58 protein-coding genes and 2 tRNA genes (1 of these 60 running past the window's edge) are annotated in these 57,671 nt (G+C 41.6%); 25 read left to right on the top strand and 35 right to left on the bottom strand.

What is annotated here, in order from left to right; genetic code table 11:
- Positions 1-259 carry the 5' portion of a translational GTPase TypA gene (gene typA / locus L1264_RS10850; RefSeq protein ID WP_138556663.1) on the bottom strand. Its footprint begins 1,565 nt before the window's first position, so 259 of the gene's 1,824 nt are visible here — the first part of the coding sequence; it begins with the start codon at positions 257-259; its stop codon lies beyond the left edge, outside the window.
- A 507-nt stretch (positions 260-766) separates the two neighbouring features.
- Here typA and glnA point away from each other — a divergent pair.
- From glnA to L1264_RS10825, 5 genes are all read left to right on the top strand, one after another.
- On the top strand, positions 767-2,173 hold the full coding sequence (glnA, locus tag L1264_RS10845) for a glutamate--ammonia ligase (RefSeq protein WP_135923230.1): 1,407 nt from the start codon (positions 767-769) through the stop codon (positions 2,171-2,173).
- Between the two features lie 134 nt (positions 2,174-2,307).
- Positions 2,308-2,823 (top strand): DUF4124 domain-containing protein, encoded by a 516-nt coding sequence (locus L1264_RS10840; protein ID WP_135923229.1) that lies wholly within the window; start codon positions 2,308-2,310, stop codon positions 2,821-2,823.
- 86 nt (positions 2,824-2,909) lie between these two features.
- Positions 2,910-3,980 (top strand): nitrogen regulation protein NR(II), encoded by a 1,071-nt coding sequence (glnL, locus tag L1264_RS10835; RefSeq protein ID WP_135923228.1) that lies wholly within the window; start codon positions 2,910-2,912, stop codon positions 3,978-3,980.
- 18 nt (positions 3,981-3,998) lie between these two features.
- On the top strand, positions 3,999-5,384 hold the full coding sequence (ntrC, locus tag L1264_RS10830; RefSeq protein ID WP_135923227.1) for a nitrogen regulation protein NR(I): 1,386 nt from the start codon (positions 3,999-4,001) through the stop codon (positions 5,382-5,384).
- Positions 5,385-5,409: 25 nt separating this feature from the next.
- The gene (locus L1264_RS10825; RefSeq protein ID WP_135923226.1) at positions 5,410-5,868 is read left to right on the top strand and encodes a Crp/Fnr family transcriptional regulator; all 459 of its coding nucleotides are present in this window, start codon (positions 5,410-5,412) and stop codon (positions 5,866-5,868) included.
- Here the strand turns inward: L1264_RS10825 and L1264_RS10820 are convergent.
- Positions 5,865-6,527 carry a hypothetical protein gene (locus tag L1264_RS10820; protein ID WP_199527627.1) on the bottom strand — a complete coding sequence of 221 codons (663 nt, stop codon included), beginning with the start codon at positions 6,525-6,527 and terminating at the stop codon, positions 5,865-5,867. The two genes, L1264_RS10825 and L1264_RS10820, sit on opposite strands and share 4 nt — an antisense overlap.
- Positions 6,528-6,584: 57 nt before the next feature.
- Positions 6,585-6,872, bottom strand: coding sequence for a hypothetical protein (locus tag L1264_RS10815; RefSeq protein WP_199527626.1), 288 nt, complete (start codon positions 6,870-6,872; stop codon positions 6,585-6,587).
- 238 nt (positions 6,873-7,110) lie between these two features.
- On the opposite strand from L1264_RS10815, the gene L1264_RS10810 reads away from it, so the two are divergent.
- From L1264_RS10810 to L1264_RS10790, 5 genes are all read left to right on the top strand, one after another.
- The gene (locus L1264_RS10810; protein ID WP_199527666.1) at positions 7,111-7,485 is read left to right on the top strand and encodes an RNA-binding S4 domain-containing protein; all 375 of its coding nucleotides are present in this window, start codon (positions 7,111-7,113) and stop codon (positions 7,483-7,485) included.
- 70 nt (positions 7,486-7,555) lie between these two features.
- Positions 7,556-7,975, top strand: a complete 420-nt coding sequence (locus tag L1264_RS10805) for a hypothetical protein (protein ID WP_135923223.1) — start codon at positions 7,556-7,558, stop codon at positions 7,973-7,975.
- Positions 7,976-8,189: 214 nt separating this feature from the next.
- Positions 8,190-10,940, top strand: a complete 2,751-nt coding sequence (gene acnA, locus L1264_RS10800; protein WP_138556659.1) for an aconitate hydratase AcnA — start codon at positions 8,190-8,192, stop codon at positions 10,938-10,940.
- Between the two features lie 350 nt (positions 10,941-11,290).
- On the top strand, positions 11,291-12,178 hold the full coding sequence (locus L1264_RS10795) for a hypothetical protein (protein ID WP_199527625.1): 888 nt from the start codon (positions 11,291-11,293) through the stop codon (positions 12,176-12,178).
- 81 nt (positions 12,179-12,259) lie between these two features.
- A complete protein-coding gene (locus L1264_RS10790; RefSeq protein ID WP_054552382.1) occupies positions 12,260-12,505 on the top strand; it encodes a hypothetical protein in 246 nt (81 codons plus the stop codon).
- On the opposite strand, the gene L1264_RS10785 is transcribed toward L1264_RS10790, so the two are convergent.
- From L1264_RS10785 to L1264_RS10765, 5 genes are all read right to left on the bottom strand, one after another.
- Positions 12,502-13,041: a DUF4124 domain-containing protein gene (locus L1264_RS10785; protein ID WP_199527624.1), complete on the bottom strand. Its 540-nt coding sequence runs from the start codon at positions 13,039-13,041 to the stop codon at positions 12,502-12,504. The genes L1264_RS10790 and L1264_RS10785 overlap by 4 nt on opposite strands.
- A 15-nt stretch (positions 13,042-13,056) precedes the next feature.
- The gene (locus L1264_RS10780; RefSeq protein WP_199527623.1) at positions 13,057-13,785 is read right to left on the bottom strand and encodes a substrate-binding periplasmic protein; all 729 of its coding nucleotides are present in this window, start codon (positions 13,783-13,785) and stop codon (positions 13,057-13,059) included.
- Positions 13,786-13,885: 100 nt separating this feature from the next.
- Positions 13,886-14,626, bottom strand: coding sequence for a phosphoadenylyl-sulfate reductase (locus tag L1264_RS10775; RefSeq protein WP_135923218.1), 741 nt, complete (start codon positions 14,624-14,626; stop codon positions 13,886-13,888).
- Positions 14,627-14,664: 38 nt separating this feature from the next.
- The gene (gene cysI / locus L1264_RS10770) at positions 14,665-16,362 is read right to left on the bottom strand and encodes an assimilatory sulfite reductase (NADPH) hemoprotein subunit (RefSeq protein ID WP_199527622.1); all 1,698 of its coding nucleotides are present in this window, start codon (positions 16,360-16,362) and stop codon (positions 14,665-14,667) included.
- Positions 16,363-16,410: 48 nt separating this feature from the next.
- Positions 16,411-18,225, bottom strand: coding sequence for an assimilatory sulfite reductase (NADPH) flavoprotein subunit (locus tag L1264_RS10765; protein ID WP_199527621.1), 1,815 nt, complete (start codon positions 18,223-18,225; stop codon positions 16,411-16,413).
- 347 nt (positions 18,226-18,572) lie between these two features.
- Here L1264_RS10765 and L1264_RS10760 point away from each other — a divergent pair, with 347 nt between their 5' ends.
- Positions 18,573-20,213: an endonuclease gene (locus L1264_RS10760; protein ID WP_199527620.1), complete on the top strand. Its 1,641-nt coding sequence runs from the start codon at positions 18,573-18,575 to the stop codon at positions 20,211-20,213.
- 60 nt (positions 20,214-20,273) lie between these two features.
- Here the strand turns inward: L1264_RS10760 and L1264_RS10755 are convergent, their stop codons facing one another.
- The 13 genes from L1264_RS10755 to rpsJ all read right to left on the bottom strand — a co-directional run bounded on the left by L1264_RS10755 (position 20,274) and on the right by rpsJ (position 26,628).
- Entirely contained in the window at positions 20,274-20,588 is a 315-nt protein-coding gene (locus L1264_RS10755) for a hypothetical protein (RefSeq protein WP_199527619.1), read from the bottom strand.
- Between the two features lie 64 nt (positions 20,589-20,652).
- A complete protein-coding gene (locus L1264_RS10750) occupies positions 20,653-21,378 on the bottom strand; it encodes a hypothetical protein (protein ID WP_199527618.1) in 726 nt (241 codons plus the stop codon).
- 282 nt (positions 21,379-21,660) lie between these two features.
- The gene (rpsQ, locus tag L1264_RS10745; RefSeq protein WP_135923212.1) at positions 21,661-21,918 is read right to left on the bottom strand and encodes a 30S ribosomal protein S17; all 258 of its coding nucleotides are present in this window, start codon (positions 21,916-21,918) and stop codon (positions 21,661-21,663) included.
- On the bottom strand, positions 21,918-22,109 hold the full coding sequence (gene rpmC, locus L1264_RS10740; RefSeq protein ID WP_054552371.1) for a 50S ribosomal protein L29: 192 nt from the start codon (positions 22,107-22,109) through the stop codon (positions 21,918-21,920). The genes rpsQ and rpmC overlap by 1 nt, the downstream gene beginning before the upstream one ends.
- Complete coding sequence (gene rplP / locus L1264_RS10735; RefSeq protein ID WP_036974208.1) at positions 22,109-22,522, bottom strand: 50S ribosomal protein L16; 414 nt, start codon at positions 22,520-22,522, stop codon at positions 22,109-22,111. Before rplP ends, rpmC begins: the two co-directional genes overlap by 1 nt.
- 12 nt (positions 22,523-22,534) lie before the next feature.
- Entirely contained in the window at positions 22,535-23,236 is a 702-nt protein-coding gene (rpsC, locus tag L1264_RS10730; RefSeq protein WP_063701047.1) for a 30S ribosomal protein S3, read from the bottom strand.
- Positions 23,237-23,247: 11 nt separating this feature from the next.
- Entirely contained in the window at positions 23,248-23,580 is a 333-nt protein-coding gene (rplV, locus tag L1264_RS10725; RefSeq protein WP_004588690.1) for a 50S ribosomal protein L22, read from the bottom strand.
- A 14-nt stretch (positions 23,581-23,594) separates the two neighbouring features.
- Complete coding sequence (rpsS, locus tag L1264_RS10720) at positions 23,595-23,873, bottom strand: 30S ribosomal protein S19 (protein WP_010376377.1); 279 nt, start codon at positions 23,871-23,873, stop codon at positions 23,595-23,597.
- A gap of 16 nt (positions 23,874-23,889) precedes the next feature.
- On the bottom strand, positions 23,890-24,714 hold the full coding sequence (rplB, locus tag L1264_RS10715; protein WP_135923211.1) for a 50S ribosomal protein L2: 825 nt from the start codon (positions 24,712-24,714) through the stop codon (positions 23,890-23,892).
- A gap of 17 nt (positions 24,715-24,731) precedes the next feature.
- A complete protein-coding gene (gene rplW, locus L1264_RS10710; protein WP_135923210.1) occupies positions 24,732-25,034 on the bottom strand; it encodes a 50S ribosomal protein L23 in 303 nt (100 codons plus the stop codon).
- Positions 25,031-25,636: a 50S ribosomal protein L4 gene (gene rplD, locus L1264_RS10705; protein ID WP_062568199.1), complete on the bottom strand. Its 606-nt coding sequence runs from the start codon at positions 25,634-25,636 to the stop codon at positions 25,031-25,033. The genes rplW and rplD overlap by 4 nt, the downstream gene beginning before the upstream one ends.
- 17 nt (positions 25,637-25,653) lie before the next feature.
- Positions 25,654-26,289, bottom strand: coding sequence for a 50S ribosomal protein L3 (gene rplC, locus L1264_RS10700; protein WP_004588685.1), 636 nt, complete (start codon positions 26,287-26,289; stop codon positions 25,654-25,656).
- A gap of 27 nt (positions 26,290-26,316) precedes the next feature.
- Entirely contained in the window at positions 26,317-26,628 is a 312-nt protein-coding gene (rpsJ, locus tag L1264_RS10695; protein ID WP_002957900.1) for a 30S ribosomal protein S10, read from the bottom strand.
- A gap of 493 nt (positions 26,629-27,121) precedes the next feature.
- Here rpsJ and plsB point away from each other — a divergent pair, with 493 nt between their 5' ends.
- The gene (gene plsB, locus L1264_RS10690) at positions 27,122-29,572 is read left to right on the top strand and encodes a glycerol-3-phosphate 1-O-acyltransferase PlsB (protein WP_199527617.1); all 2,451 of its coding nucleotides are present in this window, start codon (positions 27,122-27,124) and stop codon (positions 29,570-29,572) included.
- On the opposite strand, the gene tesB is transcribed toward plsB, so the two are convergent.
- Positions 29,569-30,426, bottom strand: coding sequence for an acyl-CoA thioesterase II (gene tesB / locus L1264_RS10685; RefSeq protein ID WP_135923208.1), 858 nt, complete (start codon positions 30,424-30,426; stop codon positions 29,569-29,571). The two genes, plsB and tesB, sit on opposite strands and share 4 nt — an antisense overlap.
- A 79-nt stretch (positions 30,427-30,505) precedes the next feature.
- On the opposite strand from tesB, the gene L1264_RS10680 reads away from it, so the two are divergent.
- A complete protein-coding gene (locus L1264_RS10680) occupies positions 30,506-30,967 on the top strand; it encodes an EVE domain-containing protein (protein WP_235403991.1) in 462 nt (153 codons plus the stop codon).
- 85 nt (positions 30,968-31,052) lie between these two features.
- Positions 31,053-32,084, top strand: coding sequence for a cytosolic protein (locus tag L1264_RS10675; RefSeq protein ID WP_199527616.1), 1,032 nt, complete (start codon positions 31,053-31,055; stop codon positions 32,082-32,084).
- A gap of 15 nt (positions 32,085-32,099) precedes the next feature.
- On the opposite strand, the gene L1264_RS10670 is transcribed toward L1264_RS10675, so the two are convergent.
- Positions 32,100-32,312, bottom strand: coding sequence for a hypothetical protein (locus L1264_RS10670; protein WP_138556647.1), 213 nt, complete (start codon positions 32,310-32,312; stop codon positions 32,100-32,102).
- Between the two features lie 43 nt (positions 32,313-32,355).
- On the bottom strand, positions 32,356-33,420 hold the full coding sequence (locus L1264_RS10665) for an ion channel (protein WP_138556646.1): 1,065 nt from the start codon (positions 33,418-33,420) through the stop codon (positions 32,356-32,358).
- A gap of 144 nt (positions 33,421-33,564) precedes the next feature.
- Here L1264_RS10665 and L1264_RS10660 point away from each other — a divergent pair, with 144 nt between their 5' ends.
- On the top strand, positions 33,565-34,518 hold the full coding sequence (locus tag L1264_RS10660; RefSeq protein ID WP_199527615.1) for a chemotaxis protein CheV: 954 nt from the start codon (positions 33,565-33,567) through the stop codon (positions 34,516-34,518).
- A 114-nt stretch (positions 34,519-34,632) separates the two neighbouring features.
- Positions 34,633-35,946: a short-chain fatty acid transporter gene (locus L1264_RS10655; RefSeq protein ID WP_199527614.1), complete on the top strand. Its 1,314-nt coding sequence runs from the start codon at positions 34,633-34,635 to the stop codon at positions 35,944-35,946.
- Positions 35,947-35,999: 53 nt separating this feature from the next.
- Here L1264_RS10655 and L1264_RS10650 read toward each other — a convergent pair whose 3' ends face one another.
- Complete coding sequence (locus L1264_RS10650; RefSeq protein WP_199527613.1) at positions 36,000-37,016, bottom strand: metalloprotease; 1,017 nt, start codon at positions 37,014-37,016, stop codon at positions 36,000-36,002.
- Positions 37,017-37,192: 176 nt separating this feature from the next.
- Between L1264_RS10650 and L1264_RS10645 the strand changes: the two genes are divergently transcribed.
- Positions 37,193-38,413, top strand: coding sequence for an EAL domain-containing response regulator (locus L1264_RS10645; RefSeq protein WP_135926214.1), 1,221 nt, complete (start codon positions 37,193-37,195; stop codon positions 38,411-38,413).
- Here the strand turns inward: L1264_RS10645 and L1264_RS10640 are convergent.
- Positions 38,410-39,474, bottom strand: coding sequence for a hemolysin family protein (locus L1264_RS10640; RefSeq protein WP_135923198.1), 1,065 nt, complete (start codon positions 39,472-39,474; stop codon positions 38,410-38,412). The two genes, L1264_RS10645 and L1264_RS10640, sit on opposite strands and share 4 nt — an antisense overlap.
- A 144-nt stretch (positions 39,475-39,618) precedes the next feature.
- Between L1264_RS10640 and L1264_RS10635 the strand changes: the two genes are divergently transcribed.
- Positions 39,619-42,114, top strand: coding sequence for an alpha/beta hydrolase family protein (locus L1264_RS10635; RefSeq protein ID WP_199527612.1), 2,496 nt, complete (start codon positions 39,619-39,621; stop codon positions 42,112-42,114).
- 165 nt (positions 42,115-42,279) lie between these two features.
- The gene (locus L1264_RS10630; protein ID WP_235403989.1) at positions 42,280-42,984 is read left to right on the top strand and encodes a response regulator transcription factor; all 705 of its coding nucleotides are present in this window, start codon (positions 42,280-42,282) and stop codon (positions 42,982-42,984) included.
- An 8-nt stretch (positions 42,985-42,992) separates the two neighbouring features.
- Here L1264_RS10630 and L1264_RS10625 read toward each other — a convergent pair whose 3' ends face one another.
- From L1264_RS10625 to nudE, 6 genes are all read right to left on the bottom strand, one after another.
- Positions 42,993-44,504 carry a YifB family Mg chelatase-like AAA ATPase gene (locus tag L1264_RS10625; RefSeq protein WP_235403987.1) on the bottom strand — a complete coding sequence of 504 codons (1,512 nt, stop codon included), beginning with the start codon at positions 44,502-44,504 and terminating at the stop codon, positions 42,993-42,995.
- A gap of 38 nt (positions 44,505-44,542) precedes the next feature.
- On the bottom strand, positions 44,543-45,157 hold the full coding sequence (locus tag L1264_RS10620; RefSeq protein ID WP_135923194.1) for a trimeric intracellular cation channel family protein: 615 nt from the start codon (positions 45,155-45,157) through the stop codon (positions 44,543-44,545).
- A gap of 765 nt (positions 45,158-45,922) precedes the next feature.
- Positions 45,923-45,999 (bottom strand) — tRNA-Met (locus L1264_RS10615).
- A 63-nt stretch (positions 46,000-46,062) separates the two neighbouring features.
- Positions 46,063-46,139, bottom strand: a tRNA-Met gene (locus tag L1264_RS10610).
- 240 nt (positions 46,140-46,379) lie between these two features.
- Complete coding sequence (gene cysQ, locus L1264_RS10605) at positions 46,380-47,177, bottom strand: 3'(2'),5'-bisphosphate nucleotidase CysQ (protein WP_135923193.1); 798 nt, start codon at positions 47,175-47,177, stop codon at positions 46,380-46,382.
- Positions 47,170-47,742, bottom strand: a complete 573-nt coding sequence (nudE, locus tag L1264_RS10600; protein WP_171040476.1) for an ADP compounds hydrolase NudE — start codon at positions 47,740-47,742, stop codon at positions 47,170-47,172. Before nudE ends, cysQ begins: the two co-directional genes overlap by 8 nt.
- A 61-nt stretch (positions 47,743-47,803) precedes the next feature.
- Here nudE and yrfG point away from each other — a divergent pair, with 61 nt between their 5' ends.
- Complete coding sequence (yrfG, locus tag L1264_RS10595; protein WP_199527420.1) at positions 47,804-48,460, top strand: GMP/IMP nucleotidase; 657 nt, start codon at positions 47,804-47,806, stop codon at positions 48,458-48,460.
- On the opposite strand, the gene L1264_RS10590 is transcribed toward yrfG, so the two are convergent.
- Complete coding sequence (locus L1264_RS10590) at positions 48,461-49,081, bottom strand: dUTP diphosphatase (RefSeq protein WP_055199370.1); 621 nt, start codon at positions 49,079-49,081, stop codon at positions 48,461-48,463.
- 133 nt (positions 49,082-49,214) lie between these two features.
- Between L1264_RS10590 and L1264_RS10585 the strand changes: the two genes are divergently transcribed.
- Complete coding sequence (locus L1264_RS10585) at positions 49,215-49,844, top strand: peroxiredoxin-like family protein (protein WP_199527419.1); 630 nt, start codon at positions 49,215-49,217, stop codon at positions 49,842-49,844.
- A gap of 32 nt (positions 49,845-49,876) precedes the next feature.
- Here L1264_RS10585 and L1264_RS10580 read toward each other — a convergent pair whose 3' ends face one another.
- Positions 49,877-50,245 carry a YacL family protein gene (locus tag L1264_RS10580; protein WP_135923188.1) on the bottom strand — a complete coding sequence of 123 codons (369 nt, stop codon included), beginning with the start codon at positions 50,243-50,245 and terminating at the stop codon, positions 49,877-49,879.
- A 123-nt stretch (positions 50,246-50,368) separates the two neighbouring features.
- Positions 50,369-50,593, bottom strand: coding sequence for a hypothetical protein (locus tag L1264_RS10575; protein WP_054554878.1), 225 nt, complete (start codon positions 50,591-50,593; stop codon positions 50,369-50,371).
- A 422-nt stretch (positions 50,594-51,015) separates the two neighbouring features.
- Between L1264_RS10575 and uvrD the strand changes: the two genes are divergently transcribed.
- From uvrD to L1264_RS10555, 4 genes are all read left to right on the top strand, one after another.
- Positions 51,016-53,181 (top strand): DNA helicase II, encoded by a 2,166-nt coding sequence (uvrD, locus tag L1264_RS10570; RefSeq protein WP_199527418.1) that lies wholly within the window; start codon positions 51,016-51,018, stop codon positions 53,179-53,181.
- Complete coding sequence (locus L1264_RS10565; protein WP_235403985.1) at positions 53,159-55,267, top strand: GNAT family N-acetyltransferase; 2,109 nt, start codon at positions 53,159-53,161, stop codon at positions 55,265-55,267. Before uvrD ends, L1264_RS10565 begins: the two co-directional genes overlap by 23 nt.
- Positions 55,191-56,315 (top strand): ABC transporter substrate-binding protein, encoded by a 1,125-nt coding sequence (locus L1264_RS10560; RefSeq protein ID WP_199527416.1) that lies wholly within the window; start codon positions 55,191-55,193, stop codon positions 56,313-56,315. The genes L1264_RS10565 and L1264_RS10560 overlap by 77 nt, the downstream gene beginning before the upstream one ends.
- A gap of 67 nt (positions 56,316-56,382) precedes the next feature.
- Positions 56,383-57,231: a CZB domain-containing protein gene (locus L1264_RS10555; RefSeq protein WP_135923184.1), complete on the top strand. Its 849-nt coding sequence runs from the start codon at positions 56,383-56,385 to the stop codon at positions 57,229-57,231.
- The last annotated feature ends 440 nt before the right edge of the window (positions 57,232-57,671 follow it).

The following is a 57,671-nucleotide window of genomic DNA, read 5'->3' as shown; positions in this document are numbered from 1 at the left end:
CTACTTCACCACCGAAGTCGGCGTGTCCTGGGGTGTCTACGATATTGATATGGTAGTCGTTCCAAGAGATAGCTGTGTTTTTAGCTAAAATGGTAATACCACGCTCTTTCTCAATGTCGTTTGAGTCCATTACGCGCTCTTCATTACCGCCGCGCGTTTCTAATGTGCCTGATTGCTCAAGCAGTTTATCAACCAAAGTTGTTTTACCGTGGTCAACGTGGGCGATAATCGCTATATTTCTTAACTTTTCGATGCTCATATTTTTTCTCAGAGAAATTGAATCTCATTGATCCTGCAAGATCTACGCACTCACCGGCATTTTCACCAGATGTCCCAGCATAGGATTTAAAAGGGCGCATATTATCCCTTAATAATGGCATGGATGAAAGTTTATCCAATACAATTTTCAAAACTTTCTTCAGGCATTTTATAAGTATCTGTTTTATAAATGACAAATTTATGAAAATAATAATTTTTATAAGCATAAAACTGGCAAAATTGCATTTTTTAAACCATATTTTGGCACTTAATCGTATTTAGAACCGATAAATTGGCACGCTCAGTAATTGTGCAAATCGTCGTCATTCTTTTTACGCACCAAAATGATCTTTTTCCGCACCAAAACAGTGCATAAAAAGTTAACATAACAACAAGCGGTTTCTTTTTTATCAGCCTTAACAACACCTTAAAAAAATGGCATGAAACCAGCTTACATAGAGCAAAAGCAATAATGCAGCAAAAATAAAACCCAACAATTGGAGGACACATGTCACAATCGGTTTTAGATTTTATCAAAGAAAATGACGTTAAGTTCATTGATTTACGCTTTACTGATACCAAAGGTAAAGAACAGCATGTTTCTATTCCTCATCACCAAATTGATGAAGATTTCTTCGAAGACGGCAAAATGTTTGACGGTTCTTCAATTGCAGGTTGGAAAGGCATCAACGAATCAGATATGGTGCTTATGCCTGTTCCTGAGTCTGCTAAAATGGACCCGTTTTCTGAAGAAGCTACACTAATCATCCGTTGTGACGTAGTTGAGCCTTCAACACTTCAAGGTTACGAGCGTGACCCACGTTCAGTTGCAAAACGCGCTGAAGAGTACATGCGTTCTACAGGTATCGCTGATACTGTATTATTTGGTCCAGAGCCAGAATTCTTCCTTTTTGATGACGTTAAATACAAATCAGACATGTCTGGTTCTATGTACAAAATCGATTCTGTAGAAGCTGCTTGGAACTCAGATAAAGATTACGAAGGTGGCAACATGGGTCACCGTCCAGGTGTTAAAGGCGGTTACTTCCCGTGTTCACCTGTTGATTCATCACATGACTGGCGTTCAGCAACTTGTTTAGTTCTTGAAGAGCTAGGTCAAGTAGTAGAAGCTCACCACCACGAAGTAGCAACTGCAGGTCAAAATGAGATCGCAACTCGCTTCAATACAATGGTATTAAAAGCTGACGAAATCCAAGAGATGAAATATGTTATCCATAACATGGCTCACTTATACGGAAAAACAGCGACATTCATGCCTAAGCCAATCGTAGGTGATAACGGTTCTGGTATGCACTGTCACCAATCTCTAGGTAAAGATGGCGTAAACATCTTCGCTGGTGACAAATACGCTGGTCTATCTGAAGAAGCACTTTACTACATCGGTGGTATCATCAAGCACGCTAAAGCAATCAACGCATTCGCTAACGCGTCAACTAACTCATACAAGCGTCTAGTTCCGGGCTTCGAAGCACCAGTAATGCTTGCATACTCTGCACGTAACCGTTCTGCTTCAATCCGTATCCCAGTGGTACCGTCTGCTAAAGCACGTCGTATCGAAGTACGTTTCCCTGATCCAACAGCTAACCCATACTTAGCGTTCTCTGCAATGCTTATGGCTGGCCTTGACGGTATCAAAAACAAGATCCACCCTGGTGATGCAATGGATAAAGACTTATACGATCTTCCAGCTGAAGAAGCTGCAGAGATCCCACAAGTTGCATCTTCACTGCAAGAAGCATTAGATTCATTAGATGCTGACCGTGAGTTCTTAAAAGCTGGCGGCGTATTCACTGATGACCTTATCGATGCTTACATTGCACTTAAGGGCAAAGAAGTTGAAAAGCTTAACATGACAACTCACCCAGTTGAGTTCGAAATGTACTACAGCGTTTAATTTAACGCCGTATCAGAATTATCAGATTGATAATAAATGTGTGTTCTCAAGCCCGCTTTGCGGGCTTTTTTGATGGTAATTTGGCCAATTCTACTCTAAAGTTTTAGTTAGATTAGATAACCTAGGGTCACAGAGTGAAAAACACGATTTTATTAGTATTACTCCTTTTTACAGTATGCAATTACGCACAAAGTGAAGTAAAAAAAATTTACTCGTGGAAAGATGAGAATGGTGTTTTAGTGTTCTCAGACTCACCTCGCCCTGGGGCTAAAGAAGTAAAGCTCAATACTCAAAACCTCACCATGCCTAAAACCGACACCAGCATACTTGATAACCCGGCTAGTGCGACACCTGTAAACTTTAAAATAACGATTTCCTCACCAGAAAATGAGGCAACCGTTCGAGAGAATACAGGCTCAGTATACGTCACAGCACGAGTGAGTCCGCGTTTTGCAACAGGCTTCAAAGTACAGCTGATAGTCGATGGCACACCTCACGGAAAATCGAGTAATAGCACGACCTTTGCATTGCGAAATGTCGACCGAGGCGAACACACATTACAAGCAAAACTTATAGATGCGAATAATAAAGTCGTTTCGGTTAGCCCTGTTAGCACTTTCTACATGCACAGAGCATCGATACTTAATTGAAACTATTTTTTTCGAGCCGGTATCATGCAAAGTAAATGGATTGTGCTAAGCTGCTGTTAATTGCAACGCACTAAAATGGTGCAAACATGCTCAGTGATACACATTTTAATTCTGAACTACTCGAAAGTATTTGGAAAAATTTAAGTACAGCCGTTATTTTGCTCGATAATGATTTTAAACTGGTTTATGCAAATGATAGTGCCAGTGAGCTATTAGGCTTAGGTCCAAAGCGTATAATTAATCAGCCATTCGATAACTTATTTAACTACCACTCCATTGACCTAAAACGTATTGCTCAGTACTCGTTGTTTGATGGCGTTGACTGCCACCAGCATAGAGCTGACGTGGTGTTCGTCGATTCTCGCCATGCTAAGCTAACCATTAGCACCCGCCGAATAAACAGTAATAATGAAAATTATATTTTGTTTGAGTGCCGACAAATGGATGATGAAATTCGCCACGATCAAGCATCAAATCAAATGCACCAATATCAAGCCGCACGCAATTTAATTCGTGGTTTAGCACACGAAATTAAAAATCCTTTGGGTGGAATACGCGGAGCGGCGCAATTATTGCAGTACGAGGTTGATCAGCAAGAGCGTGATCAATGTGCAGAGCTTATCATTGAGCAAGCTGACCGATTACGAGAGCTCGTAGACCGTTTACTTGGTCCAAACCAATTGCCACATAAATCATATGGCAATATTCACCAAGCTCTTGAGTCAGTGATTAAGCTTAGCATGTTAGATAACAGCGCTAATATCACTTTAGTGAAAGACTATGATCCAAGTATACCGAGTGTGTACATTGACCAAAGTAAAATTCAACAAGTGGTACTTAACATTATTCGCAATGCACAGCAGGCTCTGGTTGATGGTGGCGAAATTAGAATAAAAACCCGTATTAACCATCAACATAGACGTCCTGGTAAAGCACCGAAGAAAACCTTGCTGATCCAGATTTCAGATAATGGTCCAGGAATAGATAAGAGTTTAAGAGAAACCTTGTTTTATCCAATGATCACTAACAAAGAAAATGGTTCAGGACTAGGGTTATCCATTGCACAGACTTTGGTTGATCAACACGGTGGACACATTGACTGCGATAGTTGGCCAGGCCATACAGAATTTAATATCTATTTGCCTTTTACGGATTAATGGTTTTTTGGAGTAGTCATGAAAACAGTTTGGTTAGTTGATGATGATGCCTCAATACGCTTTGTATTAGAAAAAGCGCTGGCGCGAGCAGGATTTGAAACAGAAAGTTATGCAAATGCACAAGATGTGCTTAACGCACTCAAGTTTAGTCAGCCTACCGTTCTAGTGTCAGATGTAAGAATGCCTGGTATGGATGGTATGGCATTACTTGAAACAATTGCCGAACAAAACCCTGGGTTGCCAGTCATCATTATGACTGCACACTCAGACTTAGACTCAGCGGTAAATGCATTCCAAAAAGGCGCATTTGAATACCTTGCAAAACCATTTGATCTAGATGAAGCAGTTGCGCTGGTAGAGAGCGCCTGTCGTGCTAATTCAACAAAAAAAACCAAGCGTAAGCAAGCACCACAAACGAATGCCCATATCATAGGCGAAGCGCCTGCGATGCAAGAGGTGTTTCGCGCGATCGGTAAATTATCAGCATCAAGTATGAGCGTGCTAATTAATGGTGAATCAGGAACAGGTAAAGAGCTTGTTGCCAGTGCCCTACACAATCATAGTCCGCGTAAAGAAAACCAATTTATCGCTTTAAATATGGCTGCCATTCCAAAAGAGTTAGTAGAATCAGAATTGTTTGGCCATGAAAAAGGCGCGTTTACAGGGGCCGACAGTATTCGTAAAGGTCGTTTTGAACAAGCCAATGGTGGTACCTTATTTTTAGATGAAATTGGTGACATGCCACTTGATGTACAAACGCGTTTGTTACGTGTATTAGCCGATGGTGAATTTTACCGAGTTGGTGGCCATCAAAGCATAAAAGTGGATGTGCGTATTATCGCAGCAACACACCAAAATCTCGAAGATTTAGTTAAACAAGGCAAGTTTCGTGATGACTTGTTCCATCGTCTTAACGTTGTGCGTTTACGCTTACCTGCGCTACGCGAACGTACCGAAGACATTGAACGTCTTGCACAGCACTTTTTACATAAAAGTGCCAAAGAGCTTCAAGTTGAAAGCAAAATACTAAGCCCTAAAGCCACAGAGCAACTACGCTTATTCAATTGGCCTGGTAACGTGCGCCAACTAGAAAACACCTGTCGCTGGTTAACTGTAATGGCTCCGGGTGAGCTTATCAGCGAACAAGATTTACCGCCCGAAATAGTTGCCGCAGCTCCAGTGGAACAGGAAGGTGATTGGCTGGATGCATTTCAGCAATGGCTCAACCTTGAGCTTAAACAAGGTAAAGAAAATATCTGGCCGGCTATACAAGCACAGCTAGAAACTCGCTTGATTAAAACAGCATTAGCCAATTGTGCGGGGCACAAGCAAGACGCCGCGGTGAAAATTGGTTGGGGCCGCAATACATTGACCCGTAAGTTAAAAGAGCGCAATATTAGCTAATTTATCGCCATAACAATGTGAATCAATGAAGTTAATCGAACACATACCACTCATTAAACAAATGGAAATAATTAACAGATTGTCGTTCTTTAGAGAGTTTACTCTTAGTGAACGACAAGTGTTATTAGAGTCATTCAGTCATTTATATTTGGTTAAACAAGGCCGCGCTGTTTTCAAGCAGTACGACAATGACAAGCGTTTGTATATTGTTCTAAGTGGTTCACTGATGGTGTTCAAGCAAAGTCATTTACATGAGCTTGGCATTATTGACCCAGGTGAGTTTATCGGTGAAGGTGCTTTTATTAACAATCGGGAACATAGCACAAGCGCCCGTGCTAGAGTGGATACTATTTTATTAGCTATCGCCCCCGAAGCACTCACCCGCTTGCCCAATGTGATCCGCGAGAAAATTAAAGATCGCATAATCGAAGGCATGAGTGAGCGAATTGTGAAATTGAGTAATTATCTCGAATCACGTAGCTAATCCATATACACAACTTGCAATGAACAATTAAGCCACCCTGGTTTATTTACACGTGCTGTGTAACGGTAGGTATCTGATGGTTTCATACCAAATGGGGTACTCACTTCTGGCGTTAAATGGCTGTAACTTTGCGAATAGTTTTTATAATAAATGACTAAATAGCCGTATAAGTAATCCCAGTCTAATGAGACTCGTCTACCACTCGCTAGGTTAAACTCGGCCTGTTTATCACTAAATTTGACCGCAAGGCCGTTAAACTCATCCTCAACGCAACCCGTTGTTATTACTCGAGCCGGCATAGTGAAACTAGTTGAGCCATTTTTTGCTCGTAAGTAAAACCCTATATTGCCTTGATTGTAAAAATGATTAGCCTCTGTGGTGTACTTAATTTCAGCTTGATAACCCAGCCCCTGCATAATTTCTGCAAGTTGCTCGGTTTCATGAGTGAGAATTTTATCGCTCGATAACATTAAGGTTGCATCAGCAAAGTCTCTTGGAATAGGGAGCTTAGTGTATTCGTAGGGTAAGCTTTGCTTATTTAAAGCTTGCTCTAATGTGTGCAACTGTTGTTGATCAAGATTTTCTGTGTATACGTAGACTGTTGGTTGCTGACAACCTGCCAAAATTAAAAATATGGCTGCTGAAATTATCCTTTTCATTTTCTTTCTCACTTTAGATTACAAATGTAGTCTAAAGCGAGAAAAACAATAAATCAATTAATTCAGGTGCTTTTTCAGCCAATTATTAACACTTTGCCGAGTGTAGAGAATATCTTTAAATAAGCGGTGAGTTTGATGCTGAAGCATTTTTTCTTTATTTGCTTCACCTGAGGTCAATTGGCTATGGTTATCATTAAAGCGAGAAATTAATGCAAATCCCTGTTCTGACTTTTCAGGCTGCGACTTTATAGCTTGAGTTAGCAAAGCTCGCACATCATCTGCCGCTAGCAATGATGAATCTTGTAATCCCATTAACTCTTTTCTTAGCGCTGATCTTACGCCCATTACTACTACTCCAGAACGAATCTAAAAATATTAAACGGATAAGCAATTAGCAATTTGTACACCAATTTCATACGCGCGCAGTGTAGCCAGCAAATACTGCAGTTTTTTTACTGTTTGTAAAAATCTCAGATTATTTATTGCTGTAAATTTTAACCGCTTGAAGAGCTTGAAAATTTAATCTTGGTTCAATTGAGTGCTAGGCTTTATAATGGCTGCGACTGAATTAAGAGAGACCAACATGAACGAAGATTTCATCGAAATTGAACTAGAAGAAGAGCCAATAGAGCTATGTAACTTGCTAAAAGTGCTCGACCTAGTCGAAACAGGTGGCCAAGCAAAAGCCTTAATTGGTGGAGGTTATGTTGGGGTTAACTATGAAATTTGTACAATAAAGCGGAAAAAATTATACAGTGGTGACGTGCTCGCTTTTGATGGTGAGTTGTTCCAGCTTACATTAAGCGAAGATGCAACACCAAATCCTCGCCCACCAGAATCAGTACAAAAAGCACAACCACAAAGCTCTGAAGAAGCACCAAAAAAATCAAAACGTAAACGCACTAAAAAACCAAAAGTAGACGAAAAAACCGGCCGCCGCCCTATCTCTTTTGGTTAACTAAATCTTGCTTAGTTAGCATAAATCACCTTTAATTGAATGTGATAATAACAACAATAAAAGGTGATTTATGACCCCTCCTGCTTGGCTTAAACCACTTGCTTGGGCTGCACTTGTTTGGAATCTGTTAGGTGTTTTTGCGTTTATCATGCAACAGTTAATGACTCCTGAAATGATTGCTTTACTACCCGAGAATCAACAAGACGCATACCGCAACATCCCCCTTTGGTCTACTGCAGCCTTTGCTGTAGCGGTGTTTTCAGCATGCCTTGGCAGTATTATGCTAATTGTTCGAAAAGCCCTAGCCAGAGAGTTTTTTTTAGTGTCATTTATCGCTGTGTTAGTACAGCAATATTATAACTTTGTAGTGATCGATAGCCTTGCTATGTTTGGCAGTAGTGCACTGGCAATGCCATTTTGCGTTATTGTGATTGGCTTAGTCTTACTTTTGATTAGTAATAAAGGTAAGCAAGAAAGCTGGCTTAATTGACACACTTATTCATGAGAACTATTTTAAATATCTACACTTTAATCTGCCCTTTACACTTGAAATAAATCACATAGGCATCAACTATATTTAAGTAGCATATTTTTTCATCAGCAGAAAAATTTACCAGCTGGTATTAAGTTTGCAATAGCAATGTGTCTATTTCAAAAGGAAACACAAAAGCGAGCTTTGCTTGCTCAAACCACAGGGGCAAATAATGAATAATAGTTTTGATACCCAAAAACAGCTTACAATTAATGGTGAACAATACCATATTCACTCTTTACAAGGTTTAGGCGACAAAGCCAAACGTCTACCATTTTCGTTAAAAATATTACTCGAAAACCTGTTGCGCAATGAAGATGGCGTAAACATTAAAAAGCAAGACATTGAAGCCTTACTCAACTGGGACCCACAAGCTAAACCATCTGCTGAAGTTGCCTTTACACCTGCACGCGTAGTAATGCAAGACTTCACAGGGGTTCCTGCAATTGTTGACTTAGCGGCGATGCGCGATGCCATGGAAAAACTCGGTGGTGATCCTGCAAAGATAAATCCACTGTCACCTGCTGAGCTGGTTATTGACCACTCAGTGCAAGTCGATGGCTACGGTGAAGATGGCTCATTTGATCTAAATGCGAAGCTTGAATATGAGCGCAACAAAGAACGTTACGAATTTTTACGTTGGGGCCAAACCGCTTTTGATAACCTAAAAGTTGTGCCACCAGCAACCGGTATCGTTCACCAAGTTAATTTAGAATATTTAGCCCGCGTGGTATTTAACGATAGTAAAAACGGTAAATCACTCGCTTACCCAGATACCCTCGTTGGTACTGACTCACATACGACTATGATCAATGGTCTTGGGGTACTTGGTTGGGGCGTAGGTGGTATCGAAGCCGAAGCCGCAATGCTTGGCCAACCAATCAGCTTACTTATTCCTCAAGTTATTGGCTTTAAGCTCAATGGTCGCCTGCCTGAAGGTACAACTGCAACCGACCTTGTGCTAACCGTGACAGAAATGCTGCGTAAACATGGTGTGGTTGGAAAATTTGTTGAATTTTATGGTGATGGTCTTGCTGATTTACCACTTGCTGACCGCGCGACAATCGCCAATATGGCGCCTGAGTATGGTGCAACTTGCGGTATTTTCCCGATTGACGACGAAACTATTAACTACCTACGTTTAACTAACCGTGATGAGGAGCAACTTAAGCTTATTGAGGACTATGCTAAGCACCAAGGCTTATGGCGTAACCCTGGCGATGAAGCTCACTACACAGATACGCTTGAATTATCACTTGATGATGTCGTGCCAAGCCTTGCAGGTCCTAAACGCCCGCAAGATAGAATCGCCCTTGATAAAGCTGGTAGCATTATCGGTGAACACCTTCGTGGCTTTCAAGAAGAGCGCATGCAACAACGTGATAAAAGCGATGTTCAAGAAGCCCGCATTGAAGATGAAGGTCCAACAACTAACCCAGATGATCAGGTAAACGAAGCCCAATATATGGGTGCTGCCAAGGTTAACTTTAAAGGCGAGGAGTTTGAGCTTAAAGACGGCGCTTGTGTGATTGCTGCAATCACAAGTTGTACAAACACCTCAAACCCAAGTGTAATTCTAGCTGCTGGATTAGTTGCGAAGAAAGCAAAACAATTAGGCTTAAAGGTTAAACCTTGGGTTAAAACTTCACTCGCTCCAGGCTCACAAGTGGTGACTGATTACTTGAAAAAAGCCGACTTAATGGATGATTTAGATGCGTTAGGCTTTAACCTTGTCGGTTATGGTTGTACAACCTGTATAGGTAACTCAGGCCCGCTGGCCGATGAGATCAGTGAAGCAATTCAAAAGCATAAACTGGTCGTAAGCTCTATTTTATCGGGTAACCGTAACTTTGAAGGTCGTATACACCAAGATGTGAAAATGAACTTCTTAGCCTCACCGCCACTCGTTGTTGCTTACGCTATTGCAGGTCGCACAGATATTGATGTATATAACGAGCCATTAGCGCAAGATCCGAATGGTAATGACATTTACCTGAAAAATATCTGGCCAAGTGTTAGCGAAGTTAACGACCTTGTCCGTGAAACAGTGACTAAAGAAATGTTCGCATCAAGCTATGGCAATGTGTATCAAGGCGATGATCGTTGGCAGAAAATTCAAATTCCTGATGGCAAACTATATGATTGGGATGATGCGTCAACCTACATCAAAAAAGCGCCATTCTTTGATGGTATGGAAATTGAGCCTCCAGGAATTCCAAGCATTAGTGGTGCACGCTGTTTAGCAAAATTAGGTGACTCAGTTACAACCGACCACATTTCGCCAGCAGGTGCGATTAAAGCTGATGCTCCTGCAGGTCTTTACTTACAAGATCACGGTGTACAAAAAGCACAATTTAACTCTTATGGATCACGCCGTGGTAATCACGAAGTGATGATGCGCGGTACCTTTGCTAATGTGCGTTTACGCAACCTACTAGCGCCGGGCACTGAAGGCGGTGTTACCCGTATACAACCAAGTGATGAACTTGCCAGTATTTATGATGCAGCAATGCAGTACCAGCAAGACGGCACACCTCTGATTATTTTAGCGGGCGCAGAATATGGCACTGGCTCATCACGTGACTGGGCTGCTAAAGGTTCACTTCTGCTTGGTGTTAAAGCTGTTATTGCACAAAGCTATGAGCGTATTCACCGTTCAAACCTGATTGGTATGGGTGTTTTACCCCTACAATTTAAAGAAGGTGAAAGCTATGAGTCACTGGGCCTTACAGGCCAAGAGTCATTCGACTTTGAGGGCTTATACGACAAAACCAATGAAGTCAGTGTGATTGCCACTAACAGTGAAGGCAAACAAATTAGCTTTAGTGTTGATGTGCGCATAGATACTCCTAAAGAATGGGATTACTACAAACACGGCGGTATTTTACAGTATGTACTTCGTAATATGCTGGCTGAGCAGTAATCATTTTTAAGTTGACGAAGGGGCTGAATTTTCAGCCCCTTTTTTGTTTAAATCACTAACAATACCAATCCGCAATAATACTTAATCATTTTGAGGGATTAAACCTGTCGCTACCTGCGTTAAAAATTTCTGATTTAGAACAACTAAATAACGAAATTTTTGCCTTGTTACCAACGAGGTTTTATTGCCTCAAAATAGACCACTTAATTAAGCGAATTGGTATAAATTGCAGTTTAGAGCAACACACTTATTTACAAAAAATGAAAAGCACATAAAAATCAGCATGTTAAAATTGGACCATAGTTTGCAAATGCTAACCAGATAACAACCATAATAATTTTGGAATCCATATGACTATTGCATCATTCAAACGCGCAATTTGCGCAACGGCCATCTCATCAAGTTTATTATTAACAGGCTGTGTTATTCATGTCTCTCCGGGTCAAATCGCAGAACAAAAACAACAAGACTTAAGCGTGTCGGCTGCAAATATCAGCGCATTAAAAATTGATGCCGAAGCAGGCTCATTGATCATCAAAGGCGACAGCAACGCCACGGCTATCACAGTGAATGCTAATATCTATGCGGCTAAAGGCGATGAAACCTATACACTAACCCTCGAAAAACACGGCGACACGGCTGAGCTTATCAGCAAGCTCAATAATGGTAGCTTGTCGTTTTACAGTGGCTCATCCCCTCATATTGATTTAATTGTCTCTGTGCCTAGCAACCTCAAACTAGAGATCGATGATGACTCAGGTGATATCGTGATACGTGCGATGCAAAACGATATCAGCATTGATGATGATTCTGGCTCAATCATTATTGAACAAGGCAGAAATATCAACATAGATGATGACTCCGGCGATATTCGCATTAGCAATGTCAGCGGCAATATCAATATTGAAGACGACTCTGGCTCAATTATGATTGACCAAGGCCAAGGTAGTATCGATATTGAAGATGACTCTGGTGATATCCGCATCGAAAACAGCCAAGGCCCTGCACGTATTATTGATGAATCAGGTAGTATCAGCATTAAAACATTGGCTGGTGCGCTCACTATCGAAGATGGCTCTGGTGATATAGATGTAAGACAAATCAAAGGGCTGGTTACCATTACCGATGGCTCTGGCAGCATTTATGTGGATGACACACTTGGTCTGACAATTATCGAAGCGGGTTCTGGTGATTTAAGTATCGATAACATCAACGGCCCAGTAAAATTGGACAAATAACCGACAGTTGCTTGATTTAGAACAATCCTATTAATTACAACAGCACCTACACTTTAATTAAGGCTAAAGTGAGGTGCTTGTATGACTGAACAAACCATCATTCGAATCTTAAAAACCTTTATCATTTTAGGTATTTGCCTAATTATATTGGGGCACTCTTTATTAGCCGGTAATTACTTAAGTGATAGCATGGGTATACATGGCATTATGATCAGCGCAGCGTGTATTGCTGTTGGTGTGCTATTCTCACTACCCACCAAAATTTATCTCACTATTTTACTGATGAAAATGGAAAGCGACCTCACAGCGCAAAACAAACAAAGTTAATTTCCACCTTGCTTTTTGAGCTGCTGTTCAAGTTGCTTGTTACGTTGTTCCATAAGCTGTTTTGCTTGCTCAGCGTCTTGCATCATTTTTTGTACGTTTTTAGGGTCGTATACCCCAAGCGTTGAAGGTGTTTCGTCAGCTTTAACTGTTGCTGCTTGCTTCTCATCTGCTTGAAATGTCTCTGCAGGCAACACAGTTATATCGTTCGGATCTAAACTTACCGCGATACTAAAATAATTAGGATGGGGTGTATCAGCATAGTGCCACTGCCCTTGTTCATCTTGCCATTTATACACAACAACAGGTGTATTAACGTCTTTGCTCAAGCTCAACTTCTCAGTGAGCTTTTTAGCTTGGCTAGTAAGCGTATCGGCTCCTTGCGAAGCAAAATCACTCACATCATCACTGACTTTTTCTGAATAACGCTCAAACATGCCCAGCTCTAGGTAAGGTTTACCGTCTGGCTTTTTAATGTAAAACAGCAGCGCAACACTGGTTAAGAGCAGCATCACAGCAAAATAACAAAAGCGTTTCATAATTCCATTTACACATTATTGGTAGTTACTCACAATCTTAGCAAATTCCCCCGATGATTTAAGACTTTTCATAAAGTCATTAAATTTTTCGCTCATGCGCTTACCTTTTTCATTATAAATGAACTGTAGTTGCATCGGCGCTTTGCCCACGTTGTAGTCGCTAACAGTAAACTTTTTAAAGGCATCATCTTGTGCGGCATACCATTGCAAGGTATTTTTTGCGATGACGGCAACACGTTGATTTTGTTTTTGATCAAGTAAAGCATTCAACATGTCTAATTCAGAATAGAAGTCTTCTCGGTGTACTTTTCCTGAAGCAAACAAAGCTTCAAATTGCGGATAGGTATAGCCAAATCGCGTCAGTACAGCAAAACCATTCAGTTTATCAAGTGGTGGGATATGACAACCATTTGGCATCACCAGTACGTCTTCGACAACAGCAATCATATCACTCCAATAATAGTGATTTTTGCCTCTGTACCACTGCTCAGACTCCAACCTCACATCAACCTTTCCCTCATCCAGTAAATGCTGAGAGCGCACTTCAGGTACGAGAATATAACTAATTTGCACTTTGTACTTTTCAGCGAAACGTTCAAGTAGCTCATCAACTAAGCCTTTTTGTTTCTCACTCGCAAAATGATAAGGAGGGTAATCTGTGTCATAGAGTGCAACACGCAGCGTTTCAGCTCGTACTAAAGGAGCAATAAATAATAAAAATAAAAATACAACAACACGACTCATAATTTTCTCTCACAGAATTAAGCCTGAGATTGTATATAAATAGAACAAAAAAAGCGCAACCTTGGTTACGCTTTACGAAAATTCTGATAGGAATTTAGGATTAGATACCATCACCGTCAATATGTAAGCCACATTCACGGTTTAAACCAAAGAAACGCGTCTCTTCTTCTGTCATGCCCGGTTCAAGTTTACGTGTTGTGTGAACATCGCCCATCGACACATAACCTTGCTCCCAAAGTGGGTGATAAGGTAAATCATGTTTAGTTAGATACTGATAGATGTCACGGTTGTTCCACTCAATAAGCGGATACACTTTCACAGTACCTCGGCTGATTTCAACAATTTGCTTATCAGCTCGGCTAGATGACTGATCGCGACGCAAGCCACTAAACCAAGTACCTGCATCCAGCTCGTTTAAGGCACGAGTCATTGGCTCAACTTTATTCAGTTGATTGTACTGCTTAATGCCTTCTTCACCTTGCTCCCAAAGCTTACCAAACTTCGCTTCTTGCCACGCAGGGCTAAGCTCAGCTTTATAAACTTTAAGATTAAGCGATAGTCGCTCCGTCATTTGCTCGATGAATTGATAGGTTTCAGGAAACAAATAACCGGTATCTGTCAGCACCACCGGAATATCTGGCTGCTGTGATGTCACTAAGTGCAACATCACCGCCGCTTGAATACCAAAACTCGACGACAAAAAGTGCGTGCTTGGTAAGTTTTCAAGCGCCCAAGCAACACGCTCTTCAGCGCTTTTATCAGCCAGAAGACCATTTATATCAGCCAGCATGGCTGTTTGGTCTTCTTTGCTCATCGTTAAGATGTTTTTAAATTCACTCATGGTTAATTCCAAACCTTAAAGCGGTGTCGCTTATAAAATTATGCGTGAAAATCAGTTACTGAAACTTTAACTTCAGCAACAATGCCTTTGCGAATTACAAAATCACCAAAACACTCGCCTTCATTACGCTCACTTGCCCATTGGCCAATTAGCTTATCGAATGCGTCTAGGTATACGTCTTCGCCAACATTTTCTAAATACAGTTTTGGAATACGCGTGCCTTCACGGTTACCACCTAAGTACACGTTGTATTTTCCTGGACCTTTACCAACCAGACCCGCTTCTGCCAACATTGCGCGGCCACAGCCATTCGGACAACCCACAACACGCATAATGATGTTGTCATCGCCAATACCATGTTTCGCTAATAGCGCTTCTGTTTTCTCAATTAAGCTTGGTAAATAACGCTCAGCTTCTGCCATCGCTAACGGACACGTTGGTAATGCCACACACGCCATTGAGTTTTTACGCTGCTCTGTATGGCTGTCATCAATTAGGCCATGGTTACGAGCGATCTCTTCGATTACCGCTTTTTGGTCAGCCGGAACACCTGCGATGATCAAGTTTTGGTTTGCCGTCATGCGGAAATCACCTTGGTGAATTTCAGCAATTTTACGACAGCCTGTTTTTAGCGGTTTATCTGGGTAATCTAAAATACGGCCACTTTGAATAAACAGCGTTAAGTGGTGCTTACCATCAATACCTTCAACCCAACCGATACGGTCACCACGGTGAGTGAACTCATACGGGCGGCTCTGTTCAAATTTAACACCAGCACGTTTTTCAACTTCAGCTTTAAATACATCAGAACCTACACGGTCAAGTGTGTACTTAGTTTTTGCATTTTTACGGTTTGAGCGGTTACCCCAATCACGTTGTACAGACACCACGTGTTCAGCAATTTTCAAGGTGTGCTCAAGTGGAATGAAACCAAAGTCATCCGCTTTACGAGGATACGTTGCGGTATCACCGTGAGTCATCGCAAGACCACCACCCACTAACACGTTAAAACCAACTAACTTGCCATTTTCTGCAATTGCCACGAAGTTTAGGTCGTTCGCATGCACATCCACTTCATTATTCGGTGGAATTGTTACTGTGGTTTTAAACTTACGCGGTAAATAAGTTGAACCTAAAATTGGCTCTTCAGTGGTTTCACTCTTTTCACCATCTAACCAAATTTCAGCGTATGCTTTGGTTTTTGGTAATAGGTGCTCTGAGATCTTCGCAGCCCACTCGTAAGCTTCTTGGTGAAGCTCGGACTCAACAGGGTTAGTCGTACATAATACGTTTCGGTTTACATCGCCCGCCGTTGCAATTGAGTCAATACCCACGCTATTAAGCATTTGGTGCATGCCTTTAATATTTGGCTTAAGCACACCATGGAACTGGAAAGTTTGACGCGTGGTTAAACGAATACTGCCATAGCTGGTTTTCTCTTCAGCAAACTTATCAATCGCTAACCATTGCTCTGGCTTGATGATACCGCCAGGCATACGAGCACGTAGCATAACGTTATGTAACGGCTCTAATTTTTGTTTAGCGCGTTCAGGGCGAATGTCACGGTCATCTTGCTGGTACATGCCGTGGAAACGGATCAGTTGGAAGTTATCAGCAGTGAAACCACCGGTGATCTCGTCTTTTAAATCTTGCTCAATTGTGCCACGTAAAAAATTACTTTCTCTTTTCAAACGCTCGTTATCAGAAAGCTTTACGTTTTTGTCTTGTTCGCTCATGGTATTTCCTAAATTTGTTACAGTGACGGCTGTTAGCTTTAAACGTGATTAGTACACGTCTTTCTGATAGCGATTTGCGCTACGTAAATCTTTTAAATATTGCTCAGCTTGTTCATCATCTTTGCCGCTATTTTCTTTGATAATGTCTACAAGCGCCTGATGAACATCTTTCGCCATACGGTTTGCATCACCACATATATAGAAATGAGCACCCGCTTCTAACCAAGCAAATACTTCTTGGCTGTTTTTGCGAAGTTTGTCTTGAACATATACTTTTTCCGCTTGGTCACGGCTAAATGCCACATCCACTTTAGTCAGTAAACCTGACTTCAAGTAACCTTGAATTTCAACTTGATATAAGAAGTCTTGAGTAAAGTGTGGGTTACCAAAGAATAACCAGTTTTTACCACTTGCTTCACGAACATCACGCTCTTGTAAAAACGCACGGAATGGGGCAATACCCGTACCCGGACCTACCATAATAATTGGCGTTTCATCATTAGCCGGTAAACGGAAATTATCGTTATGCTCACTGAATACTTTTACTTTGCAACCTTCTTCAGCACGACGCGCTAAATAGCCAGAACACCCACCTAAGTGCTCGCTACCAAATGCATCAAACTCAACCAGACCCACAGTTAAGTGAACTTCATCTTCAACTTCAGCTTGGCTAGATGCAATCGAATATAAACGCGCTTGTAGTTTACGTAAGCAGTCTACTAAGGTTTGCGCTTCTAGTTGAGCTGGGTTTTGACGAATAATATCGAAGATTTGGCGAGGTTCGATGTACTCACGCATTGCCGCTTTATCTTCAACTAACTTTAATAATTCAGGGTTGCCAGTTGCTGTTGCATATTTTTCAACAAAACCTGGGTATGACTGGGTTAACTCTAATTTTTCGATTAATGCATCACGAACACTTAGTTCTTCGTCGCCTAGTTTAACCGTGCTAGATGCATCAATTTGGGTAAGCGCAAGGACTTCATCAACAAGTACTTCATCATTCAAGAAGTAAACGCCCAGCGAATCACCCGGTGTATAGGTGATGTCTGAACCTTCTAATGAGATTTCAACATGACGCACATCTTTAGTTGAGTCACGACCGGTAATTTTTTGCACAACACTTAGCTCTGCAGCAAATGGGTTTTGCTTGGTGTATTGGCTTGCTGCTGGCGCTGCTGCACCAAATGGCATAGCCACAACTTGACCACCACTTGCTTGTTGCTGCGCTTTAAGATCTGGTTCAAACGCATCAAGTGCACCATCAATCCACTTAGCTGCTTCATCATCGTAATCAACATCTAGGTCAGCACGCTGGAAAATAGTTTCTGCGCCAAGCTTGTTAAAACGCTCTTCGAAATCTTTTGCTGTTTGGCAGAAGAATTCGTAGCTTGAGTCACCTAAGCCAATCACAGCCACTTTAACACCATCTAGCTTTGGTGCTTTTTTAGTCGTTAAAAATTCATGGAGGCTTTCAGCATCTTCTGGTGGCTCACCCTCACCGTAGGTTGAAACAACAACCGTGATAAACTTTTCTTTTTTCAGGGCTGTTGGTTTGTAGTCAGCCATGTTGACTAGCTTAACCGATAGACCGCGCGACTCTGCTTGCTCTTTTAACTTGCTCGCCACGCCTTTAGCGTTACCCGTTTGCGAGCCGTATAAAATAGTCAGTGGTGCAGCATCACCCGCAGCAGGAGCGGCAGCAACACCACCAGTTAATGCACCTGCATTTGCGTTAGCAGCTAAGTAACCACTTACCCACGCTTGCTGAATTGGATTAAGTTCAGCCACTAAGCCTTGCAGCTTTTGTACTTGCTCTTGCGATAGCGGGCTCGCCGCTGCATTTAGTTGACTTAACAACATGAATTTATTCCTCGTAACCCTGAAAAGTTAACTGCGAAACGAACTTACTACCGTCATTTCGCGAACAATTTTTTCGACTTTAAAGACTAAACAAAAATGCTTTAAAGGTTTATCTGAGCGTGAAGAATAACGGGGTCTGAGGCGATTAAAAAAGAATAGAATCTGCTTTGATATTCCATTTAGTTATTAATTTAGTATTTATCCAAAAAAAACATGTTAAAAGCAAAAATTACCCAATAAGAAACTTTTATTAATTAACATTATTGCAACATAAGCCGATTAGCCTATACTCGCTGTGTTCATTTTGAGAACAGCAAAAACTATTAAAATATAAAAAGGAAACAACGATGTCACACGGGACATGTAAAAAATACATGCTAGCCAGTAGTCTACTGTGTTTAGCGAGTTCAGCATTGGCAAATGTTAATAATGCCGACTTCGAAAACTGGTCAGCAAACACTCCTGCAAGCTGGAGCACCATAGATAGCGGTATTAGTCTTAGCGCTAATAGTAATGTGGTTTACTCAGGTAATTACTCAGCGCAAGTTGTGGTTAATACTGGCACGCAAAGTAATACCGATTTACAGCAATTAGTTGATGTGGTGGCCGGTGAAAGCTATGAGTTTTCTGCTTGGGTTTATCATACTGAAGGCGGCGTAAAAGCTCGCTTAGTGGTTGATGGCTATCAAGGTTACTCTAATTCAGCATTAACGAATCAATGGCAACAAATCAGCTATCAGTATACAGCTTCTGCGACTACCTCAATTAGTGTTGGCCTGCGCTTTTACGATGTAACAGGCTTTGATGGCAGCGAAGTGGTTTATGTTGATAACTTTGCACCAAGCACGGGCTCAACACCACCACCTTCGGGCAGCTGCGCCGATAACCAAGTATCTTTAACCCTCACTACCGATAACTATGGTGAAGAAACCAGCTGGCATATCACTAATAGCCAAGGTAGCACAGTAGCATCAGGCGGCAGCTATGCTGCAAATACTCAGTACAGTGAGCAAGCATGTTTAACTGATGGTGACTATACCTTTACTATTTTTGATAGCTATGGTGATGGCATATGCTGTTCATTCGGCAATGGCAGTTACAATCTTTCTTTAGGTCAAACAGTACTTGCCAGTGGTGCAAGCTTCCAAAGCTCGGAAGCTACGCCGTTTACTTTGGGTGATAACTCAGGCGGCGGTGACGGTGGTGGTACAACACCAACAGAGCCAGCGGGATACTATGTTACAACGCAAGGCCTTAGTGGTTATGCACTGAAAACAGAGTTATACAACATCATTAAAGATCACAACTCACAAGGCTATTCAGCTATTTGGAGTTTTTACGATGTTGCCTCACGCGATAAGTATTTTGAAAACGACAACTCTATTTTAGACCGTTATTCAGAAAACCCTGCAGGCCAAGACAGTTACAACTATGTTGCTGTGAGCGATCAATGTGGGACATACAACAGCGAAGCAGATTGCTACAACCGTGAGCATTCTTTCCCGAAAAGTTGGTTTGGCGGTACAGTTGAGCCAATGAATTCAGACGTACATCACATTTTTGCTACTGATGGTTATGTAAATTCAAAACGTAGTAACTACCCATTTGGTGAAGTTGGTAGTGCAAGCTATACCTCTAGCAACGGCAGTAAGTTAGGCAGTGCAGCTAGCTCATTAAATTACTCAGGAACGGTATTTGAACCTATTGATGAATTTAAAGGTGACTTTGCAAGAGCCTATTTCTACATGGCAACACGCTATGAAAACGTAATTGGCTCGTGGCAAAACAACACAACCTACAGTAACGCTGTATTGAATGGTTCATCTAATCAGGTATTTGAGAACTGGGTCGTTGCTATGTTATTAAAATGGCATAACGAGGATCCTGTTAGCCAATTAGAGCTTGACCGTAACCAAGCAGCTTATGAACATCAAGGTAACCGCAACCCATTTGTGGATCATCCAGAATTTGTAGAAATGATTTGGTAACTTCGTTAAGCCAAGGCACTTAGTTTCGGCTAAGTGCCTTTTTATACGATACAAGATGACTTAAGCCCCACTAGCGTTTAACTGCTCGACAAGACGAATGTCATGTAACAAATGGTTATGCCTTACCGATAAAGCGTTTTCTGGCGTTGGCTTTATTTTATAGCCAAGCTGCAATAAAACCAGTGTAAATAGGGCTGCATGCTGGTAATGGCTAGGCTGTCCATTCAAATCAAACTCTTCGATTACGCTATGTGCATAACCAGAATTATTTTGTAATGACTGCCAAATACGCGTTTGTACTTGAGAAATTTGAATCGCTGACGCTTGATAGCAATTAATCTGTAAGCTTAATAAATAGTTTTCTAGTGAGTTCATAGCGTTATCCATTACAAAAAACGCTACTTTAAAATCTCAAGTTAAGTTGAGGTAAAGTGTTTTATTATTTATTACTCCATTTATTCATTATTTCTTTAAATAACTTAGCGTCTTTGTCTTCGCAGGGTCTTGGCGATCCACTTGGCACCCCAGATTTACCAAACACCGAATTGAAATTTATGCCATAACACATACCATTTAGCACCTCGATACGCTTGCTACCATCTCCACTTTGCCAAATGACGGTTGCCTTATCTGACACGGTTAGTTGTTCGGGCACTGTTACCCTGCCTGTAGGCAAATTATTATTCGTAGCTTCAACTTGCCCAAATGCTGATGCACTAGTCGCTCTATTTTCAAATTTAAGCTGTGGGATTGGCGCATACGGGTTGAGCTTTTTAAAGGGTGCTTCGGTTGTTTTTGAACTATCAGATGCTTGATTAGACTTAACGATCTTAGTGGTTGCTTCTTTGGGCCCATTAACTGAGTGCTCAACGACCTCAACACCGTTACTCTGCCCTGAACCACTATGAGAAGCTTCTTCTATTTCTGGCAAAGGCTTAGCCTCATCAGGCATTGCTTGCGGCTGCTCCGGTAAAGGTTTGTTTTGGGCTTTCTGAAAACTAGGTAAGGTAGTTAAATCGACACTCACATACGCGTTGATTACTTTTGGCGGCTCTGTGGCTGCTACTGGTAGTTTCACAAACTTTCCATATTGAGCAAATAACAACAAAAGCACAGCATGTAGCGTAATCGAGATGATCCATGCTTTGTAAGTCCCTTTTAGCACCCAAACGCCTCATTTTTATTTTTAAGAGTGTTAAATGAATGAATTAGTTCATAAGAAAAAGTGGCGTTTTAGCAAGAGTAAAGTTTAAGGTTCTAGCTCAAGTTTATTCGTAGAGATGATTTGGATTCAGCATGAGTGCCATATGAGGTTTTACAGCAGCGGGAAACTCTGCAGCAAACAAGTCTAACGCTCAACTGACGTCTCAAAGCTGATAGCTTTATTTTAAAAACAAAAAGCCCCAGCAAATGCCGGGGCTTTTTAGTAAGTAAACTTAATTAAAAATTAAGCTTGCTTTGGACGTTCAACAACGTCTACTAAAGTCCAAGACTTAGTCTTAGAAATAGGAGCACACTCACGAATAGTAACTACGTCACCAGTTTGAGCTGTGTTGTTTTCGTCATGTACGTGTAGTTTAGTCGTACGTTTGATGAATTTACCATATACTGGGTGCTTCACGTAACGTGCGATAGCAACAGTGAAAGATTTATCCATCTTGTCGCTGATTACACGGCCTTGAAGAGTACGGATTTTATCGCTCATTATTGACCTGCCTTCTGGTTAATAACTGTTTTTACACGCGCGATATCGCGACGTACTGTTCTTAGCGTGTGTGTCTGAGCTAACTGACCAGTGCTTGCTTGCATGCGCAGGTTGAACTGCTCACGAAGAAGTCCTAGAAGTTCAGCGTTTAGCTCTTCTACGCTTTTGTCTTTTAGTTCGCTAGCTTTCATTACATCACCGTCCGAGTTACGAAAGTTGTTGTGAATGGTAATTTACGCGCTGCAAGGTTAAATGCTTCACGAGCAAGCTCTTCAGAAACACCTTCCATTTCGTAAAGTACTTTACCAGGTTGAATTTCAGCAACCCAATATTCAACAGAACCTTTACCTTTACCCATACGAACTTCTAATGGCTTGTTCGTAATTGGCTTATCTGGGAATACACGGATCCAGATTTTACCTTGACGCTTTACGTGACGTGTCATAGCACGACGAGCTGCTTCGATTTGACGAGCAGTCATACGGCCACGACCAGTAGCTTTCAAACCGAAAGTACCGAAGCTTACTTTGTTACCGTTTTGCGCTAAACCGCGGTTGCGGCCTTTGTGCATTTTACGGAATTTTGTACGTTTTGGCTGTAACATTACTCGCTACCTCTACTTAGCACTTTTTTTGGCTTTCTTTGGCGCGCGTTTAGCTGGCTTCTCTTGCTCTTGTACTAGTGGTAAACCACCAATAACTTCGCCTTTGAAGATCCAAACTTTAACACCAATGATACCATAAGTGGTTAAGGCTTCAGAAGTTGCGTAGTCGATATCAGCACGTAGAGTATGTAGAGGTACACGACCTTCACGATACCATTCTGAACGTGCGATCTCAGCACCGCCAAGACGACCGCTAACTTCAACTTTGATACCTTTTGCACCAATGCGCATTGCATTTTGTACCGAACGCTTCATAGCGCGACGGAACATAACACGACGCTCTAGCTGTGACGCAATACCGTCAGCTACTAGTTGTGCATCAAGTTCAGGCTTACGAACTTCAGAAATATTGATCTGAGCCGGAACACCTGCAATCTTAGTTACTGCTTGACGTAGTTTTTCAACGTCTTCGCCTTTTTTACCGATAACAACACCAGGACGAGCTGTGTGAATTGTTACACGGATAGATTTAGCTGGACGCTCGATAACGATTTTAGACACAGAAGCCGCTTTTAATTCCTTAGTTAGGAATGCACGTACTTTGTGATCGCCAAAAAGCTGATCAGAGAAATCTTTTGAATTCGCGTACCAGGTAGAAACCCAAGGTTTAGAGATACCTAGGCGAATACCAGTAGGATGAACTTTTTGTCCCATTACTTATACTCCTAGCTATCTGAAACCACAACAGTGATGTGGCTTGTACGCTTAAGGATGCGGTCAGCGCGTCCTTTAGCACGTGGCATAATACGCTTCATTGTAGGACCATCGTCCACAAAGATCGTAGTTACACGAAGCTCATCAATGTCAGCACCTTCGTTATGCTCTGCGTTAGCAATAGCAGACTCAAGTACTTTCTTAACTAATACAGCCGCTTTTTTAGGGCTGTACGCCAGGATTTCTAGAGCGCGATCAACCGGAAGTCCGCGGATCTGATCTGCAACTAGACGTGCTTTTTGCGCCGAACCAGAGGCGAATTTATGTTTAGCTAATGCTTGCATTTATCATTCTCCTCTTAACGTTTCTTCGCTTTCTTATCCGCAGCGTGACCGCGGTAAGTGCGAGTTGGTGCAAATTCACCTAGTTTGTGACCGATCATTTCGTCTGTGATAAACACAGGAACGTGCTGACGACCATTATGGACAGCGATGGTCAATCCGATCATGTTAGGTATGATCATTGAACGACGGCTCCAAGTTTTAATTGGCTTCTTGTCACCGCTTTCCAACGCTTTCTCTACCTTCTTCAGCAAGTGTAGGTCAATAAAAGGACCTTTCTTGAGAGAACGTGGCATGGCTATTCCTCAACTATTATTTAGTACGACGACGTACGATAAATTTATCAGTACGCTTGTTCTTACGTGTCTTAGCACCTTTAGTCGGTTTACCCCATGGAGACACAGGATGACGACCACCAGATGTACGACCTTCACCACCACCGTGCGGGTGATCTACCGGGTTCATGGCAACACCACGAACTGTCGGACGGATACCACGCCAGCGATTTGCACCAGCTTTACCTAGTGAACGAAGCATATGCTCAGCATTACCTACTTCACCAAGTGTTGCGCGACAGTCAGATGGAACTTTACGAACTTCGCCAGAACGAAGACGTAGAGTTACGTATTGACCTTCACGAGCAAGGATTTGAACGTATGCACCAGCAGAACGTGCGATTTGCGCGCCTTTACCTGGTTTTAATTCTACGTTGTGAACAGTCGAACCTACAGGCATGTTGCGCATTGGTAACGTGTTACCAGGTTTGATTGGTGCATCAATACCAGACTGGATTGAATCACCCGCTTTTAAGCCTTTAGGTGCAATAATGTAACGACGCTCACCGTCTGCATATAATACAAGAGCGATGTTTGCGCTACGGTTTGGATCATACTCTAGACGCTCAACAACAGCTGGAATGCCATCTTTAGTGCGTTTAAAGTCGATTACACGGTAATGATGCTTGTGACCACCACCGATGTGACGAACCGTGATACGACCTTTGTTATTACGACCACCAGACTTAGAGTTTTTCTCTAGTAGTGGTGCGTAAGGTTTACCCTTATGTAAATCTGGGTTAACCACTTTAACCAGGTGACGACGACCCGCAGAAGTTGGTTTACACTTTTGAAGTGCCATAATTCTAACTCCCCTTATTACTCGGCGCCGCCGACAAAGTCTAGCTCGCTACCTTCTTTAAGAGTAACGTAAGCTTTCTTCCAGTCTGAACGACGACCGAAACGCATGCCAGTACGTTTTGTTTTACCCTTAACGTTTAGTGTGCGAACACCAGTTACTTCTACTTCAAAAAGCTTTTCTGCAGCAGCTTTGATTTCAGCTTTAGTTGCATTAGAAGCTACTTTGAAAACAATCGTGTTGTTCTCTTCAGCAGCGATAGTGCTTTTTTCAGAGATGTGTGGAGCAAGGATCACTTTTAAAAGACGTTCTTCACGGATCATGCTAGCGCCTCCTCAAGTTGCTTAACAGCAGCAGCTGTAATAAGTACCTTATCGAAAGCGATTAGGCTTACAGGATCGATACCAGCTACATCACGCGTGTCAACCTTGTATAGGTTACGTGCCGATAAGAAAAGATTCTCATCTACTTCTTCAGTCACGATTAGAACATCTTTAAGCTCAAGTTCTTTAAGCTTAGCAACTAGTTCTTTAGTTTTTGGTGCTTCAAGACCAAACTGTTCAACAACGATTAAACGCTCTTGACGAACTAATTCAGATAAGATGCTTTTGATCGCACCGCGGTACATTTTACGGTTTACTTTTTGGCTATGATCTTGTGGTTTAGCTGCGAAGCTAACGCCACCTGAACGCCAAATTGGGCTACGAATTGTACCAGCACGTGCACGGCCAGTACCTTTTTGAGACCATGGTTTTTTACCACCACCGCTAACTTCAGAACGTGTCTTCTGAGCACGAGTACCTTGACGAGCACCTGCTGCGTAAGCAACAACTACTTGGTGTACTAATGCTTCGTTAAACTCACGTCCAAAAGTAGCTTCAGAAACTTCAAGAGCGCCAGAAGCGTCTTTAATTGCTAATTCCATCACTAAATCTCCAGGACTTATGCTTTAACAGCTGGTTTAACGATAACGTCACCGCCGATAGCGCCAGGTACTGCACCTTTAACTAAAAGCAAGTTACGCTCAGCGTCAACGCGAACTAGTTCTAAGTTTTGAGTCGTTACACGCTCAGCACCCATGTGACCGGCCATTTTCTTACCTTTAAACACCTTACCAGGTGATTGGTTTTGACCGATTGAACCAGGAGCACGGTGAGATAGAGAGTTACCGTGAGTAGCGTCTTGCATGCTGAAGTTCCAGCGCTTAACACCACCTTGGAAACCTTTACCTTTAGAAGTACCGGTTACGTCAACTTTGTTGATTTCGTTGAATAATTCAACAGTAAGCTCAGCGCCTACTTCAAAATCGCCTTCACCACCATTTAGGCGGAATTCCCACAGACCGCGACCCGCTTCAACACCAGCTTTAGCGAAGTGACCCGCTGCTGCTTTGTTTACACGGCTTGCTTTTTTAGTGCCTGCGGTTACTTGAAGCGCGTTATAACCGTCTGTTGCGTCAGATTTGATCTGTGCAATGCGGTTAGGAGTCGCTTCGATAACTGTCACAGGGATAGATACACCATCTTCAGTGAAGATACGTGTCATACCCACTTTACGACCGACTAGACCTAATGCCATTTTCCTAAAACCTCTCTAATCTTCCGATTAACCCAGGCTGATTTGAACATCAACACCAGCAGCAAGATCTAAACGCATAAGAGCGTCAACAGTCTTGTCAGTTGGTTCTACGATGTCGATCAGACGTTTATGGGTGCGGATTTCGTACTGATCACGCGCGTCTTTGTTAACGTGCGGTGAAGTTAGTACAGTAAAACGTTCAAAGCGTGTAGGTAGTGGAATTGGACCACGTACTTGAGCGCCAGTGCGTTTCGCAGTTTCCACGATTTCCGCCGTTGATTGGTCAATCAAACGGTGGTCAAAAGCTTTTAGGCGAATACGAATGCGTTGATTTGACATTCTTAAACCTCAATATAAAGAGCATTTAAAAAGAGCATAAAAAAACGACCGAAACAATCTTACTAACTAAGATGTCGGCTGTTCTCTTATATCTACGTTGAATTCCAAATCGGAATTCCTGTTTATTAGCTTGAAATCCAAGCTTAATCTTTCCTTCCAAGTTCCCGAGGGAATTTTGAAAGCCTGCGTATTATAGTTATATTGGTGATAAATGCAACAACTTTTTAGAATTAATACACTCGACGCCTTATCAAAATGAAATTTAAATGAAATAGAACTAAATTCAGCCAAGGTATGTCTTTGCTTACTATAGTTAGGTAAAGAAACAAAAAGCCATACAATGTTGCAATGGTCAGTCCAGTTAATAATTGTTATTCTATGCCGCTTATTTTGACCGCATGTGGTCTACTGTATATTTACTAATACCAATTGGCTTAATAAAGTGAGCTGTCTTAGGCACTAAACCTAGTTGGTATAAAACTTTGGTGAGTTGATGCGTATCATTAATCGTTGTTTAAATGCTATTTCTGCTGGGATGAACCGCTTGCTAGTAAAAAGCAAAGTTCTGCCTGAGAACCCTATTGAACAATACAATCTAAACCCTGCCAATCCAACTTTTTATATTGTGAGGCTGAATGCGCGCTCTGATTTAGCGGCACTGGCGCGGGTATGTAAAAAATATGGCTTACCTGACCCAACCGAAGAGCAGTTATTAGGTAATGCCGAACTCAACCGCTTTATTGGTATTCAAAACCCACCACCGCTATTTGGTAATAAAAGCAAACCAAGTAATGCCTTGCAGCAAGGCAAACACATTATTGACCACCTAATGCAATCTGGTGAGCAAAACGTCCAAGTGATCCCGGTGACCATTTTATGGGGTCGTAACCCAGGAAAAGAAAAGCCTGGTTTAGGTACTTTGGTGTCTCATTCATTAACACCCAGCTGGTTTCGCAAGTTCTTTGTGTTGCTATTTTCTGGGCGTGATAACTTTATTCGATTTAGCCAACCACTCGACTTATCTTTATTAGTCAATGAAAAAGCCGATGTTGATGAGCTACCACATAAGTTAATACGCGTAGCTCGTGTGCACTTTCGTCGTCAAAAACTGGCTGCTACAGGGCCAAAAATGCCATCGCGTGAACAGCTTTTTAATTCGCTACTTGCATCACCAACAATAAAAAAAGCGATTCAAATAGAAGCAAAAGAAAAAAACATCAGCCAAGAGCAAGCTCGTCAAAATGCGCTGAAGCTACTTGATGAAATTGCTGCCAATTACAGCGATGCCACCATTCGTGTTGCTGACCGTGTATTAACTTGGCTGTGGAATAAACTTTATAACGGCATCGACATTAAGTTTTCAGAGCAAGTTCACGAGCTCACTGATAAAGGCCATGAAATTATTTATATGCCTTGTCACCGCTCGCACATGGATTACTTATTACTGACCTACTCTATTTATCACTTAGGTTTAGTACCACCGCATATAGCCGCTGGTATCAACTTAAACTTCTTCCCGGCAGGTGGTATTTTCCGTCGTAGTGGTGCTTTCTTTATTCGCCGCTCATTCGCGGGCAACAAGTTATATTCATCAGTATTTAAAGAGTATCTGAGCCAGTTATTTATTAAAGGCTACTCAGTGAAGTTTTACACTGAAGGTGGCCGTAGCCGTACTGGTCGTTTGTTACCACCAAAAACAGGTATGCTCGCCATGACGTTGCAAGCCATGCTTCGTGGCATAGATCGCCCTATTTCTATTGTGCCTGTATACATCGGCTATGAGCACGTAATGGAAATTAATACTTACTTAAAAGAGCTGGCCGGTAACGATAAAAAAGGTGAGTCGGTCTTGGGGATTTTTAAAGCCATTAAAAACCTGAAAAACTATGGTCGTGGTTACTTAAATTTTGGTGATCCTATTTCGATAAATCAATACCTTAATGAACAGCAACCTGATTGGCGCGAGTCTATTCACCCAACCGATGTACAAAAGCCACAATGGCTTGGACCGCAGGTAGCGAATCTTGCCGATAAAGTCATGGTTAATATTAATAGTGCCGCTGCACTCAATGCGGTGAATTTACTCGCGATGATTTTATTGGTGAATGACAAACATGCGTTAAGTAAGCCTAAGTTGATTGCGCAGCTTGAGTTTTATCTACATTTACAACGCAGCGCAAGTTACAGCGACAAGGTAACAACACCTAACGAAAGTGCTGAACAGCTATTAGAGCATGCACTTAAACTTAATAAGTTTGACGTCATCAGTGATGAATTTGGCGAAATTATCGCTATTAACGACAAAGAAAAGACGCTATTCAACTACTACCGTAATAACGTATTGCACTTATTTGCTGTACCAAGCTTGCTTGCGCTGCATTTATTCAAAGCACATCAAACTACCATGGCAGATTGCCATGCCTTGATTGCACGTTTTTACCCGCTGTTCGCTAAAGAGTGGTTCTTGCATGAGCTAGATGAAAACTACATTACTCGCGTGCTCGCAAGCTTTGTTGATCAAGACCTTATTGAAATTGAAGGTGATAATATCAAAATCACCAATAGCAACGACTGCTTAGCAAAACTCGAAATGCTTGGTCGCGCCTTAAGCTTAACGCTACAGCGTTACGCTATCGTGGTTGGTTTTATTCAAACCAGTAGCGGTATTGAGCGTGAAGAACTTGAGCACGAAAACCAAGTGTTAGCAGAGCGTTTAGGCACCTTGCACGGCATTAAAACGCCGGAGTTCTTTGACAAAAAAGTACTTATTGGTTTTATCTCAAGCTTGCGAGAGCAAAAGCTAATTACCGAAACAGAGCAAGGCTTAACGGGTAGCAATGAGCTGTGTGAAGTGTATTTATATCTGAAGGCATTGCTGCCAGCACGAGTCTGGCAGTCAATTGACGATATAGTGCAAAGCCAAGCTCAGCACGCAAAAGATTAACGCTGACGCATGACCCCTTCTTGGATCGTTGAGGCAACCAAATTGCCTTGACGGTCAAAGAACTGACCTCGCACCAAACCACGGCCAGAGCTCGCACTTGGGCTATCAATCGAATATAAAATCCAATCGTCTAGTCTAAACGGGCGATGAAACCACATTGCATGGTCAATCGTCGCAACCTGCATATTCGGCTGCATAAACGATACACCGTGCGGCTGTAATGCCGTTGGTAAAAACTCAAAGTCAGACGCATACGCAAGTAAGTAGTTATGAATACGCTGATCGTCAGGCATCTCACCATTGGCTTTAAACCAAATATGCTTAACGGGTTCCATTGCTTGTGGTTTAAATGGGTTATGAAAGGTCACTGGACGCATTTCAATTGGTACTTCACGAATAAACTTATTGCGAATTGGTTCAGGAATAAGTTCAGCATTCGCTTGGTAAAACTCAAGCGATGACTTTAATTCTTCAGGCTGTGGGACATCGGGCATCTGCGCTTGGTGTGATAAGCCGTCCTCTTCACCTTGAAACGAAGCAGTCATGTAAAAAATCGGCTTACCATATTGAATAGCTTTTACACGGCGGGTACTAAAGCTCTTACCATCACGAATATTTTCTACATCGTAAACGATTGGTTTGCTCGCATCACCTGGACGTAAAAAATAAGAATGCAGTGAATGAACTATACGCCCTTCAGGTAATGTTTCTTTGGCTGCCGACAAGGCTTGCCCCATTACTTGGCCACCGAAAACAGCTCTAAACCCTAAATCTTGGCTTTGCCCGCGATACAAGCCTTGCTCAATCTCTTCTAACGACATTAATGACAGTAAGTCATCTAATACTTGGCTCATTTATTTATCCTCAATCCCGACAAGCGTTTAATGATACTATAGACTAATTGGAAGTAAATCTTTGTAAGAGCACCCCATTATGGCTTATTGGCTTTTTAAAACCGAACCTGATGCATTTTCAATTGATGATTTAAAAAACGCACCTATGCAAACCTCTATGTGGGATGGCGTGCGCAATTATCAAGCGCGAAACTTTCTACGCGATGGCATTAAACAAGGCGACTTGGTAATGATTTATCATTCAAGTTGTAAACATGTAGGTGTCGCAGGAATAGCCACGGTCAGTCGTGAAGCCTATGCCGACCCAACTCAGTTTGATTTAAATAGCGATTACTACGACGCTAAAGCAACTGCTGATAACCCGCGCTGGTTTGTGGTCGATGTTACTTATAAATCTCACCTTAAAAAGCTTGTTAGCCTACAAGCAATTAAAGCCAATGAGTCCATTACCGAAATAGCCCTTAAAAAAGGCGGTCGATTATCTGTGATGCCAGTAACTGAACATGATTGGCAACAGATTATAGCTATGAGCGAAAAATAACACATTAAAAAGGCGTGCATTTTTAATGAGCAGTGATTTTTGCTATAATTCTGTCCCTTTATTTTAGAGGTATCTTGGGGGATGTATGAAATTATTATATTGGTTAGATGAGTGGATCCATCTCCCACATGAGCAACAACAAAGCCGAGTCCCTTTTACCGGTGGTGACTTACTCGGTGATGTATATGTGAAGTATCATATCATCGACGCAAATAAACCTCTGCTATTCACCTTCTCACCAGCGGGAACCAACTACCAAGAACATGATCTCACAGATGATTTTTCGCCTTGGGCCTATAAACTTGCGAAAAAACAAGCTGTGAATGTAATTGCCTTCCAACATTTAGGTATTAGTAACTGGTTTAGACACCGCAACCTATTGTTTTTTATTGAGCAATTAGCGCCATTGATTGGCGGATTTAAAGAACGATTAGGATATGGCTTGAGTCGTGGTGGCTTTGCTGTTGGCGCATTTGCCAATCTATTAAAGCTTGATAAAGTCTTGTTATTTCATCCTGTCAGCACAAAAAATAAAAACAAAGCCCCATGGGATGACCGCTCAAGCACAGATATCGCACAAAAATTTGACTGGAACGGTGATTATCACGATTTAGACCTAGGTCATGCTAAAGGCTATATCATCTACGATCCAACCAATCGTATCGACCGAGCTCATGCTAAACGCTACCCACAACTCACCCATTTACGGGTGTTCGGTATGGGCCACAGCGTTCATGCTACATACTTGAATAAATTTGGTTTTTATAAAGATGTTGCTGTTGATTTTATTAGCCACCAGCAAGTCGATATTGCTCAATTTCGACAGCAGACAAAAACGTTACGTTTTAAAGAAGACTATTATCGTCGGCTCAATAAAGCCAACAACGGTTCGGCACACCGCTTAGCCTTACTTAGTAAGGCACACACAATTTTGACTGAAGAAAAAGCTGAGCATATTCAAGAGCAAAATGGCACAATTGATGTTCAGCCGCTTATTGATGTCGCAATCAAGCATCAGGATGAACACCCAAACGATGCAATAAAGATTTTAGAGGTGGCGCAGCAACTTTCACCTGATGACCCATTGATAGATCATAAATTGAAACAGTTGAAGTGAGACAGTAGCTGTAAGTTAACCCTTCGTTTTTATTTTACGGTGTTTTTTGACCCGCCCGTGTTTAGGCACAATAGTTAAATACATCACTAAAGCTAACCACGAAAAGAAAATGATACCAATTAACCAAGCATTCTTTTCGTGGCCTTGAGTACGTTTACTATTGAGCACAATGACCACAGGTAAAATGTAGGCACTCAAAACAATAATTAAAAACGCAACTTCATTCATAAATACCAATTCGCTTAATTAAAAGTATTATTGCGGATTGGTACTATACCAACGCTGACCAATCAACTTCGTCACTCAAAACACGCTCCGCAGCGATATAATGCAAAATATCTCCTTCACTGACTACATAGTCAAGTGGCGGATTTAAATCCATATTTTTTGCACTTAAATTATGTGCTACACCCAGTAATATAGCATCGTGGCTGTATTTAAAGTGATGAAACAGCTTGCCAAACTCCATTGCTTGCACGCCTTTTGGAATAGGCAAACTAAACTGAGTATCACCATGAAGTGTTGATAACAACTCTTCTTGCACACGGCTCGAACCCGGATCTTGCATTGAACGCACTAAGATTTCGGCTGACTTGGCACTACTGCATTCAACATTATGACAGAGCTCATGTAGCATTTCGATTTTGGTTTCGTCAGTAAAATGCGCGCTAATATGACAATCCTTATTTACCAACTTACTTATGCGCAGTGCCGTAGTAAACGTTTGGTCATCATCTTGGCCATCAATAATAATTTTATCGGCGCGTTCAATTGCGATTCTTTGCAACTCATCTAAGTCGGTAAAGCTACTTAGGCGTGCAAAATCAACCATCGGATTTGTTAAAAATGGATGCTCCATTTGTTCAGTAACTGCCAATAGAATACGACGATCTAAGCGTTTTTGATCGGCTAGAATATAGTCAACCATCTTCTTAGTACGAGTATCGTGCCAACCAAAAATAATAATGTGATTGTTTATATGTGCGAAGCTTTTATCACCCGTCATAGCGCGCCTGATTAAGTAAGTTACTGTTTGCCCTGTTTTTCCTAACAGAACGCCAAATAATGCTAAACCAAAAGGTATTTGTAGTAATGCAACAACCCAGCGGCCAAGCTCAGTACTGGCACTAAAATCGCCATAGCCAACTGTTGATGTTGTTACAACATAATAATAAACGTAGGTACTTAGTGGTGTTAAAGCTTGCTCTCCTGCAAGCATAAGCAGCCACCATATAAGTAGCATATGCAAAAGCGTGGTAACCACCACAGCCTGCCAACTTACTTGATCAATATGACTGCGGATAAGTACCACTATACGATTTAATAAATAGTGCATAATCCTTGCAATTTACAGTGGTGGAAATTAACGATACGGTACTGGAATGCTTGCTCTTTGGCAACAGATTGAAATTACTAATGCATGTCGATGAAAAATAATAGTAGACTATAATATCTCTGTATTAGTTGTTTTGGGTGAAATATGTCAGGTGTTCTTGCTTCAGTTGATAAGCGTACGCAACTAGTCGGTGAAAACCGCTTAGAGCTTTTACTATTTTACCTCCACAGTCGCCACTTATTTGCTCTTAATGTTTTTAAAGTAAAAGAAGTCGTTAAACTGCCTCATATCAGCAAAATTCCTCACGCACACCCGAAAGTGTCAGGTGTAGTTGATATTCGCGGTGAGTCAATTCCTGTGATTGATTTACGTAGAGCGATTAACATGCCTGAAGCTAAACACATTGAAGATACAAACCTCGTTATCACTGAATACAATCGTACCGTACAAGGCTTTTTAATTGGCAAGGTTGATCAAATCATTAATATGACATGGTCTGATATTATGCCGCCACCAACTGCGATTGGTAAAAATCATTATCTAACAGCCTTAACGAAGGTGAAACGCGATGGCCAAGAGCAACTGGTTGAAATAATCGATGTAGAAAAAGTGCTCGCCGAAATCGTTGAGTACGAAGTACATATTTCTGAAGATATTCTTGATAAGAGTATCGTGAACGAATTTGCAGGCCGCAAAATTCTTCATGCTGATGATTCACCAACGGCTCGTAAACAAGTAAGCGATACTTTATCGCAACTCGGCATCGAAATTATTCCTGCTCGTAACGGACTCGAAGCACTCGAAATGTTAAAAGGCTGGGCTGATCAGGGCAAAGATGTCGAAAAAGAATTACTTATGGTGATCACCGATGCAGAAATGCCAGCAATGGATGGCTACCGTTTAACCCACGAAATTCGCAACGACAGCCGAATGAAGAACTTATACATCGTGCTTAACACATCACTCAGTGGTAGCTTTAACCAAGCCCTGGTTGAGAAGGTTGGTTGTAATGCCTTTTTATCTAAGTTCCAGCCAATTTTGTTAGTGGAAGAAGTACAAGCCCGCTTAAAAGCCGTGCTAGAACAAGATGCTCAGTAATAGTTTTTAACATTTGTTTTATTAATATAAGCTAAAGCAACGACGTCGCAATTTGCCAATCATCGTTATTCATGATTTATTGGCTTTATCGATTCGACGACAACAATAAAAACTATGCTAAATCGCGTTGCCAAACCATTCACTAAACTAGTAGAGCGTTACCTACCCGACCCGTTTGTATTTGTTATATTACTCACCTTGCTGAGCTTTATCGTTGCGAGTCTCTTTACGCCGTCAACGCCCACACAAGTGCTCGCGGCTTGGGGTGGTGGATTTTGGAACCTATTACAATTTGCCATGCAAATGCTGCTAGTACTTCTAACTGGCTACATGTTAGCGAGTACTCCAGTTATGCGCAGCATACTCAATAAACTTGCGACATTAGCAAATACTCCAGCCAAAGCAATTATACTCGTGACGCTCGTTTCTTTATTAGCGAGCTGGCTAAACTGGGGCTTTGGCTTAGTCATAGGCGCTTTGTTCGCCAAAGCAATTGCAAAACAAACCCGCGTTGATTACCGATTATTGGTTGCTAGTGCCTATTCAGGCTTTATTGTTTGGCATGGCGGCTTAGCCGGTTCAGTGCCGCTGACAATCGCGACCGACGGCCACTTTGCAGAGCAAAGTATTGGTGTAATTGGCACCGAAAACACGATCTTTTCGACATTTAATATCGCTATTGTTGTGGGCTTGTTTATTATCATGCCGCTGGTAAATCGCTACATGCTGCCAAACGAGAAAGACAGCGTCTATGTTGACCCCGCAAAGCTTGATGATGAAACGCAGCAAATAGCAACACCTACCCGCCCTGCCGAAGTAATAGAGCATAGTCGTTTATTAGGAATGGGGATAGGGGCCGTTGGCCTTGGCTATTTATTCTATTATTTTGTGCTAAGCGGAGGCGGCTTAAATTTAAATAGCGTGATCGCGATTTTCTTATTTAGCGCAATTTTAATGCATCAAACACCTCATAATTTACTCCGAAGCTTACAGCAAGCAATCCCCAGTGGCGCTGGTATTGTGATTCAATTTCCGTTTTATGCCGGGATCATGGCGATTATGGTAAAAACGGGACTTGCTCAACAAATCTCTGAAGGATTTATTGCCATTGCAACAGCCGAAACGCTGCCTTTTTGGAGTTTTTTAAGTGCCGGGTTTGTGAATATCTTTGTGCCATCAGGCGGCGGCCAATGGGCAGTGCAAGCGCCAATTGTCATTCCTGCAGCACAAACACTTGGCGCTGATATGCCACGTGTTGCAATGGCCGTTGCATGGGGCGATGCCTGGACTAACCTAATTCAGCCGTTCTGGGCACTCCCCGTACTTGCTATTGCTGGCTTAAAAGCAAAAGACATCATGGGCTTTTGCCTTGTGCAGCTGATCATCACCGGCGTGTTTATATCGTTAATGCTGAGTTTTTATCCTTAGTACGAATGCAAAAGCACTGAGTTTTAGCCCACTCAGTGCTTAATATGTAATCCTTAGCTCGATAAAATCTTCATAGGTAGGCTTAGGATTGCGCTTTCTGAATCAGCAAAATGCATCATCACCGCAACGTGGCCTGCAACAACCAATGCGTACATGACCGCTGAAAAACCTTGCCCGTAAGTATCAAGAGGGATTAAGTGTGAATAATGACGACCACGCCATTCAAATACAATTTCAAGCGCGCCAACAAACAAGAAGAACACGAGGAGCATTAAACCGAAGGTATAGCTCAACCATAAACCAAATAACACGCCTAATAAGCACACGCTTAAGCCGACCCAAGAACGCATAGAAAAACTAATGCTTTTAAGTACATGACCGCCATCTAAGGGCAAAATAGGTAACAAGTTAAATAGGTTTAACAGTGCACTGAGTACTGCCACACCGGCGAATATTTCCATTTCAGTGGCGTAGTAAAGCACCACTCCGAGTACTGAGGTAATTAAGCCAAATGCAGGCCCCATTAGAGAGATCACCACATCTTGCCAACGGGTGGTAATTTTATCGTCGGAAACGGCCAAGCCACCGACAAACGGAATAAGATAAATACCTTTAGTTTTAATGCCAAAATATTTCATAGCGCGCACATGACCATATTCGTGCACAACCAAGCAAGCAATTAACATCAAAGCAAATTCAATAGAAAAAAGCCATGCGTAACCAGCAACTGATGCACCCGCTAAAGCAGCTTTCACTACTTTTGCACTTTTAAATAATTTAAAGCCCAGTGCTAGCAGGCCAATGATGCCGCGTTTTGGTTCAGCGTCTTCTACCGCAGGAAGTGCAAGTTCACTAACTAATTGCTGATTAACATAAATAGCTAAGCTTTTTTCATGCACTTTGCTGGTATCTAAACTAATTTTTTGTCCTTGAAAATCAAATTCATACTTATTCTGAGTCGGGTTATCAAATGCAATAGCTTGCTGTTGATGGAATAACTGTATTAATTGCGAGCCGTGTAAATGCAAAGTGAAGGTTTCATTTGCTAAGCTCAACTGAAGTCTTGCCATAATCTGTAAAAATACTAGATAAGAGTGCGGCTATTATACGTAGGACAAAATAAATTACGAGAGAGAGGCTTCTACTATTTAAATTACTCTGTCCAGCACACAAACAACCAAAAAACATGACTAACTAATATTTATCTACTACTTTTAAGTATAGTGTTCTCGTTCAAGGAGTGAATATAGTGAAGTCAAATAGGCATATTCTCGTAGTCGATGACTCCAAAGCAATTCTTATTGTTATGCAGGCTATTTTGAATGAGCTGGAAATTAGCCATGTCACTACCTGCCTAAGTGCAGAAGAAGCTCTAGAAAAAGTAAAAAAAGCGCCTCACTTCTTTGATGCTATCTTTACTGATCTAAAAATGCCCGATATGGATGGTATGGAATTGATCCGTCATTTAGGCGCAATGAAATACCATGGTGCTATTGCGATCATTTCTGAAATGGATCCCAAAGTAATTGATTTAGCAGCTGATATTGCCCGTAAAAATAATGCCCATCTGATTGGTAATATATCTAAACCCGTGCAGTTGAATCAGGTTTATTTGTTGCTGCAAAAACTTGAGCATTTTTCATTTCACGTAGAGCGGACAAAATCCCCTATTTCTGAGTCGCTGTTACTTCATGCGATTAGTCACAACGAAATAATTCCATTTTACCAACCCAAAATTAATCGCCACGATAACCGTGTCGAAAGTATTGAGGTATTAGCGCGAATAAATACAAGTAAAGAAGAGGAAATAATTCTACCTGAGCGATTTATTTGTGTTGCCGAGGATTTAGATTTAATTAACCTTATTACCTTTCAGCTCTTTGAAAAAGCGACCAACGACTTTGCTGAAATCAAAGAACATTTTCATCCTAACCTAAAACTGGCTTTTAATTTATCGCCTTCGCAACTCGAAGACTTAAGCTGCCCAGATAAATTGGCACTAATATTACATTTAAATAACCTCACCCCAGGTGAAGTTATTTTAGAAATAACCGAGCAATACGCCTTACGCACCGCAGCACAGTTAGAATCACTAAACAGATTAAGAATGCGAGGATTTGGTATTTCTCTTGATGACTTTGGCACCGGCTTTACCAACATACAACAATTGAAAACCTTACCATTTACCGAGATTAAAATAGATAAAACGCTGATCAGTAATATTGAAACTGACCAATTTTCTCAAGTCATTGTCAGTAGTCTTGTGAATATTGCTATTCAAGAAGATTTATTTATTGTCGCCGAGGGGATCGAGCGAGTAGAAGAACTCGAATACTTAGACCGCTATAAAGAATTTATCTTAATGCAAGGCTTTTTGTTATGCCGCCCGAAAGCCAAAGAAGATTTTTTAAATTGGTCAATCTCATGGCGGCAAATGGTCAAAACAGCGACCGGGCAGCGTCGCTAAGGCTCCCGCTTGTCATCACTAACAATGGTATTACTTCGTGCTAAGCGCTGTCGCCAACGCTGCTTAGCCACTTTTTGCATATTTGCAGATTGGTCATGTTCATCAACAATCTCAAGCCCCATCAGCGCCTCAATTAAATCTTCTAAGGTCACAATCCCTTGAACATCTCCGTACTCATCAACCACTAAACAAATATGGGTTCGCCCTGACAATAAGGTTTCAAGTAGCGTTGGCACATGCAGGGTCTCTGGCACTGTATAAATTGGTTTAACCAGCTTACTTATCTTATAGTCTTCACCTAAACGATGATACGCCAGCATAATATCGTTTTTATGTACAAAGCCGATAATATCATCACCATTTTTGTCATATACCAGCACCCGAGAGAATGACGATGAGCCATGTTCAGACAAATACTGATTAACAGTTAAATCTTTATGCACTTTAAACAGCACAGTACGCGGCGTCATTATGGTATCTAGCTTAGCGTGGCGAAAACGCAGCAGACTCCTAATAATCTCAGATTCGTCGTGACCAAGTGCCCCTGACTCTGTGCCTATATCAGCCATGGCTTCAATTTCTTGGCGAATATAGTAGGCCTCATCATAATTACGCCCCAAAAAGCGCGTGAGGATATCTGCAAACCAAACGAAAGGCTTTAAAATGACCACCAACCAAATAAGGCTAATGCTGACGATAGGTGTTAGACCACGCCAATAATTTGCACCCAGTGTTTTCGGAATGATTTCAGAAAGTACAAGAACCAATAAGGTCATAATTGCCGAGGCTATTCCAACAGCAGCATCTGAAAAAACCACTGCAGCTTGTGCACCAACACCTGCAGCACCAGCTGTGTGCGCAATTGTATTAAGCGTTAAAATAGCCGCGAGCGGTTGGTCTATATTGTCTTTTAGCTTAGCAACGCGTTTTGCTAATGCAGGTTGCTGCTTCCTTAACATAGCAACATAGCTTGGCGTTATACTTAATAACACCGCTTCCATTACCGAGCATAAAAAAGAGACGGTAATAGCAACCAACATATAAACAAGTAAAAGTGTCACTGTGCATCCTCATTGTTCATCTAAGCGCCCACCATATCAACAGATAACTGGAACCTCAAACCCATCAGCATTCTAACGCAGAGCTCTTTTTGCTAGTTTTTCTGCGTGCTATATTGCTAAAACATACCTTCAACAGGCGAAACTATGACATTTACAACCACTTGGCTGAACAAAAAAACTCAGCTAAAAACCACGCTTAGCGCACTTGTACTTTGTTCTCTAAGTTCAACAGCTATGGCAGATGCTATTGAACGTTCAGCAATTCAGTTTATTGGCCCTCTTAGCGATGATATGCAATTAAAGCCTTATCAAACCGAACATCGTGACGCTATTATTGCCAACTTAGTACCAAGCTTACAAAAAAATAACGACAATATTCGTATTTTTGGCGACGAGATAAAGTGGCAATCATTCGACAAAGTAAGCGCCCTTACATTAGGTGGCCTGCAAGCACTAAAATTTACTGCATCAACCGAGCGCTTTAGCCAAGGCTCGTTGACCCTTAAAGGCATTGAAAACGCACAGCTGTTTATCGATGGTGAAAAGCAAACAGAAAAAAATAACAGCTATGAGTTAGCTTTAAGCCAAGGCGATCACCAATTTGTTATCATCACTGAGCAAGTAGCAAACTGGAATGAAGTTGAGCTTGATTTTACTGCTAAGTCTGAACTAGATACTGTGCAATTTAGTTCTAAACAACAAAATGGCTTGTCTGCAAAACAGTTATTCGATGCGCCAACGGTAAGTTATATTTCAATGGCGCCAAATGGCAATTACTTTATTACTAGCCAACGTCATTACGAAGATGCAACGGCTAATCAAGCGCAATACGTGACTGAGCTTAAAGACGCAAAAAACAATACTCTTTATCGCTTTGAGTCAGCCCAACCGAGCAATATTACTTGGAGCCCTGATAGCACAAATTTAGTGTATCTATTAAATGGTGAGCTTAAGCGTTTAAATCTAAAAACGATGCAACTTAGCGTGATTGCTAAAAACCTTTCTGGTGCAAGTGGCTTTCAATATTTTGATAACAACAGCTTAATTTTTAGCTGGTCAAAATCACCAACAGACAATGGCAAGCTCACTAAACATTATCAAGGCCTGCAAGACCGTTGGTCTTATGCTCGTACAACGTCACAAATATACTTGCTTGATATCACAACAGGTCTTAGCAAAATTTTAAGCCAAGGCCCACTTAGCCATTCACTTGAAGATTTTGATGCCAAAAATGGTCACGTATTAATGAGTCGCTCAGCACAGGCAATGCAGCTTTCACCACAGCCTGCAACAGAGCTTGTTGAGCTAAACCTAGCTACATCGGCCATCACGGTGCTTGGTCAATTTAATACCTTTAATCAGGCTGAATATACTGATGACGGTATTTATGTCACTGCTGGCCCAGATTTTAATAATGGCTTAGGCCGAAACCTTCCTGAAGGCATGCTGGCTAATAACTATGATGGTCAACTTTACTTACTCAGCCGCGACGGTAAAAAAGCAACCGCTTTAAGTAAAGAGTTTAACCCGGCTATCGGCCAGTTAAATGTACTAGAAAACGGTGATGCACTTATTAAAGTCACCGAGCAAGATACCGTTCAACTTTATCAATACGACTTAAGCAAAAAGCGTTTCAATAAAGTAAATACAGGCTTTGATGTTGTTGAGCAATTTAGTTACTCAAACGAGCGCAATCCAAGCATTTTAGTGACTGGCACTACAGCGTCAACACCACAGCAACTTAAGCAGCTCAACTTAGGCAAGAGCCGTGCTAAAGTCGTGTGGGATTCAAAGCCAATTGGCTATGAAAATACCCAAGTAGCCTCACTTGAAGAATTTAACTTCACTAATAAAGATGGCATTGAAATAAAGGGTCGTGTTTATTTACCTCATGATTTAGATAGCAAAAAACAATACCCTGCACTGGTTTATTATTACGGTGGCACATCACCAGTAACACGTGGCTTCACAGGTCGTTACCCATTTAACTTATGGGCAGAGCACGGCTATGTTGTTTACGTAATACAACCAACAGGTGCGACTGGCTTTGGCCAAGAGTTTTCGGCTAAACATGTAAATGCATGGGGTGAGTACACAGCTAACGACATTATTGACGGCACAAAAGCCTTTTTGGATAAATATAGCTATGTAGATAGTAAGCGTGTTGGCAACTTGGGCGCGTCTTACGGTGGCTTCATGACCATGCTACTAGCAACTAAAACAGATATGTTCAGTGCATCTATAGCTCATGCGGGGATCTCAAATATCACCTCGTACTGGGGTCAAGGTTGGTGGGGTTATTTATATTCAGCTGAGGCATCAAAAAATAGCTACCCTTGGAACAACCCTACACTTTATAGCCAACATAGTCCGGTGTTTCATGCTGATAAAGTAACCACTCCGCTATTACTCCTTCATGGTGATTCAGATACCAACGTACCGGTTGGTGAAAGTCACAACATGTACACGGCATTAAAGCTACTCGGTAAAGATGTTGACCTAATCGAATACAAAGGAGCAGATCACCAAATTTTTGCGCGTGATAAACGCTTTGACTGGTGGAACACCATGCTGGCGTATTTCGATAAAAACTTAAAAGATCAGCCGCAGTGGTGGCAATATCTTTATCCTGAAAAGTAGTTTAATCACTTGGCTGAGCACTGCGCGAGTGCTCAGCTTTCACCCTTTTCAACTATCGCTAAGCCATTAAATTGTAAGAAATAGTTACAAACCTCGCCATTACACTTCTCAGCCTTCGCCATACAGTGCTAACATAACAACAAATCAAGTGTGAAATTAAAGCGAATGACTATTCAAGTTTTATTGGTTGAAGACGACGAACTGCTCGTTAAACGCATTCTTAACCACTTTAAAGAAACTGAGTTTAACATTGAGATAGATTCAACAGGTGCTGATGCATTGAGCATAGTGCAATCTCGTGCAGCTTCTTCACAAGCTATTTCTTTAGCAGTTATCGACATTGTGCTACCTAAGCGCGATGGGTTATTACTTGCCAAAGAACTAAATGCTCTGACTGATATTGGGGTCATTGTTTTATCAAGCCGAGATTCGCAAGCTGACCGTATCGCAGGCCTTGCGCAAGGGGCCGATGATTATATTTGCAAACCAGTGGATTTACCCGAGCTAGAACTTAGAATGCGCGCACTGTATAAACGCCTTAAGAGCTCTCAAACAAACGACGAAAGCGAAGAGTTTATTGAGTACGCCAACTTTAAATTACACCCTGATAATCGCACGCTGATCACACCCAGCGGCGAAGAGTCACGCCTGACTGAAGCAGAACATAAAGTTTTAATCTGCTTAATTGGTAATGCAGGTAAAGCTACATCAAGAGAAAAGATTTCCGAAGAAATTGGCCAGCCTGATTGGAGTCCAAGCGATCGTACCGTTGATGTATTAATTGGTCGCCTTCGTAAAAAGCTCAGCGATGAAAAAGATCAAAAACGCATTGTCACCGTGCGCGGTAAAGGCTACATGCTTTCAATCTAATTCGTTTTCTAGTACTGCGTTAACTGACTTATTAGTCGTTCAAACGCACGGTAATTTAGCGCTTCTTTTAATTCATTTAAGGTAATTGTTGGCTGGGCTTTTAAGTCGCTTAAAGTTCGGGCCACTTTGATAATACGATGATAAGAACGCGGTGATAGCGCCAGTTTCTCACTGGCTTTAGCCAAAAACTGCAACTCAGCTGCTCCTAGCTCACAATAGCGCGCCATTTCTCTATTACTTAACCTGGCATTCACCTTACCCTGCCGATTAAGCTGTATAGCATACGCGCGCTCTACACGCTGGCGCACTTGCTCACTGCTTTCTTCTGCTTGGGTGCTCTGCAATTGGCTACTTGTAAGCCGCGGTAACTCTATTTGCAAATCAATCCTATCGATAAATGGCCCAGACACCCGAGATAAGTATCGCAAGACTTGGTCTGGCGTCGCACGTTTATCGGTATGACTTCCTGTCGGGCTAGGATTTAATGCGGCGATTAGCTGAAACTGCGATGGGAACTCCATTTGCCTTGCCGCTCGAGATATTGTCACTACACCTGTTTCCATTGGTTCACGCAGTGAGTCGAGAACTTTACGCTCAAATTCAGGTAATTCATCTAAAAATAACACGCCATTGTGTGCCAATGATATTTCACCGGGCTTCGGATTTGACGACCCTCCCACCAGCGCTACCGCAGAGCAAGTGTGGTGTGGATTTCGAAATGGTCGCTCGCGCCAATTTGATAGATCTACCGATTGACCTATAATCGAATACAACGCTGCGGTACTAATGGCTTCTTCGTCAGACATGGTGGGCATAATCGTCGGCATACGCTGTGCGAGCATTGATTTCCCTGTACCAGGGGGGCCAAGAAAAAGTAAGTTATGTCCACCAGCGGCAGCGATTTCTAACACTCTTTTTGCGCCGGGCTGCCCTTTCACATCACTTAGATCAAGTAGCGACTCTCGGTTTGGCTGCTGCTCTGGGTAGTGGATATTCAAAGGCAGAGGTTGTTGATTTAGTAAGTCGTTCCAGACATCTTGCAATGAATAAACCGCTTTTCGTGATACGCCAGAAACTAAACTAGCTAAGTTATCGTTTTCGACAGGTAAAAAGCAACAGCGCCCTTGCTCTTTAGCACCCAACACTGAAGGTAAGATAGCATTCACACCTCTTACTTCACCGTTTAAGGCAAGCTCACCATAAAATTCATAACGATGTATGTCGTTGCAGGTGATCTGTCCAGAAGCAACTAGAATCCCTACTGCTATGGCTAAGTCAAATCGCCCGCCATCTTTTGGTAAATCAGCGGGCGCAAGATTAACGGTTATACGTTGATCAGGAAAGCCAAACTGCGAGTTTTCAAGTGCGCTACGTACACGGTCTTTGGCTTCTTTTACTGAGGCCTCAGGAAGACCAACAATATGAAACGCTGGCAATCCATTACCTAAATGCACTTCAACAATCACTTCAGGAGCTTGCACGCCAACCTGAGCACGAGAAAAAATTCGGGCTAAAGACACGATCCGATATGTCCCTATAGTTCATCCATGAATACAGTTTAGTCAGGATATTTAAAAACATGCAACGTTAAATGCCACCTCATTGCAGCTAAGCGAAGCATCAGTGTCATTAACATTGCCATAATCATGGCAAGCTCAGTGACTAAACCTAGGGAAATACTTACTGTGTAAACAATACCACCGGCGATACATGTTATCGCATACAGCTCGCCTTTTAACAGCATGGGTATGTTGCCTGCTAATACATCGCGAATGACTCCGCCAAAACATGCCGTGATAACCCCCATAATAATCGAAGTCGTATCTGGCATACCGGCAAGCATTGCTTTTTGAGCCCCCATAACAGCAAAAAACGCGAGTCCAAATGCATCTGCAATCTGTAGTGCACTTAGCGAAATAGAGCGCTGTTTGTTTATTAAACGCGTAGTGATAAACACCGAGAGTAAAATAGCCCAAAAGTAGCTTTGATCATGCAACCAAAAAACAGGAATGTCTAAAATAACGTCGCGGACTGTGCCGCCACCAATTGCAGTAACAGTGGCTAATACGACAACACCAAAGCCATCCATCTTTTTATCATATGCCAGTAGCGTCCCTGAGACCGCAAACACGGCTACGCCAAATAAATCAAACCAATGGTAAAGTTCAGTCATGTTTGTAGCTAAAAAGTAATATTACTGACGTTGTAACATAAACCTTTCTATCTTTTAAGCGAAGATTCATTACTCGCACTAAGCCACTAGCATAGTAAAGAAAAGCAACTGAATACTCAGCTGCCAAAACTCAAAGGAAGGAAAGCTAAACTGTAAGAGGTTAGGATCTCAGTGATGCTTTAACCATAGCTGTTATTGAGCCATGTTTGCCCGTCAAATACTTACACAAGAGATCCTATCAAGGTACAGCCTAAAGCCATACTTTAAGATTAGTTCAGTCAGTTCTGATATGTAAGTAAATTACGACAAAAAGAATGGAAAATAAGTAAAAAACACTTCTTTTGATTTTAACTATAATAATTTGTTACTAAAAACTAATAGATATAAATTCAGTTGGTTGCGGGAGCTGTAAGTTTTGAGGGCGAACCGACGACCTTCAGGCTCTGAACCTGAATTTCAGACATAAAAAAACACGCTACAGCGTGTCTAGTATTACATATTAATTTTTTAATTTCAGTTGGTTGCGGGAGCTGTAAGTTTTGAGGGCGAACCGACGACCTTCGGGCTCTGAACCTGAATTTGAGACATAAAAAAACACGCTTTTGCGTGTCTAGTATTACATATTAATTTTTAATTTCAGTTGGTTGCGGGAGCTGTGAGTTTTGAGGGCGAACCGATGACCTTCGGGCTCTGAGCCTGAATTTCAGACATAAAAAAACACGCTATAGCGTGTCTAGTATTACATATTAATTTTTTAATTTCAGTTGGTTGCGGGAGCCGGATTTGAACCGACGACCTTCGGGTTATGAGCCCGACGAGCTACCAGGCTGCTCCATCCCGCGCCTGAAATTATTAAGTTTATTTTACTTCTCACTTAATTTAAGAAGTCAGCCAATTCAAATAATTGGTTGCGGGAGCCGGATTTGAACCGACGACCTTCGGGTTATGAGCCCGACGAGCTACCAGGCTGCTCCATCCCGCGCCTGTATGTTTAGAGTCCCAGAAGCCGGATTTAAACCGACGACCTTCGACTTCAGGTATTAGCGAGTCCGACGAATGATTTATCATTCTGCTCCATCCCGCGCCTGTAATCTCTAAGTAACATGAGCATGTTAACGATGCCTTGTTCCGAAGAGAGCGCTATAATATAGCAATAAAATTAGAAATCAAGCGTTATAATCAAAATACGGGCTTAAGCGAACAAAAAGCACACAAAACCTCACTAAAATGCGCGCTGATGTGGACTAATCATTTTTTGCCACTCCCAATCAGGGTGCCCCATAACAATAAAATCAGGATTCTCGGTACTTTCTCGTTGATTGTAAGTTAACGGATTGAATTCAGCGTCCGTAATGCAACCACCCGCTTCTTCAACAATGACTTGCGACGCGCCTGTATCCCACTCACCTGTTGGCCCTATTCGTAAAAAACAATCAGCTTTACCTTCCGCGATAATGCATGCTTTTAATGAACAAGAACCTAATGCAACCGTCGCAAACTGGGTATTTAAATATTGGCTAACAGCTTCAATTTTTTGTCTTCGGCTTACAGCTAAGGTTAAATTATCCGGCGTTGCTACCGAAATTTGCTGATCTTGGCCATTTTCACGTTTAAACGCGCCATTTTGATAACTAGCAAAATAAGTCACTTGTTTCGCTGGCCAATGAATAACGCCAAGCACTGGGCGATTATTTTCAACTAAAGCGATATTTACTGCAAAATCACCACTTTCTAAAATAAACTCGCCAGTGCCATCCATTGGATCAAGTAACCAATAACGCTGCCAATCTTTTCTATCTGCCAGCGCTGGAATAGGTGTTTCTTCTGACATAATTGGAATATCAGGCGCTAATGCTTGTAAGCCTGCCATCAACACCTCATTCGAGGCTAAATCAGCTTTAGTAACAGGCGTATCATCTGACTTTTGCTCAGCACCTATATCATCCTGTTGATAAATGGCCATTATAGCGTCGCCAGCTTGTTCAGCTAACCGAATACACGGCTCTAAAAAATTATTCATTGCCCGCTCCCGACTCTAAGTACTTTGTTAATAATAGCAAAGCTGCGACACTTCGTGCTTCGGTAAAGTCTTCTTGTTGCAATAATGATTGCCAATCACTTATTGGCCATTTCACAACGACAAGCGGTTCAGGCTCATCACCAGGTAAGGTTTCAGGGTAGAGATCTTCGGCGTACAAAATATGCATAGTGGCATTAAAGTAACTCGGTGCCATGCTGACTTTTTTAAGTTCAGCAAAGTGCTTCGCGCCAAAACCAACTTCTTCTTTAAGCTCACGATCTGCAGCTTGCTGTGGTGTTTCGCCTGGGTCAATTAAGCCCTTTGGAAAGCCCAACTGATAATCATTGGTGCCTGCACAATACTCTCGCACTAATAGCAGTTCATTATCGGCCGTTACTGGCACAATCATCACTGCCCCTCTGCCACCGCCACGAATTCTTTCGTATTGCCTTTGCTCGTCATTAGAGAACTTCAATTCGAGAGACTCAACAGTAAATAGTCTACTTTTAGCGACAACTTCATTAGACAAAATTTGCGGTGGTGTAGGATGCTTTTTCTGTGTCATTGGCATTAATTTGCTATCATGGCAGTTATGCTCATCATAAATCTTTTAAAGTGAATTGCCTATGTTAAATTGGTCAAAAATCGATACTGTGTTGTTAGATATGGATGGCACCCTACTCGATTTGCATTTTGATAATTACTTTTGGCTAACCGTTATTCCCGAGCAATATGCGCGTAAACATAAAATCAGTTTAGACCAAGCAAAAGCTGACATTTTACATCGTTATCAACAAGTTCACGGGCAAATTAATTGGTACTGCTTAGATTACTGGCAACAGCAACTTGATTTACCGATTATGGCGTTAAAACGTGACATTCAACATTTAATCAGAATTCGTGACGATGTTCCGCCGTTCTTAACGGAGCTAAGAAAAGTAGGCAAGCAATTGATAATGCTTACTAACGCGCACCCAGATTGTGCCATGTTAAAGTTTGAACACACGGCTATCGATAATTACTTAGATGGGGTTATCTCAACTCACCAATATGGCGTGAGTAAAGAGCATCAACCATTGTGGCAACAAGTACATCAAGAATGGCAGTTTGATAAGGAACGGACTTTATTTGTCGATGATAGCCCTGCCGTGCTAGATGCGGCAAAAGAGTTTGGTATTGGCCATATACTTGCGGTTGCCAACCCTGATAGTCAGCAACCGCATAAGCAGTTCGATGGCTTTTTATCGACCATCGATTTTCGCGAGTTTATCCCCGTTAAATAATTACTTCGGGTAACGCTGTTCTAGGCCTTGGTATACAAGTTTTGCAAAATCAGCATGCTCTGTATCTAGGCTTTTTACCACTTCTACTAAGTGCTCGTTATCTTCTTGGCCATTCCAGACTTTGATATAACTACCGTCTTTGTAACCATGATCTTGACGGAAGAAGTTCAAGGTATTTTTACCAACATAACCACGGTATAAATCATCAATATCCATACCGATTTGCGCCATACAACCTGCAAATGCAGCTGCATTAAAACTCTTTTCAGCGACTGCTGACGCGGCTAATAATTCGAGTGTTTGTTTAAAGTCATCAGCTTGAACTGGCGCACTTAACTCAGCTTCAAGTTGCGCAGCTAACTGCTCATAGCTGGTTTCACCATCAATACGTAAAGATAAACCAAAATGGAAAATATCAACTAACTCTAAAATAACTTGTTCAGTATCTGGGGTTTGTTTTTTCCACCACTTCCAACCGTAGTGGTCAAGCATTTCAGCACACTCAACCCAAATTGCACGATACCATTCAAAACCTTGGCTAAACCATTGCTCATGAACTTTGGTATTCATCGCATTTTGCATCTCGAGCATAACAACGAGTTTTTGTAAATTAGCAGACATTCTTTATCCCAACTTGCATTTTTTATTTGCCTATATACTACAGTTAAATTTGAGTTTGATGTAGGTAAAGATGAAATTAATCCCGCAACAATCAGGTCATCTTTGCAGTTGAAAAAAATAACCGAGGAAGCCCATGTTTAAATCTCTACTCATTAGCGTGCTGTTTGTACTATCAAGTCAAGTTATCGCTGCAACTGCGACCAATATTGCCGAATCTGCAGAGCGAGTCAGTCCATTATTACCAGGATTAACGGTGCCAAATATTGAATTAAAAGACCAATACGGCAAAACAGTGTCTTTAACTGAACGCTTTAAAGAAAAAACCACGGTGCTGATTGTTTATCGTGGCGGTTGGTGCCCATATTGTTCAAAGCAATTGGCCAGCGTACAAAAAATTGAGAAAAAATTAGCAAATTTAAACGCGCAATTAATTGCCGTTTCGCCAGACAGCCCTGAAAAACTCGCTGAAACAAAAATTACAGCTCCTAGCTATCAATTGCTTTCTGACGACAGCCTCACTTTGGCGCAAACGTTAGGTCTAGCGTTTTATTTAGATGACAAAACAGCAAAGATTTACCGTAATAAGCTTGGGGTTAACTTTGTCTCGTTAGAAGGTGAGGCGAAAGTCGCGCTACCAGTACCCGCTGTATTCGTGATAGACACAAATGGGTTAGTTCATTTTCAATACGCTAACCCAAATTACAAAGTACGCTTAACAGAAGATTTATTACTAGCCGCTGTTAAATCAGTGAGCGAGCAATAAATTGGCAACCGATAAGCAGAACATGTTTCTGCTTATCGGCCTTGTGTAAACTCTTGCCAAGATTCAATTAAATCAACAAAGTCTTCAAAGCCGCAGCCACTGCAGAGGCCTTCTTCTTCAAGCATTAAATCATCATCTTGATAGGCAACTAGGTCTTCGTTGTCTTGATGTAATGCATGTGCTTCGAATAACGCTTCATCTTTACTTAAGATCAAATCAATTTCTTGACCTTGTAAAGTTAATGGCTCATTGCTGCTCTTAACCGCAGAGATCAACGCTTGCACCATCGCGATTTTTTCTTTACCGACTTCTTCGTTTAGCCAACGGCCTATGACGGCATGTTCAGAGGAAATTTTAATGCGTAAACCGCTAATTGGGTCGCGGATAAATTGATATTCCATGAAGGGTACTCGTAATACGTTATGTGCTAATTATACCGTTTGCAGCTAGACGTGGCGAGTTTTGCAAGGTTAAAACAACACGAGCGCCCATGCGGGCGCTCGTATTTATGCTATTTAAAATAGCTAGAGTCGCGATTTGAAGCGTGCAGCATCAATAATCGCCCATAGGTATACGATAGGCAGTAAAATAAAACCTACTGCAACATATATTAGTGCACCACTAATCACCCATGCTAAAAAGAATGCAATAGCCGCCATTAAACGACCTTGTACCAATTGTCCTAAACCAGGAAAAAAGATATTACATATTGCTGCGATTACATTACCGCCAGAACCTTGCTCTGCCATACTAACCTCTGTAGTTTTTAATGATTATACTTTTTATAAACACACTTTATGCCAACTTATTATGACTTACAAATCAAAGTGTTAAAAAGTAGCGTTATTTTGATTTTAGTTCTTTTTGCTAAAAATCGGTCAAATTCACAACTTTCATACCTATTCGCTTAATTAAGTGATCTATTTTGAGGCAATAAAACCTCGTTGATAACAAGGCAAAAATTTCGTTATTTAGTTGTTCTAAATGAGAAATTTTTAACGCAGGTAGCGACAGGTTTAATCCCTCAAAATGATTAAGTATTATTGCGGATAGGTATCCTTTCGTAATTTTAATGACTTGCCAAAATAGCTGTTTATAAAAACAGTATTTTATTTAGCCTTGCATAAACACCTGTTATACTCCACCCATTATAGATTGAAAAGGCGTAACGATGGACGTTTCTGAATTACTCGATGGCTTAAATGATAAACAACGGGATGCAGTCGCAGCCCCATTGCAAAACATGCTAGTACTTGCAGGTGCAGGTTCTGGTAAAACTCGAGTACTTGTTCATCGCATCGCATGGCTCATGCAAGTTGAGCAAGCTTCTGCATACAGCATCTTTGCGGTAACCTTCACTAACAAAGCCGCGAAAGAAATGCGCACCCGTGTAGAAGAAACCTTAAAAGCACCGGTTGGCGGTATGTGGATTGGCACTTTCCATGGCTTATCTCACCGCATTTTACGCGCCCATCACCGTGAAGCGAACTTGCCTGAAAGCTTTCAAATCTTAGATTCTGACGATCAACAACGTATGATCAAACGCTTGCTTAAAGCGATGAACATCGATGATAAAAAGTGGCCAGCAAAACAATTTGGTTGGTATATCAGCGCGAAAAAAGATGAAGGTCTACGTCCTAAAGACATTCAAGCCTACGATATTAATGAGCAGATGATGCTGAAAGTCTACGCTGCATATCAAGAGGCTTGTGATCGCGCAGGTTTGGTCGACTTTGCCGAAATTCTGCTACGCTGCTACGAAGTACTTAAAAACCACCCAACACTTTTACGTCACTATCAACAGCGTTTTGCTCACATGCTAGTAGACGAGTTCCAAGATACTAATACAATCCAATACGCTTGGTTAAAACTACTCGCGGGTAATACGAACAGTATTATGATTGTGGGTGATGATGACCAAAGTATCTATGGCTGGCGTGGCGCAAAAATTGAAAATATCAAACGCTTTTTAACTGACTTCGAAGCCGAAACCATTCGCCTTGAACAAAATTACCGCTCAACGGCAACCATCTTGAAAGCCTCAAATGCGCTGATCAAAAACAATGCTGAACGCATGGGCAAAAGCCTTTGGACAGACGGCAATGATGGTGAGCCTATTTCTGTTTACGCTGCGTTTAATGAATTAGACGAAGCGCGCTTTGTCAGCAGCAAACTGCGTAGCTGGCTAAATGCAGGTAATGCATTACAAGATGCCGCGATTTTATACCGTAACAATGCACAATCTCGTGTACTCGAGGAAGCAATGCTACAAGAAGGTTTAAAATACCGTATTTACGGCGGTATGCGCTTCTTCGAACGTCAAGAGATCAAAGATGCACTTTCGTATCTACGTTTAGTGGGTAACCGTCAAGATGATGCAGCTTTCGAGCGCGTTATTAACACCCCAGCCCGTGGCATAGGTGATAAAACACTAAGCCATATTCGTGATTGCGCGCGCAATGAATCATTGCCACTTTGGTATGCCGCAAAAGCTATTATCGAGCAGCAGCACTTATCTGGCCGAGCTGCAAGTGCCGTCACTAAATTCTTAGAGCTTGTTGAGCATATCGAAGATAAGATCAGCGATCTCACTTTAGAAGAACAAGCGAAATACGCCATTCAAACCTCTGGGTTAATGGCAATGTATCAAGCTGAAAAAGGTGAAAAAGGCCGTGCCCGGGTAGAAAACTTAGAAGAGCTTATTAGTGCTTGTGGTCAATATGAACTCCCTGAAGATGAAGAGTTCAGCTCGCCACTACAGGGCTTTTTGGCATATACCTCTCTAGAATCTGGCGAAGGTCAAGCTGACGAGCACGAAGACGCCGTGCAAATGATGACCCTGCACTCAGCAAAAGGCCTAGAATTCCCTCTGGTATTTATGGTTGGTGTTGAAGAGGGCATGTTCCCATCTCAACAAAGTAATGAAGAGTCTGGCCGTTTAGAAGAAGAGCGCCGTTTATGTTATGTCGGTATGACTCGCGCGATGGAAAAACTGTATATTAGTCATGCAGAAAGTCGCCGTTTATACGGCCAAGAAAAATACCACAGCCCATCACGCTTTTTACGTGAAATGCCTGAAGACTGTATCGAAGAAATTCGTATTAAAACACAGGTTTCAAGACCTCCTGCAGCAGGTCGTTTTAGTCCATCAGTGACACATGCCGCATTTGAAGATAGCGGCTTTAACTTGGGGCAACGCGTCTTGCATGCCAAGTTTGGTGCAGGTACTGTACTCAATTACGAAGGTAGCGGCGCACAGTCACGTATTCAAGTGAACTTTGATGACCTAGGCAGCAAATGGCTTGTAACACACTATGCAAGACTTCAAGCCTTATAATGAGTATTTAACAGCACTGTGCAACGAGCTGGTGATTGCAAAGCATCGCCAGCTTGTCATAGTGCAAGGAAGCGAAGCTTGGTGCTATCAGTTTGCAAACCAATTAGCGCTTAAAAACAACTATGTTTTCAGTAGCAGCTCATTATTAGCAAATAGTGAGTTTCCAAAACATGCTCACCAAATTCTTGGTCAAGAGTTTCAAAACGCAATTTTTGATGGTTTTAGCGGCTTATATGCCGATAAATTAGCCGCACTTGCAGGCACCGTAAAAGCAGGCGGTGTACTGATATTATTGCTGCCCGATGACGATAAGTGGCAAGACCCAGCACTCACAAGTATTACCTCCTATGGCCAAGTGATTCAACACAGCTTTTTTAATCAGCGTTTATTCGCCCAGCTAAAGTTGCAGCCACATTATTTTACTGAGCACTCGCTTCCTGCTTACCAATCAGTTTCACCAGCAACTGCTGAGATAAATTTTCAGCAACAACAAACATGTGTTGAGCAAATTATTAAAACCGCGACAGGACGCGCTAATCGTCCTTTTGTGATTAGTGCCGACCGAGGTCGTGGTAAGTCAGCTGCTTTAGGACGTGCAGCAGCCAATCTTCAAGATAAAAAAATCCTTATTTGTGCCACGCAAGCCAAAGCTGTACAAACAAGCTTTAAACATTTAGCTGCTGAGCTTGGTGTTAGCAAAGAGCAAAACTGTAAGCAATTAGCTAACCTTAGCTATATTGCGCCAGATATACTGCTAAATGAAAAACCTGATTGCGATCTGCTGTTTGTCGACGAAGCAGCAGCGATTCCAGTTCCACTATTATTGCAGATCCTGAAAAGTTACCCACGAATTGTATTTGCAAGCACTATGGTTGGTTATGAAGGAAATGGACGTGGTTACACGTTACGTTTTTTACATTACTTACGTAGCCAATATAAATCTCTAAAGACTATTACTTTGGATGAGCCAATTCGTTTTGCTAAACATGACCCCCTCGAAAATAGCCTACGCGAACTATTACTTCTCGATGCAAAGTACCTACACACAAGTAAAGAACAATCTCTCAATTTTGCACAAGTAAGCAAACAACAACTTGTTGATAATGAGCAACTGCTAGGCCAGATAATAGCCTTACTTGCTTTGGCACATTATCAAACCAGTGTTAATGATTTACGCCAATTACTTGATGCGCCTGAATTACAATTGTTTATTTGCACTCAAGCAGATGAGCTCAAAGGCGTCTGCTTGGTTGCTCTCGAAGGTGGACTGACTAAAGATATAGCAGACCATGTTAAAGCCGGTCAGCGTCGTCCGCATGGCCATTTGATGGCACAAACACTTACTCAACTAAGCAAAGACTCACACTTTCTGACAGAGGTCTCTGCTCGGGTTGTAAGAATAGCGATAGCACCCGAATGCCATCAGCAAGGAATTGGCTCAGCCTTATTAAAATACTGCGAAAGACAGTTAGATAATTGTAGCTATTTTGGGGCAAGTTTTGGTGCTAATGCATCGCTTGTTAGATTCTGGCAGCACAATGGCTTTCATGTCGTAAAACTCGGTTTTAGTCATGATAAGGCAACAGCTGAGCACCCTGCTTTAGTGATCAAATCGCTTTGCAAACAAAATAGTTCATTGGTACAGCAACTCATTAATGAGTTTAAGTTAGACATATCAGTGCAATTGTTAGGGCACTTTAAAAGCTTACCTTGGCAGTTAGTTGATCAATTAGTATCGCATTTGCCAAGCTCTGCTTGCCCTACTGCATTATCCACTAGAGCAGAGCGAATCATCAGTGATGATTTCAATCTTTTCAATATACAACCTTTACTGTGGCAACTAATATGGCACACACCAATTAGTCTAAAATTATTAGATGAAAATACAAAATTCATCCTTATTAGACTAGTATTACAGCAGACATCTGTGAATAGCTTTATTTATGAAGCTAATTTTGCTGGCCGTAAAGAACTCGATTCACAGTTTATAACCGCAGTAAAAGGTTGGTATGCTCACTATAAATCACTTAACACTAAAAGTACTCAATGCCCTTTTAATAACCCTGGTGTTGATACCAACAACTAGCTTAGCGCAACATACGCAACCCCCTATAAAGTTAGGCATGTCTACCGCATTAACAGGACCTGCCAAACAAATCGGTGAGCAACTTGCGCTAGGCAGTAAAATTTACTTCGATAAAGTTAACAAAACCCAAGGGATCAATGGCCAGAATATAGATCTTATACTCGCTGACGATGGATATGAGCCAAAAAACACCGTTGTAAATACAAGACAGTTTTTGTACACCGAAAAAATTCACGCGATTTTCGGCTCGATGGGAACACCCACCGCTCACGCCATAAAACCATTACTAGATAGGCACCGCATTCCCTTTCTAATGCCGTTTACAGGCGCTGATTTTCTGCATAATAGCTCAATGCCCAATGTGTTTAACTTACGAGCTAGCTATCAAGATGAAGCTATTGAACAGATAAACTATTTGATAAAAGAACGTAACCATCAAAAGATCGGCTTAATCATTCAAGCTGATGAATTTGGCTACATGGTTGAAAGTAACTTAATCACTGCTTTAGAAGAGTTTGGCATCAAACCTATCGAAGTAGCTCGTTTTAGAAGAAATAGTTCAGATATATCGAAAGCGTTAGAAACTCTGAAGCAAAGCGAAGTAACGGCTGTTTGTATGGTAGGAACCTATCAACCGCTAGCCGAATTTATAAATACCAGCTATGAACAAGGTTTCAAACCTGACTTTACATCCGTTTCATTTGTTTCTAGTCACGATTTATTTGCTCTTGTAAAACACCCAGCAAATATAATGGTCACAGAAGTGGTCCCCAACCCTAATAAATGTGAAAACGCCTGGTGTAAAAGCTTTAAGGAAGATATCAAACCTTATAATGTGACCCCTAATCGAATTATTTTTGAAGGCTATTTGAATGCAGCAGCTTTAGTAGAAGCCGCAAAAGAATGCCCTACACCACTAAATAATCAATGCTTACTAATCCAGCTAAACAAAACCTTTGACAGAGATAGTGAGCTGGCCGCTCTGTTTAGTGACCCCGATAAAGATAAGATAAAAAAAATCTATCGTTCATACTACAAAAGTAATTAAATTTAACTACAACTAATTAGCAATAATGTTCTATGCTATAAAGACTTAACAAGGCTTTGAGGGAAATATGGATCTGATTAATTTTCGTGTCGGGCAAAAGACCATTTCATTAAAAATTCTCGATATACTTCTAACTGAACGTTATGAAGGAAATTTGACATCTTTGCCGAATGAAAATAAAAGCTTCATTGGTGTAAAAGACTACATGGATACACCCACCCCTATCTTTGATTTAGGCATCGTTTTAAACAACCAATCAACAAGTGATACAAACACTGCACTTTCAGATTTATTAGTAGAACGAGAAAAAGAGCACCTAGAGTGGCTAAATGCGTTGGAGCACAGCTTAGTAACAGGCACTCCATTCACTAAATCAACAGATCCTGATAAGTGTGAATTTGGCCGCTGGTATAACAATTTCAAAACAGATAACGAGGATTTACACAGCATTATTGTTAAGTTCGATGCACCTCATCGTGAACTACATGCTATGGCCAGAGAATTATTAGAGTTACAGAAAAGCCAACCCCAAGAAAAAGTTCTTAGTGTTTTTGAAGAAAAAAAACGTCAGGTATTTAATCAACTCGTCAGATTATTTGAGTCAGCCCGAGAACAAATTATCCTTGATTACAAGCCAATTATTATCTTCACAACAAAAGATGGCATCACGCCTCATATAGGTCTGTTAGTTGACCAAGTTGAAGATAACATAAACGTAAAAAAAGAAGATATTAAACCATTAGAGCAGCTCACCTCTGTGGGTTTCGATGTTGATCCTCAGACGAAAAATATGATGCGTGGTTTAATCAAAATGAAAAATAAACATAGCCTGTTGTTAGATCCAAGCGCAATATTCCGTCCAGAACACCTCATGCGCCATGAAGCTGAAGAAACCGAAGAATACGGGCTCTTTTAGTAGCAAGAGTAAAGTTTAAAGCCTGCCGTAGGTTGGGTAGAGCGAAGCGAAACCCAACACAGAGCTATCAGCTTTCAGCCTTCAGCGATCAGCCGCGCGGTGGAGATGTTTGGTGCTGCGCCTTCCTCTAACGAAGGCTCTAGGTTCTAGGCAAAGTGTACTTGTAGGTATGGCTTTAGCCGTGAATGTGTTTGTTAAGGTCTGAATTCGGCACTGAAGTGCCTCCTACGGGGTTTTGTTGCTGAGGATGACTCTGTACAGGACAACCCCACATTTCAACTGACGGCTGAAAGCTGAAAGCTGACAGCTCCAGACGCAAAAAAGCCCGACTCTTTCGAATCGGGCTTTCTTTAATTTGGAGCCTGGCGATGTCCTACTTTCACATGGCAAATGCCACACTATCATCGGCGCTGTTTCGTTTCACTACTGAGTTCGGCATG

Source organism: Pseudoalteromonas sp. APAL1 (genome assembly GCF_021532475.1).
GTDB classification, from domain to species: domain Bacteria; phylum Pseudomonadota; class Gammaproteobacteria; order Enterobacterales; family Alteromonadaceae; genus Pseudoalteromonas; species Pseudoalteromonas lipolytica_C.
The sequence above is the reverse complement of the archived record's forward strand: the minus strand, read 5'-3'. Positions and strand labels throughout refer to the sequence as shown.

What these genes read in the sequence shown, in the direction of transcription:
- ntrC (WP_135923227.1), top strand. Translation starts at nt 3,999, where the DNA reads ATGAAAACAGTTTGGTTAGTTGATGATGATGCCTCAATACGCTTTGTA.
- cysQ (WP_135923193.1), bottom strand. Translation starts at nt 47,177, where the DNA reads ATGAATAATTTTTTAGAGCCGTGTATTCGGTTAGCTGAACAAGCTGGC.
- L1264_RS10565 (WP_235403985.1), top strand. Translation starts at nt 53,159, where the DNA reads ATGCAAGACTTCAAGCCTTATAATGAGTATTTAACAGCACTGTGCAAC.
- L1264_RS10635 (WP_199527612.1), top strand. Translation starts at nt 39,619, where the DNA reads ATGACATTTACAACCACTTGGCTGAACAAAAAAACTCAGCTAAAAACC.
- L1264_RS10755 (WP_199527619.1), bottom strand. Translation starts at nt 20,588, where the DNA reads ATGAACTCACTAGAAAACTATTTATTAAGCTTACAGATTAATTGCTAT.
- glnL (WP_135923228.1), top strand. Translation starts at nt 2,910, where the DNA reads ATGCTCAGTGATACACATTTTAATTCTGAACTACTCGAAAGTATTTGG.
- acnA (WP_138556659.1), top strand. Translation starts at nt 8,190, where the DNA reads ATGAATAATAGTTTTGATACCCAAAAACAGCTTACAATTAATGGTGAA.
- rpsJ (WP_002957900.1), bottom strand. Translation starts at nt 26,628, where the DNA reads ATGTCAAATCAACGCATTCGTATTCGCCTAAAAGCTTTTGACCACCGT.
- rplP (WP_036974208.1), bottom strand. Translation starts at nt 22,522, where the DNA reads ATGTTACAGCCAAAACGTACAAAATTCCGTAAAATGCACAAAGGCCGC.
- cysI (WP_199527622.1), bottom strand. Translation starts at nt 16,362, where the DNA reads ATGAGCGAACAAGACAAAAACGTAAAGCTTTCTGATAACGAGCGTTTG.
- rplC (WP_004588685.1), bottom strand. Translation starts at nt 26,289, where the DNA reads ATGGCATTAGGTCTAGTCGGTCGTAAAGTGGGTATGACACGTATCTTC.
- L1264_RS10590 (WP_055199370.1), bottom strand. Translation starts at nt 49,081, where the DNA reads ATGTCTGCTAATTTACAAAAACTCGTTGTTATGCTCGAGATGCAAAAT.
- L1264_RS10825 (WP_135923226.1), top strand. Translation starts at nt 5,410, where the DNA reads ATGAAGTTAATCGAACACATACCACTCATTAAACAAATGGAAATAATT.
- plsB (WP_199527617.1), top strand. Translation starts at nt 27,122, where the DNA reads ATGCGTATCATTAATCGTTGTTTAAATGCTATTTCTGCTGGGATGAAC.
- rplD (WP_062568199.1), bottom strand. Translation starts at nt 25,636, where the DNA reads ATGGAATTAGCAATTAAAGACGCTTCTGGCGCTCTTGAAGTTTCTGAA.
- L1264_RS10675 (WP_199527616.1), top strand. Translation starts at nt 31,053, where the DNA reads ATGAAATTATTATATTGGTTAGATGAGTGGATCCATCTCCCACATGAG.
- L1264_RS10660 (WP_199527615.1), top strand. Translation starts at nt 33,565, where the DNA reads ATGTCAGGTGTTCTTGCTTCAGTTGATAAGCGTACGCAACTAGTCGGT.
- rplB (WP_135923211.1), bottom strand. Translation starts at nt 24,714, where the DNA reads ATGGCACTTCAAAAGTGTAAACCAACTTCTGCGGGTCGTCGTCACCTG.
- L1264_RS10680 (WP_235403991.1), top strand. Translation starts at nt 30,506, where the DNA reads ATGGCTTATTGGCTTTTTAAAACCGAACCTGATGCATTTTCAATTGAT.
- L1264_RS10780 (WP_199527623.1), bottom strand. Translation starts at nt 13,785, where the DNA reads ATGAGTCGTGTTGTTGTATTTTTATTTTTATTATTTATTGCTCCTTTA.
- glnA (WP_135923230.1), top strand. Translation starts at nt 767, where the DNA reads ATGTCACAATCGGTTTTAGATTTTATCAAAGAAAATGACGTTAAGTTC.
- L1264_RS10810 (WP_199527666.1), top strand. Translation starts at nt 7,111, where the DNA reads ATGAACGAAGATTTCATCGAAATTGAACTAGAAGAAGAGCCAATAGAG.
- L1264_RS10655 (WP_199527614.1), top strand. Translation starts at nt 34,633, where the DNA reads ATGCTAAATCGCGTTGCCAAACCATTCACTAAACTAGTAGAGCGTTAC.
- L1264_RS10765 (WP_199527621.1), bottom strand. Translation starts at nt 18,225, where the DNA reads ATGTTGTTAAGTCAACTAAATGCAGCGGCGAGCCCGCTATCGCAAGAG.
- L1264_RS10785 (WP_199527624.1), bottom strand. Translation starts at nt 13,041, where the DNA reads ATGAAACGCTTTTGTTATTTTGCTGTGATGCTGCTCTTAACCAGTGTT.
- yrfG (WP_199527420.1), top strand. Translation starts at nt 47,804, where the DNA reads ATGTTAAATTGGTCAAAAATCGATACTGTGTTGTTAGATATGGATGGC.
- uvrD (WP_199527418.1), top strand. Translation starts at nt 51,016, where the DNA reads ATGGACGTTTCTGAATTACTCGATGGCTTAAATGATAAACAACGGGAT.
- L1264_RS10820 (WP_199527627.1), bottom strand. Translation starts at nt 6,527, where the DNA reads ATGAAAAGGATAATTTCAGCAGCCATATTTTTAATTTTGGCAGGTTGT.
- L1264_RS10775 (WP_135923218.1), bottom strand. Translation starts at nt 14,626, where the DNA reads ATGAGTGAATTTAAAAACATCTTAACGATGAGCAAAGAAGACCAAACA.
- rpsC (WP_063701047.1), bottom strand. Translation starts at nt 23,236, where the DNA reads ATGGGACAAAAAGTTCATCCTACTGGTATTCGCCTAGGTATCTCTAAA.
- L1264_RS10575 (WP_054554878.1), bottom strand. Translation starts at nt 50,593, where the DNA reads ATGGCAGAGCAAGGTTCTGGCGGTAATGTAATCGCAGCAATATGTAAT.
- rplW (WP_135923210.1), bottom strand. Translation starts at nt 25,034, where the DNA reads ATGATCCGTGAAGAACGTCTTTTAAAAGTGATCCTTGCTCCACACATC.
- rplV (WP_004588690.1), bottom strand. Translation starts at nt 23,580, where the DNA reads ATGCAAGCATTAGCTAAACATAAATTCGCCTCTGGTTCGGCGCAAAAA.
- L1264_RS10585 (WP_199527419.1), top strand. Translation starts at nt 49,215, where the DNA reads ATGTTTAAATCTCTACTCATTAGCGTGCTGTTTGTACTATCAAGTCAA.
- L1264_RS10620 (WP_135923194.1), bottom strand. Translation starts at nt 45,157, where the DNA reads ATGACTGAACTTTACCATTGGTTTGATTTATTTGGCGTAGCCGTGTTT.
- L1264_RS10650 (WP_199527613.1), bottom strand. Translation starts at nt 37,016, where the DNA reads ATGGCAAGACTTCAGTTGAGCTTAGCAAATGAAACCTTCACTTTGCAT.
- L1264_RS10815 (WP_199527626.1), bottom strand. Translation starts at nt 6,872, where the DNA reads ATGGGCGTAAGATCAGCGCTAAGAAAAGAGTTAATGGGATTACAAGAT.
- L1264_RS10665 (WP_138556646.1), bottom strand. Translation starts at nt 33,420, where the DNA reads ATGCACTATTTATTAAATCGTATAGTGGTACTTATCCGCAGTCATATT.
- L1264_RS10790 (WP_054552382.1), top strand. Translation starts at nt 12,260, where the DNA reads ATGACTGAACAAACCATCATTCGAATCTTAAAAACCTTTATCATTTTA.
- L1264_RS10630 (WP_235403989.1), top strand. Translation starts at nt 42,280, where the DNA reads ATGACTATTCAAGTTTTATTGGTTGAAGACGACGAACTGCTCGTTAAA.
- L1264_RS10670 (WP_138556647.1), bottom strand. Translation starts at nt 32,312, where the DNA reads ATGAATGAAGTTGCGTTTTTAATTATTGTTTTGAGTGCCTACATTTTA.
- L1264_RS10580 (WP_135923188.1), bottom strand. Translation starts at nt 50,245, where the DNA reads ATGGAATATCAATTTATCCGCGACCCAATTAGCGGTTTACGCATTAAA.
- rpmC (WP_054552371.1), bottom strand. Translation starts at nt 22,109, where the DNA reads ATGAAAGCTAGCGAACTAAAAGACAAAAGCGTAGAAGAGCTAAACGCT.
- rpsQ (WP_135923212.1), bottom strand. Translation starts at nt 21,918, where the DNA reads ATGAGCGATAAAATCCGTACTCTTCAAGGCCGTGTAATCAGCGACAAG.
- rpsS (WP_010376377.1), bottom strand. Translation starts at nt 23,873, where the DNA reads ATGCCACGTTCTCTCAAGAAAGGTCCTTTTATTGACCTACACTTGCTG.
- tesB (WP_135923208.1), bottom strand. Translation starts at nt 30,426, where the DNA reads ATGAGCCAAGTATTAGATGACTTACTGTCATTAATGTCGTTAGAAGAG.
- L1264_RS10760 (WP_199527620.1), top strand. Translation starts at nt 18,573, where the DNA reads ATGTCACACGGGACATGTAAAAAATACATGCTAGCCAGTAGTCTACTG.
- L1264_RS10795 (WP_199527625.1), top strand. Translation starts at nt 11,291, where the DNA reads ATGACTATTGCATCATTCAAACGCGCAATTTGCGCAACGGCCATCTCA.
- nudE (WP_171040476.1), bottom strand. Translation starts at nt 47,742, where the DNA reads ATGACACAGAAAAAGCATCCTACACCACCGCAAATTTTGTCTAATGAA.
- L1264_RS10555 (WP_135923184.1), top strand. Translation starts at nt 56,383, where the DNA reads ATGGATCTGATTAATTTTCGTGTCGGGCAAAAGACCATTTCATTAAAA.
- L1264_RS10805 (WP_135923223.1), top strand. Translation starts at nt 7,556, where the DNA reads ATGACCCCTCCTGCTTGGCTTAAACCACTTGCTTGGGCTGCACTTGTT.
- L1264_RS10560 (WP_199527416.1), top strand. Translation starts at nt 55,191, where the DNA reads ATGCTCACTATAAATCACTTAACACTAAAAGTACTCAATGCCCTTTTA.